This window comes from Deinococcus frigens DSM 12807 (assembly GCF_000701425.1).
Lineage (GTDB): Bacteria > Deinococcota > Deinococci > Deinococcales > Deinococcaceae > Deinococcus > Deinococcus frigens.
The window spans coordinates 1-55,756 of sequence record NZ_JNIW01000008.1 but is presented as its reverse complement, the minus strand read 5'-3'; the positions used below and the strand labels follow the sequence as shown (position 1 = coordinate 55,756).

Genomic DNA, 55,756 nt, shown 5'->3' with positions numbered 1-55,756 from the left:
GCTCCTGCGCCGCGTAGGCCACCCCCTGCGCGTGGTTGCCCGCCGACGCTGTGATCACGCCCCTCATCCGCTGTTCTGGTGAAAGTTGCGCCATCTTGTTGTACGCGCCGCGCAGCTTGAAGGAGAAGATCGGTTGCAGGTCCTCGCGCTTGAGCAGCACGCGGTTGCCGGTGCGTTTGCTCAGGCCGGGGGCCTGGCTGACCGGCGTTTCAATCGCCGCGCCGTACACCTTGCCGGTCAGGGCCAGGCGCAGCACGTCCATCGCGGTCATCTGGCCGGGTTCAAAGGTCTGGGTCTGGATCATGGGTCGGTCCTCCATCGGGCAAAAAAAGCCCCCGCGTCTGTGGCGGGGGAACCTCCGGGCAGCGCGGCGGCTGTCAGGTGTTGTCCCCTGAGCCGCCGGTAATTCGCGCCGCGTTCATAAGGGTGAGGATAGGGGAGAGGGCGGGGGTTGGGCGGCCAGGAAGTAGACAAGGGAGACCCAGCCCCCAGCCCCCTATCCCCTTGGGGGCAGGAGGATCGGGCGCGCGGGGCGGGGGTTGGAGATAGGCGGTCCTGCCTGGTGCCCCGCTCCGTGACGTGACGTGCGGCCCGTCCGCTGCGCGCCCGACGGCCTGCGATGGCCGATTTGTTTACGGTGCTGGTCGTTCCTCGGACGCTTTGAAGACGCTAGAGCTGCTTCTCAAAACAGCGCCCCCGAATGCTCTGCGATCAGCCGCGCCGCGTCCGCCGGGGCCAGCGCCGAGGTGTCGATCCCGATGGCGTCTGGCGGCGCGGCAAGCAGGCCGGAGGTTTCGAGGGCGGCACGCAGGATGGCGGGATCACGCAGTTTCGCCCGTTTCAGACGTTCGGGCAGGGGCAGACGCCGCTCCAACTCGTCTAAAGGGCATGCCAGCCACACGGGCAGATACTGTGCTCCCCTGGCCGCCGCAAGATCGCGCACCAGTTGCAGGGCGGCTGGCCCAGACGGGCGGTTCGTCAGATAGCTCGTGAAAATCTGGCTCACGTCACGCGGGGCCAGGCGGGCGGCTTCCAGCCCCAGCTTGCGGACCTGCGCGGCCAGCGCGTGAATCTCCTCAGGGATGGGACGCAGGCCGTCCGCGCCGTAGGGCCTGAACACGGCGTCATTGAACAGATGGTTATCCAGCAGCACGGCTCCGGTCAGCGCCGACAGTTTCAGCCCGACGGTCCGTTTGCCGCTGCCCGGCGGCCCCACCAAATGGAAGACGCGCGGAGTCATCCGGTCCGCTGTATGAATCCGACGATGCGGCGCGCGGTTAGCTCTGGCGTCAGCGCGGACGTGTCCAGCACCAGCGCGTCGGGCGGGGGCGGCAGATTTCCGGCCTTCGCCATCAACTCGCGCAGGCGCAGCGGGTCACGCAGTTTCAGCCGTTCGGCCCGCTCTGGCAAGAGCATCCGGCGTTCCAGTTCGGGCAGTGGGCAGGTCAGCCACACGGGCACGAAGGGCACGCCACGTTTGGCGGCCAGTTCGCGCAGGCGTTCCACATTGCGCCATTCGCATTCCTCTGCCGTCAGGTAATTGGTGAGGATATGCGCCAGCGTGGGCGGCGCGTGGAGCATGGCCGCCCGGACCGCTCCTCGCACGTCGAAACACAGTTCCCAGACCTCTGCCGAAACCTCACCGTCGCTGCTGACCCCGGCGGCCAGGAACACCGGATCATTGGTCAGATGGTTGTCCAGCAGCGCCGCGCCGGTCAGCGCCGAGAGTGCCTTGCCCACGGTGCGTTTGCCGCTGCCCGGCGGCCCGACGAGGTAAAAGAGGTGACTCATGTGTTCAGCCTAGCTGCGAGACAGGGGCGGACGCATCGGCCACCTGGCAGATGGGCAAACAAAAACGCCCCAGCCGAAGCGGAGCGCTCGTTCTCGTCCTCTGATTGCTATTCCAGCACAGCCTCGTGCGTGATTTTCACGTTGCCCTGCATGACCTTGCTCAGCGGACACGTCTCGGCGGCCTGCTGAACATGCTTTTCAAATTCGGCCTGGTCAATGCTGCCCACCTTGCCGCGCACGCTGAGTTTCATGGCGCTGACCTTGAAGCCGTTCCCCTCCTTGACCATCTCGCAGGTGGCTGCCGTGCGCACGTCCTGGGGATCGTGACCGTCGCCCGCCAGCAGGGCACACAGTTGCATGGTGAAGCAGCCCGCGTGCGCGGCGGCCAGCAGCTCCTCCGGGTTGGTGCCGGTGCCGTTTTCAAAGCGCGTGCTGAACGAATACTGCGCCTTGTCCACCGTACCGCTCTCGGTGCTGATGTTGCCCTTGCCGTTCTTGAGGTCTCCCATCCACTGGGCGTTCGCCTTTCTCGCAATGTCTGCCATCTGCCTAGTCTGCCGCGCCAACCGCCTGGACCGTGACGACGGTGGTTTACGCAGGCTTTATCAGGGGAGCGCTACACTCCGGCCCATGAACCATCAACAGTGGCCGCATCAACAATGGCCGTATCAACAATGGAAAGTGCCGGGTGCGCCGGTCAGCGGCTATATCTGGACGGCGCAGAGTCCGCGCGGCGCGGTGCTGATCTCGCACGGCGTCGGCGAATACGCTGGCCGTTACGTCGAGCGCTACCACGCCCTGATTCCCACGCTGGCAGCGGCGGGTTTTACCGTCTACAGCTATGATCAGCGCGGCCACGGCCACTCGGAAGGCAGGCGGGCGGTGGTGGACCTGAACGTGCTGGTAGGCGATCACCTCAAGGCCCGCGAGGCGCTGCGGGGCCGCCCCGGCGACGATTCGCCGCTGCCGCTGTTCGCGCTGGGCCACAGCATGGGCGGCCTGGTCACGGCGGCCAGCGCGTCCCGCGATCCGCGTGGGCTCTCGGGCGTCATACTTTCCAGCCCTTCCCTGCTGGTGGGAGAGGACGAACCCGCCTGGCTCAAGGCGCTGGCCCCACTGCTGGCAAAGGTGGCCCCCGTCGCGCCGGTCAGCGATCTGGGCACCGGCCACCTGTCCCGCCTGGCCGATGAGGTGGCTGCCTACGAGGCCGATGAACTGATGTACCACGGCAAGGTCCGCGCCCTGACTGCCGCCACCCTGCTGGGCCTGAGCCACAAGCTCTGGGCCGAGTATCCCAACTGGACCTTGCCCACTCTGGTCTTCCACGGCACGGCAGATAAAATCACTGATCCGGCGGGCAGCGTGCGCTTTACCGACACCATTGCTAGCCCGGACAAGACATTGATCTTGCAAGACGGCGGCTACCACGAACTGCTGAACGACGAACCCCGTGAGGAAATCCGGGCGGCGCTGGTGCAGTGGCTGATGGACCGCACCTAGCGCATTGGTCAAAAGAGTTGCTCACTCTTGACCGAACGGAGTGAGTGAATTTTGCCGACCTGCCTCAGTGTGCCGCAGCCTTCTTTGGCCGCAGGTGCAGCGCCGCCACAATCATCCCGCCCAGCAGCACGCCCACGAGGGCGGACCCCAGCGTTTCTACCAGCCACTCCACCAGGCCCTGGGCAAACGGAATGGCGTGGCCTGCCGCCAGCGAAATCTCGTGCAGGGTGTGGGCGGGCCAGGTCAAGCCAAACTTATCCAGCCCGTCGATGATGATGTGGCCACCCACCCACAGCATGGCCGCCGTGCCGATCACCGAGAGGGCCGCCATGACGATGGGCATGCCTTTGACCAGCCCGCGCCCCAGCGCCTGGGCCGCCTTGGAACCGCTGGCGGCCAGCCGCACGCCAAAGTCGTCGGTCTTGACGATCAGGCCCACCACGCCGTACACCAGCGTCGTGATCATCAAGGCCACCACCACCAGGATCAGCGCGCGCGCGAAGAATGCCTGGTCCGCCACCTCGGCCAGCGAGATCGCCATGATTTCTGCCGACAGAATGAAATCGGTGCGGATCGCGCCGGAGACCATCTTTTCCTCGTGGTCGGCGCTGCTCAGCTTGATGACCTCTTCCTGCGCCGTGTCGTGGTGGCCCAGTGTGGCCTCGTAGAGCTTTTCCGCGCCCTCGAAACACAGATACGCCCCGCCCACCATCAGCAGGGGATTGAGTGCCCACGGCAAGAACTGGCTCAGGAGCAGCGCAGCGGGCAGAATAAAGACGATCTTGTTCTTCAGCGATCCCTTGGCGATGCGCCAGATGATCGGCAGCTCGCGCTCTGGCGTGAAGCCGGTGACGTAGCGGGGCGTGACCGCCGTGTCGTCCACCACCACGCCAATGGCCTTGACGCCCGCCTTGCTGGCCGCCGCGCCGATGTCGTCGATGGAGGCGGCGGCCAGTTTGGCCAGGGCGGCCACATCGTCGAGCAGGGCGACCAGGCCGCCGCTCAACGGCCCACGTCCATAGACGGGTGGTAAAGATAAAAGAACGCGTGCGGGAGCGGCCAGGAGGTCATCAGGAGTGCCATCCTAGCAAGACCGGGGCATCCACCCCTGACTGCGTCTTCTACAATGAACTTTGAATGCGAACGCGCGCCCGCCTCCATACGCCGCCCCCCTTTCCACTGCTGCCCGCGCGCCGACTGCTGACCGTCTCGCGGCCCGCGCTGTGGGTTAACACGGTGGGCACGCTGGTGACGGGCGTGTGGCTGACCGGGCGGCTGTACACCCTGGACCCCGGCATGCTGGCGCTGCTGCTGTACCTGACGCTGCCCTTCAACCTGCTGATCTACGGCCTGAATGATCTCTCGGACCGTGAGGAAGACGCCCGCAGTTCGCGCAAGGGCGGCTGGCAGGGCGCGCGCCTGACCGTGGCGGAGGGCGCTCCGCTGCTGACGGCGACGCTGGCAATCAACCTGCCTGCGCTGGCACTGCTGGCGCTGTTGCTGCCACCCGCCGCGTCCGCGCTGCTGGCCGTGTCCGCTGCGCTGTTCGCGGCCTACAGCCTGCCGCCGCTGCGCCTGAAGGGCCGCCCGTTTCTCGATGGCCTGAGCAACGTGGCCTACGCGCTGCCGCTGGCCCTGCCCGCGCTGGCGCTGGGCACCCCGGTCCCGTGGTGGCCCCTGCTGGCGTTGATGGCCTACTCGGTGGGCAAGCACGCCTTCGACGCCGCGCAGGACATTCCCGCAGACCGCGAGGCCGGAACGCATACGGTGGCCACGCTGCTGGGCGTGCGCGGAACTGTCGCCTACGCCCTGGCCTGGTTTACCGTGGCCGGGGCGTTGCTGCTGCCCGTCTCGGCGCTGACGGCTGTGGCGTTGTGGCTGACCTGCGGCGGCATGGCGCTGGTGCTGCTGCGCGATCCCACGCCGCAGCGGGCCGCCCGCCTGTATCCGCTGAGCATCGTGACGCCGTGGATCGTGGGCGCGGTGGCGGGCGTGGGGCTGGTCTATCTGCTGGCGCGCGGACTGTGGACCGGCCTCTGAAGTCGGATTTGAGCGGCGGCATCCTGGGCGTCGGTATTCTGGGCGGCGGGCTGGCCGGGCTGGCGCTGGCGTGTCTGCTGGCAGGGCGGGGCCACCGCGTCAGCGTGTACGAGCGGGACCGCGCGGGCGGCAAACTGCGCCGGGAAGAGGCAGGCGGCCTGAGTTTCGATACTGGCCCCAGCCTCTTCACGTTTCCGGGTGTGTGGATGGCATTTCTCGAACGGCTGGGGGAGGCAGATCCGCTCGGTCTTCAGCCGCTGCCCGGTGGCCTGGGCCTTCACTACACCCCACTCGGCCCGGTGCCGCTGCCTGTGCCGCCGGGTCACCCGCTTGACGCGGCCTGGCGCGCGTACTGCGCCAAAGTGCGGCCCCTCGCGCCCCAGATCGTCCCGCTGCTGATCACGCCGCCGCGCCTGACCGATCCAGTTTTTCTGCGGGCCAGCCGGGCGCTGTTTGCGGTGGTTGGCCCGCACCTGACCGCCGAGGGCTGGATTCGCGCCCAGCAGTTTCCGCCCGCGCTGGCCCACGCCATTCGCACGCACGCCCTGAATGCGGGTCTGTCGCCTGCCGATGCCCCCGCCCTGTACGCCCTGATTCCGGCGCTGGTCGGCGCAGAAGTGTACCGGCCTGCCGGCGGGATGGGGACTTTGCTGGACGTGCTGTTGGGCTTCGCTGCGGCGCGTGGCGTGGCAGTCTGGGAAGGTGTGGAGGTTACGCGAGTCCGATCTGCCACTTCCACCCTTGCCCTGAGCGGCGGCGAGATGGCCCGCCATGACCTGCTGGTGAGTGCGCTAGACCCACACCGACTGGCGAGATTGCGCGGATTGCGCGCCCACTCGCCCACCTCGAAACGCACGGTCAGCGGCGTGGCGATCTACGCAGCATTGCCCGAACCAGCGCCGTTGCCCGCCACTTCTGTTCTTCCGCCGTCCGACTTCCAGACCTTCCGCACTGCCATCCGTTCCGGAGCGTTGCCGCCCGACACGCTGGCCCTCGTTCACGCCGAGGGGCGCAGGCTGGCCGTCCTGCTGACCGCGCCCGCCACCGCGCGCCCGCTGGGGCTGGGGCATCCCTGGGTCCGGGGTCAGGTGGAGCGGGTAGAGCGGCGGCTGGGCGTGCCGGGTCTGCTGGCGTCTGCCGACGAAGTTCTGGCCCTGACCCCCGAACACTACGCGGCGGGCGGCCACCCCGGCGGCGCAATTTACGGTGCGGCCCTGCCCGTCTGGCGCGGCGGCCCCCTGCACCCGCAGCCCTACCGCCTAGCGCCCCGGCTGTGGCAAGTTGGCGCGGGCATACACCCCGGCGGTGGCATCCCGGCGATTCTGGGCGGAGCATTGATGGTGGACGGGTTGCTGAGCCAGCACCGACGGTGAAAGAGAGGAGGCCGCCCATTCCTCCGGGCGGCCACTGTTGTAGATGAATTTTATTGTCCGGTGATGGCCTTGACCGGGTTGACCAGACCATATCCGAAGTTGTTGTCCCGGCCCGCTGGCCCCAGGTCCCTGGCGGTGGACTTGAGCAGGCTCAGGAGCTGGGTGTTGCTCAGGGTGGGTTTGGCGGCCCAGACCACGGCGGCGGCAGCGCTGACGTGCGGGGTGGCCATGCTGGTGCCGTTGAAGTATTCGTAGTCGGCCCCGGTCACGCTGACCGTGCCCGTGGTGGGCAGTTTGCCCAGCAGGCCGGTGCCGTCGGCCTGGGTCAGTCCGGCCACCGGCACGGTGTAGGCGTTGGTCAGGCTCATGCCCAGGCTGCCCGCCACGTTGTTGTAGATCAGGACGGCGGTTGCGCCGCTGCCCACGGCATTGGCGGTCTTTTCCTCAAACGAGCAGCTTCCGCGCGAGATCAGGGCGATCTTGCCGCCCAGGGCCGCGTTGCGGGTGCCAGCGCCGCAGAACTCGTTGTTGGTGCCGCCCGCAGCCACCACCGTACCGCTGACGGTTCCCTTGCCGCTCAGGTCCGCCGCCTGCACGTCGCTGAAAGCCACGCCGCCGCCGCTCGCCGTCGCCGCCACGCCCTGTCCCAGCGGAATGCTGCTCAGCACGTCCACGCCCGGCCCGACCAAATCCACCTCAGGGCCAAAGTTGGAGAAGTCGGCCTTGGCGTCGTTGATATCGGTAGCCCCGATGGCCACCACGCTGGAGTACGCGGCAGGGTAAGACACTGCGGCCCCGTCATTGCCCGTTGCCGCGACGATCAATGCGCCCTTGCTGTAGGCCGAGCTGTAGGCGCGGTCCTCGGTCCGGCTCTTGCGCCCGCCGCCCAGGCTCATGCTGACCACGACCTTGGCCTCGGTGCCGCCCTGGGACTTGAGCTGAGACACGCACCAGTTCACGCCGTTGATGATGCCGCTGCTGCTGCCGCTGCCGCTGTCGCCCAGTACGCGGGCCATGTACAGGTTGATGCCGCTGGCGACGCCGCCCACGCCGTTCGGGTCCTGACCCGCTTGCAGGCCGCTGGCCCCGGTCCCCGCCCCGTACTGCGCGAAGACGGTTCCGGAAACGTGCGTGCCGTGGTGGGACACGTCGTTCAGGGCATAAGGATCATTGCGGTTGGTCTCGGTGGTGATGAAGTTCTTGAAGCCCTTGAGCTTGCGCTGAAATTCGGGGTGGTTGCCGTCGATGCCGGTATCGGTGATACACACCGCCGCACCCGCACCGGTGTAGCCCGACGTCCGCAGGGTGGGGACCCGCAGCGCCGCGTCGCCCCAGGTGGTCTCGCCGCTGGCCGTATAGAGGTCCTGTGCCTGCAAGTTCTGTGCACTCAGTCCGGCCTTGCCCTGACTGGCCTGCGCGTCTGTGCCGCCGCTGCGGCTGCCCAGGGCGTAGCGCAGCAGGTCCGGCTCCACGTATTCCACCAGTGGATTGGCCTGCAACTTCGCCAGCGCCGCCGGGGAAAGCCGGGCGGCGGCGGCGCTGATGTCGGTCCACTGGCCGGTCAGGGTGCCGCCCGCCGCCGTGATCGCCTGCACCTGGAGAACAGCCTGCTGACCCAGGTCCTGCACCCTCAGCGCGTCCTGCTTGAACCCGATCAGGTACGCGCCGCCGATGACCTCGTCGTTCGCGGAGGGGCTGGCTGCCGGAGTGGACGCGGTGGGAGCGGACACCTGCGGCTGCTGCCCGCACGCGGCGAGGGTCAGGGCGAGGGTGGCGGCCAGCAGGGAGCGTGAATAGGTCATGGCGTTCTCCTGAAAAAATGCGCGGTGCCCTGGGCCAGGCACGGCTGAGAAGGTTCACAAGAGGCAACGGATGCGAAACTCTGACAGAGAGAGCGGTCAAGGAGTTGACTCACCCGGCATGCTGTCATCCGGAAACATTGAACTGCGTTGAAGATGGACAATGTTAGTGTGACCCTTCCTACAGGTAAGGGTCTTGTCTAGACATATTAGAGCGAGTCTATTTCACACCTGTTTCTCAGCCGTAGGACGCCGGAACTCATGATATGATGGCAGTCAGTTTGGCAGAGGACCGACCTCGCGTGCGCTTCAGATGTAAAATTACGGATCATCTGAAGCCTCATTTACGCCTCAGACATTCTCACAAATTGGAACTGGGTGGCGCAGAGAAGGACAGATGGGCCGTGCAGATTAAAAAAGCCCTCCCCGTCATGGAGAGGGTGGAACGACCTGTCAGGTTGAGAAGTCGACGGAGCGTTCGTTACCAACGTTCTGTCACCGTCTTGAGCTGCATGAAGTTCGCCAGGTAATCTGGCCCGCCCGCCTTGGAGTCCGTGCCGCTCATGTTGTAGCCGCCGAAGGGCTGCACGCCCACGATGGCCCCGGTGATCTTGCGGTTGAAGTACAGGTTGCCCACCTCGAACTCCCGGCGCGCCTGCTCCAGCCGGTCGCGGTCGCGGCTGCACACGCCGCCGGTCAGGCCGTACTCGGTGGAGTTGGCAATAGCAAGCGCGTCGGCCCAGTCCTTTGCACGAATGACCGAGATCACTGGTCCGAAGATTTCCTCCTGCGCCAGACGGGCGTCGCGCTTCACGTCTCCGACAATGGTGGCCTGCACGTAGTAGCCCTGTTTGCCGTTGCACTCGCCGGGAGCCTCGCCGCCCAGCAGCACCTTGCCCTCCTGCGGCGCAATCTCCAGGTAGCCCTTGATCTTGTCGAAGCTCATCCCGTTGACCACGGCGGTCACGTTGGCGTTTTCCTCGCCCGTGCCCATCTTCAGCTTGCCCGCGCGTTCCACGAAGCCGTTGACCACGTCGTCGTACACGGCGTCCACCACGATCAGGCGGCTCATGGCGCTGCATTTCTGGCCGTTGAAGCCGAATGCGCCCTGCACGGCTGCCGTGATCGCCACGTCCAGATCGGCGGTCTCGTCCACGATCATGCCGTCCTTGCCGCCCAGCTCCAGCACCACTTTCTTGATCCACTTCTGGCCGGGCTGCACCCTGGCGGCCACCTCGTTGATGTGCAGGCCCACGGCGCGGCTGCCGGTGAAGGTGATAAAGCGCGTCCTGGCGTGCGTGGTCAGGTACTCGCCCACGTCCTTGCCCACCCCTGGCAGGAATTGCAGCACCCCGGCGGGCAGGCCAGCCTCATACATGATGTCGGCGATGAATCCGGCGATGAGTCCCGCGTCCTCGGCGGGTTTGGCGATCACGCAGTTGCCCACCACGATAGGGGCGGCCAGCATGCCCAGGAAGATGGCGCAGGGGAAATTCCAGGGGCTGATGGACACCCCCACGCCGAGGGGCAGCGACATCAGGCCGTTTTCCTCGCCCTCGAACCAAGTGGTCTCGCTGCTGCCGAAGCCTGAATACTTCATGGCGCTGCGGGCGTAATACTCCAGGAAGTCGATGGCCTCGGCCACCTCCACATCGGCCTCGGCGTAGTTCTTGCCCACCTCGATGCTCATCAGGGCGCAGGCTTCCAGGTGGCGGCGCTTGAGGATGGCCGCCGCCTTCAGCAGAATGCGGGCGCGGGCGTCCATCTCCCAGGTTTTCCACGTCTCGAACGCCTTCCACGCCCCCTGCAAGGCGCGTTCGGCGTCCTGAATGGTGGCTCTGGCCGTCGTTCCCACCACTTCGGAGGTGTCGCAGGGATTCAGGGAGGTCAGCTTCTCCTCGGTGTCCACGCGCTCGCCGTCGATGACCATCGGGTAGTGCTTGCCCAGCAGCTCGGCGCGGACCTTTTTGAGGGCGGCCTCGTAAGCCTGAACGTTTTCAGGCTGGGTGAAGTCGATGAAGGGCTGGGGGCGGTAATCCTGAATTTTAAGCATGGTGGTCTCCTTGAAGTAGTCCTGTGAGGGTGTGGGCGAAGTCTTCAATGCTGTGGGCCGGGCGGCCCAGCAATGCGGGCAAATCGTCCGAGACGTGTTTGGCAAGGCCCAGACGGGCGGTGGCGTAAATGGCTGTCATCACCAGCACTTCGGCCCGGCCCGCGCCGTGGCCGCGCATCTGGCGGTAAAAGGTGAGGGGGTTGGGGTCGGTGTAGCGGTACAGATGGCCGGTGACGCGGGTAAATATCTGGGCCACCTCGGCGTAAGTCAGGGCGTCCGGGCCGGTCAATTCATACGCCCTATTCTCGTGTCCGCCTTCAGTCAGGATGATGGCAGCAGCCTCGCCCACGTCATTCGCGTCTACAAAACTGGTGCGCCCGTTTCCGGCTGGCACGGCGATGATGCCCTTCTTCAAGTCCGGCAGATGCGTGGTGGTCAGGTTCTGCATGAAAAAGCTGGCCCGTAGAAAGGTATAGGTTGCGCCGTTGCCTCCCAGATGCTTTTCGAGCTGGGCGTGCGGCGTGAACGGCAGTCTGTCCGCTCCCTGAATCGACAGCAGCGCGAAGTGCCGCACCCCGGCCCCCAGCGCCACGTCCAGCGCCGGGAATACGGCTTTGCTGACCTGGCTGACGGCGGGTGGGCGCAGCACGAACAGCTTATCCAGCCCGTCAAAGGCGTTCAAATACGTCCTGCGCTGGCCAAATTCCATCATCACGAATTCAATCTGGGAGGGCGGGGCGTCCGCAAACGCCTGCCACGCCTTTTCAGGGTGACGGGCCAGCACCCGCACCCGCGCGCCGCGTTTCAGCAACTCCCGCACCAGCGGCGTGCCGACGTTGCCGGGCGCTCCAGTGACGCCGATCAGGGGGGCTACGGATGTGTTGAGGTCAGGCATAAGTAGCTCCTTGCGCTTCAGTCTTCATCCAGCACCCAGAACACGGTCCGCTGATCGGCGTGGAGGCTGTAGACGCCGATGTCGAAGGTGGCCGCTTCGATGATCGGCGTCCAACCCCTGAGCGGGCGGCCTGAAGCCAGTTCGGCAGGATCGTTGTTGCTATAGAGGTGGGCACCGGAGTGAATGGCGTCCAGATAGGTCTGTGCGAGTTCGGCAGCCTTGGCTGCTGGCAAGAGCGGCACGTCGTAAGCCAAGTCCTGCGTGAGCAGGTGGGTCAGGATGCGCCCGGCCTCCTCGCGGCTGAGTGGAAACGTGTCCTCTCTCGGCTGCCCAGAGCTGAGCCAATTCCACTCACCCTCCGGCGCACCCAGCACGATGACTTCGCCGCAGTCCCGCTGCGCGTTGACCTCTTCCTCGAACGCCGCCCAATCCATCGTCATCCCTTCAAAAAGCCCTTCAGGATGAACATCACGTTGGCTGGGCGCTCGGCAATTCGGCGCGAGAAGTACGGGTACCAGTCACGCCCGTAGGGGATATAGGCCCGCACGCGGCAGCCCGCCGCCGCCAGCTCCCGCTGCAAGTCGCGGCGCACCCCGTACAGCATCTGGAATTCGTAAGCGTCCTTGGGGATGCCGTGGGCCAGCGCGAAATGCTTGACATCCTCGATGATGCTCTCGTCGTGCGTGCCGACGTTGACGTAATTTCCGGCCTGCATGTGCGCGTACACCAGCTTGCGGTAACTGGCGTCCACGTCGGCCTTGTCGGGCATGGCCACCGATTCGGGTTCCAGGTACGCGCCCTTGACGATCCGCAGATTCGGGTGCAGGTCTTCCAGGCTGTCGCGGTCCTGTTCCGTGCGGTACAGGTAGCTCTGCAACACCGTGCCGACGTGCTGCGTGCCAAATTCCTCGGCCAGCATGCGGAATTGCTCCAGGGTCTGGTCCACGCGCGGGTGGTCTTCCATGTCCAGGCAGACGAAGCCGCCATACTCTCTTGCCTTGCCCACGATGCTCCGGGCGTTGGTCAGGCCCAAATCCTGCCCGTCCACGGTCTGGCCCTGGCCCACGGCGGACAGCTTGATGCTGGCGTAGGGCGTGATTCCGGCGGCGTGCGCGGCGTCCAGCAGGTGCAGGACCTTCTCGGCAAACTCGCCCGCTTTTTCCGGCGAGGCCACGAACTCGCCCAGCAGGTCCAGGTTGCCCTGAATGCCCTCGGCCTGCAATTCCTGCACGGCGGCAATCGCGCCGTCCACCTCTTCACCGGCCACGAAGCGCTGCGCCAGGCCCCAGCCCTGCTTGCGGACGATATTTTCCACGAATTTCTGTCCCGAAACGGTCAGGACGGCCTTGCGGTAGATCTGGTCAATCATGAAAAGCTCCTTGCTTGGGAGGTCTGAGGGTCAAAGGGGCAAAGGGTCTAGGGAGAGAGAAGACTCAGGCACCGGCCACCAGATCCTGCAAGACCAGTGCGCCGAAAGTGCGGACGTGCAGGCGGGCGGCCTTGCGGGCGGCGGCGGCGTCGCGGTCCAGCACGGCCCTGAGGATGGTGGCGTGCTGGACCGCAGTGTCCGGGTGGGCGTTGTAGGTGCGGGTCTGGTGCTTGATCAGGGCCACGCGCTGTTCCAGATCGCGCGCCAGATCGCCCAGCGCGGCATTGTGGGCGGCGTGGGTGATGGCGCGGTGAAAATTCAGGTCCAGGCGGGTCTGCTGGCGGTAATCGTCGCCCCTGGCCGCGCCCACCTCGTCTAGCGCGGCGCGCAGAGCTGCGGCGTCGGCGGCGGTGTGGGCGGCGGCGGCCAGCGCAGCGCCCAGTCCGTCCAGTTCCTCGCGCACGGCGTAGGTGTCGCGCGCCTCCTGAGCCGTCACGGTGCGGACGCGCACACCCCGGTTGGCCGAGCCGACGAGCAAGCCGTCCTGCATCAGCCGCATGATCGCCTCACGGATGGGGGTGCGGGACACGCCCAGCCGCTCGCCCAGCTCCACCTCGCCGATGCGTTCGCCGGGGGCAATCTCACCGTCCAGCACGGCGCGGCGCAGATGTTCGTACACGCCGTCACGCACCAGCACGGGCCGCGCGAAGGCGGCTGGCGCTGAATGCTTGGAAAGGGTCATGTGGATATTGTATACAATACTCCGGCGGACGGATGAGAGTATTGGAGGCCTGCTCACTACTCCCTGTCCTCAGCAGCATTCCCCTCTCCCTGCGCCAGACGCCGGACCACCGCCAGCGTGAAGAGGAACAGGACCGTGGCCCCGGTTGCCAGCACATACAGGTGCAGCCCGCAGGCCACGCCCACGCCCGCCGTCGCCAGCAGACCCGCCGCCGTGGTCAGGCCCTTGGCCTTCTGCCCCCGGTCCGAGAAGATAGCGCCCGCACCCAGAAAGCTGATGCCGCTGACCACCGCGCCCAGCAGACCGATCATGTCGAAGCGCACCCCATCGTCCCGGCTGCCGAACGAGTTGATCAGCGTCTCGGCCAGGACGACGAACAGCGCCGCGCTCATGCCCACCAGCATGTGCGTCCGCAGCCCCGCGCTGCGGTGCAGACGCTCCCTCTCCCAGCCAATCGCCCCGCTGAGGACAAAGGCTACCAGCAGGCCCTGCATCAGCTTCAGCTCGGTCCAGACAGATTCCATGCGGACAGTCTAAGCAGCTCCCGAAAAGAAGGCTGAGGCGCGTCCATCCCCGCCCCAGCCCTCTTCAATTCTTCCCCACACTCAGGCGTTAAGCTTCTCGGCGTAGTGCTTGCGGAGCTTGGCCACCTTGGGCGCGATCACGGCCACGCAGTACGGCTGGCGCGAGTTGTCGGCGTAGTAGTTCTGGTGGTAGTCCTCGGCCACATGAAACTGGGTGGCGGGTTCAACGCTGGTCACGATAGGCCTGCCGAACACGCCCTGCGCGTCCAGATCGGCCATGACCTCGCGGGTCTCGCGCTCCTGCTCGGGGGTCAGGGGAAACACGGCGCTGCGGTACTGGGTTCCGGCGTCCGCGCCCTGGCGGTTCAGCGAGGTGGGATCGTGGGTGGCGAAGAACAGGCCCAGCAGGTCCTTGTAGCTCACCTGCTGCGGATCAAAGGTCACGCGCACGGCCTCGGCGTGGCCGGTCTCTCCACTGCACACGCTGCGGTAATCGGGGTGCGGGGTGTCGCCGCCGATGTAGCCACTCTCGATCTTCTGCACGCCGCGCACCTGCTGCATCACGGCCTCGGTGCACCAGAAACAGCCGCCCGCCAGGATCGCCTGCTGCGGGTCGAAGGTTTCGGGTGACGGGATTTCGCTGGTGGGAGTTGTCGTGGCATCTGTCATGTCCCCATTCTGGCGCGGTAGCCAACTCTTAAGGACGCTGAAAGGCACGGTTGAGGGTTTAGGGAACGTTGATGCTGGGCGGATCACGGGCAGATTGGAGACGCGTCAGGCACTGCCCTCAACGTCCCAGCAACAGCCGCGCCGCCACCACCAGCACGATGCCGCCGTAAATCCACTTCACAAAGGCGCTGCCGCGCAACATCGCCATGCGTGCGCCCACGGTTGCGCCCAGCGCGTTGGCGACGCCCATCGGCAGGCCGATCCAGAAGACCATTTTTCCGCCGATCAGGAAGAAGATGAGCGCGCCCAGGTTGGTGGCGAAGTTGACGGTCCGCGCGTTGCCGCTCGCGCCCACCAGATTGAAGCCCGCCAGCGCGAACAGGAACATTAAAAACGTGCCGGTGCCGGGGCCGAGGAAGCCGTCGTAGATGCCGATGACGAATGCGCCGGGCAGCGTCAGGGCCAGGGTGCGGGCAGTCAGGCCGGGGTAATGGTCTTCCAGGCCAAAGCGTTTGTTGACCAGTACCAGCGCGCCCACGCCCAGGATCACCACGCCGATCAAGGTGCGAAACGAGTCCGGGTTGACGAAATGCACCAGATACGCGCCGAAGGCGCTGCCGATCAGGGCCAGCGGCAGCAGACGCACGATCAGCGCCAGTTCCACATGTCCCTTGCGCCAGTACTGAAGCGTCGCGCTGCCCGAACCGAAGATGGCGAGCAGCTTGTTGGTCGCCACCACCTGCGCCGGGGACAGGCCCATGAAAAACAGCGTGGGCAGCGTGATGGTACCGCCGCCGCCGGCCACCGCGTCAATAAATCCGGCCAGAAATGCCAGCGGGATGCCGTACAACAGGACTTCGGGACCAGGCACGGGGAGGACTGTAGCAGTTGGAGGAGCGTTGCTGACACTTCTCTGTACCCTGCGCTAGCCTCACGCCTATGAACGCGGGGAATCAGCCGGTGGTGGGCCGCTTTGCCCCCAGTCCCACCGGGGCCATGCATCTGGGCAACGCCCGCACGGCGCTGCTGGCGTGGCTGCACACCCGCGCGCACGGGGGCCGCCACCTACTGCGCTTCGAGGATCTGGACACGGGCCGCGTGCGCGACTGGGCTTGCGACGCCACGCGCCGTGATCTGGAATGGCTGGGCCTGGACTGGGACGCGGAATACCTGCAATCGGAAAGGCTGGAACTCTACGCCGAAGTTCTGGCCCGCCTGGCCACCTATCCCTGCACCTGCACCCGCAAGGAAATCATTACCGCCATTCAGGACAGCGCCGGAGCGCCGCACGGGGATGAGGCTGTTTATCCGGGGCTTTGCCGCTCTGGAAGAGGCCCGGATCGTCCCGCTGCCCAGCGTTGGCGTGTGCCAGATGAAACGGTCTGCATTTCCGACGAATTGACCGGAGAAACCCTTTGCCAGCATCTCCGCTCAGAGGTGGGTGACTTCGTGTTGCAGCGCAACGACGGTGTGTTTGCCTATCACCTAGCCGTGGTGGTGGACGACGCCGAGATGGCCGTGACCGACATTCTGCGCGGCACAGACCTGTGGACCGCCACGCCGCGTCAGGTGGCCTTGCAGCAGGCGCTGGGGTTTTCCACGCCGCGCTACCTGCATGTCCCCCTGATGACCGACTTCCGGGGCGAGCGTCTGGCCAAGCGGGACGGTGCGCCGCCGGTGATGGCCCTGCGGGAAGCGGGCGAATCGGCGGGTCAAGTCCTCTCCGAACTGGCACGGAGTCTTGATTTTCCGCCCTTTAACGCCGTTCCAGACGAGATCAGTGCGGCGGACCTCATTCCCGCCTGGCGTGAGTTTGGGCATTTTCATCCAGTGAAATCTTTGTCACAAACTTAGACAGGTTGTCTAAGTTTCCCGCCCGCGTCCTGTATCCAGAATCCTACGCTGGGGCCATGACCCTCACCCTCCCCAGCTATCCGCAACCGGATGAGCGCGGGCGCTTCGGGCGCTTCGGCGGGCGCTATGTCCCCGAAACCCTGATCCCCGCCCTGGACAATCTGGAAGCCGCCTACCGCGAGGCCAAGACCGATCCGGCTTTTTTAAACGAACTGGAACGCCTGCTGCGCGATTTCGTGGGCCGTCCCAGCGGGCTGTATCTGGCCGCACGCCTGACTGAACACGCGGGCGGCGCGAAGATCTACCTGAAGCGCGAGGACCAGAACTACACCGGGGCGCACAAGATCAACAACTGTCTGGCGCAGGCGCTGCTGGCCGTGCGCATGGGCAAACGCCGCGTGATCGCCGAGACCGGGGCCGGACAGCACGGCGTCGCGTCGGCCACCGCCGCCGCCCTGCTGGGTCTGGACTGTGTGGTGTACATGGGCGAGGAAGACATGCGCCGTCAGGAGCTGAACGTCTTCCGCATGCGGTTGCTGGGCGCAGAGGTCATTCCCGTGACCAGCGGCACCGGCACCCTGAAGGACGCCACCAACGAGGCCATCCGTGACTGGGTGACCCACGTGCGCGACACCTTTTACATCCTGGGCAGCGTGGTGGGGCCGCACCCGTACCCGGCGATGGTGCGTGATTTCCAGTCGGTGATCGGCGAGGAAACCAAGTGGCAGCTCAAGGAGCTGGAAGGCCGTGTGGTTCCCGACGCCATCGTCGCCTGCGTGGGCGGCGGCAGCAACGCCATCGGCATCTTCGCGCCCTACGCCTACCTGCCCGAAGGCCAGCGCCCCCGCCTGATCGGCACGGAAGCGGCGGGGGAGGGTGTGGAGACGGGCAGGCACGCCGCCTCGGTGGCCGGGGGCCGGATCGGCGTGCTGCACGGCGCGATGATGTACCTGCTGCATGACTTTGAAGGCCAGATCACCCCGCCGCACAGCATCAGCGCGGGCCTGGATTACCCCGGCATTGGCCCCGAACACTGCCTGTACAGCGAGACGGGCGTGGCCGAGTATGTCCCCGTGACCGACGCGCAGGCGATGGAAGGGCTGCAACTGCTGACCCGCCTGGAAGGCATCATTCCCGCCCTGGAAAGCGCGCACGCCATCTACCATGCCGTTCAACTGGCCCCCACGATGTCCCCCGATCAGATCATCGTGGTCAACCTGTCCGGGCGCGGCGACAAGGACGTGGCTGAAGTCATGCGCCTCCTGGCTAAGGCAGAAGACGCACCGATCAATGTTGAGCGTCAGGAGGTGCTGGCATGACCGCTGTTGAATCTAAGGGTGTGCAGTCCAGGGGTGTGGCCCGTATCCGCGCCGCGTTTGAGAATGCAAAGGCCGGGGGCCGCGCCGCCTTCATTCCCTTCATGACCGCCGGGTATCCGTCTGCCGCCGCCTTCCCCGCGCTGGCCGACGAGCTGCTGGCCCGCGCCGATGTGCTGGAAGTGGGGCTGCCCTACAGCGATCCGCTGGGCGACGGTCCCACCGTCCAGCGCGCCTCTGAGCAGGCGCTGGCGGACGGCACCAGCACGCGCCGCACCATTGAACTCGTGAAGGAGCTGCGGACCCGTCACGACACGCCCATCGTGATCATGACCTACGTGAATCCCATCTACGCTGTCGGCCCCCGCGAGTTCATGGAGCTGGCGCAGGCGGCGGGGGTGGACGGGTTGATCCTGCCCGATCTGCCCCCGGACCAGGACCTCGAAATCGCCGATCTGGCCGCCGAATACGGGCTGGCGGTCACCTTCCTGATCGCGCCCACCAGCACGCCCGAGCGCATCAAGCTGGTGGCCGAAGCGTGTACCGGCTTTCTGTATGCCGTCAGCGTGACCGGCGTGACCGGGGCGCGCGAGGGCGCGGCGCTGAGCGAGGTCCCCGCCATGCTGGCCCTGGCCCGCCAGCACACCGATGTGCCGATTGCCGTGGGCTTCGGCGTGGGGGACGCTCAGACGGCGCATGGGGTGGCGGGACTGGCCGACGGCGTGGTGGTGGGCAGCGCCTTTATCAACGCCGTGCGCGAGGGACGGGACGTGGCTGCGCTGGCCGAGAGCCTTGCGGACGGTTGCGTGCGCTAAACCTGAATCTGCTGACCTGTAAGAACTCCGCACGCTTTACTCTCCTAAAGTGAGCGGCAGAATGACCCTGCGCCGACTGTTGTTGCTGGCCCAGCTTCCTTTCTGGGTGCTGCTGGTGGTGGCCTTCGCTCTGCTGGCGGCGGCGCTGGACGCCCGCGTGCAGGCAACGGATCAGGCGGCGCAGACCCGTGCCAGCCTGACGGGCATCGGGCAGGTGATGCAGCATGTGGTGGATCTGGAGACCGGTGTGCGCGGCTACGTGATTGCCGGGGACGCTGCGTTTCTGAAACCCTACGATGCCGCCCGCACCGCTCTGCCCGCCGAACTGGCCGCACTGGACGGGGCTGACCGCCGCGGGGGCCAGCACCTGGACCGCATCCGCGCCATGATTGACCGCTGGCAGATCGAGGTGGCCGTGCCCGAGATCGCCGCCCGCCAGCGCAGCGAGCAGGCCGCCGCCGCGCTGGTCAAGCTGGGCCAGGGCAAGCGGATTCTGGACAGCACCCGCGCCGAGGTGGCAGGCTACCGCGCCGAACAGACCGCGCAGCTTGCGGAGCTGGAGGCAGAGGCCTCCGCGCAGTTGCGGCGGCTGCGCTGGAGCCTGTTCGGGGTGGGCTGCGGCGCGTTGCTGGCCAGCCTGCTCGCGACGCTGTACAGCGCGCGGAAACTTTCCAGCAGCTTTCGCCGCTTCACCGCCGCCGCCCGTCAGCTCACCGACGGCGCGGACGGGGTGCGGGTGGAACTGCGCGGCCCCACCGAGATCCAGGCGCTGGCAGGGGCCTTTAACCACATGAGCGCGGGGCTGGCGTTGGCGCAGGGGCAGGCCCGGACCCACGCCGGGACCCTGGCCGCCCGCAACGACTGGATGCGCCGTCTGGGCGAGTTTGGCGACTGGATGCAGGCCGCCCGCAGCCTGGAGGAAGGCGCGCGGATTCTGGAGCGCGCTCTGCCGGAACTGCTGCCCGGCACGCGCGGCATCCTGCTCCAGCACAACGCCTCGCGCAATCTGCTGCTGCCGCTGGCAAGCTGGGGCGGCGAGACGGGCGCAGTCACCCCCCCCGGACGGCTGCTGGGCGCTGCGCCGGGGCGAGTCCGTGTCGCCGGGTGGAGAGCGTCTGGCCCCGGCCTGCCTGGGCGGCTCCTACACCTGCGTGCCGCTGTTCTCTCACGGCGAGACGCTGGGCATCATGCGCCTGCGACCCGCCGAGGAGAGAGCCGAGTTTCCCGCAGAGCTGCGTCCCCTGATTCCCGGTATCGTGCGTCAGGTCTCGCTGTCGCCGGCTGGACTGCGCTTGCAAGACCGGTTGCTCCACCAGTCCATTCGCGATCCGCTGACCGGGCTGTTCAACCGCCGCCGCCTGGAAGACGAGCTGACCGCCCAGACGGCCCACGCCGCCGCCAGCAACCGGCCCCTGTCGCTGATCGCGCTGGATGTGGACCACTTCAAGCGCCTGAACGACACCTTCGGCCACGATGCCGGGGACGCCGCCCTGGTGCGCCTGAGCGCCGCGCTGCGTGAGCTGGCCCCGCCCAGCAGCACCCCCGCCCGCACTGGCGGCGAGGAGTTATCGCTGCTGCTGCCCGGCCACGATCTGGCGGCGGCCACCGCCGTGGCCGAACGCCTGCGCGCCGAGATTGCGGGCTGGACCCTGACCCACGCGGGCATTGCGCTGGGGCAGCTCACGGTCTCGCTGGGCGTGGCCGAATTCGCCGCGCCGCTGTCCACGCCCGCCGCCCTGATGCGCGCCGCCGACGAGGCCCTGTACAGCGCCAAACGCCAGGGCCGCAACCGTGTGGTGGCTTCGCAGCCGCTGAATCCGGAAGCCTGGCTAACGCTGACGCCGGGTTGAGTGCAGGGCTGGTCCGCCCCTGCCTCGCTCTGGAGGCGCTGGAGCGTGACCGGACGGTGCACTGCGGATAGTGCACTGCGGACGGTGTACTGCGCGCCGGGATAATGACCGCCCCTGTCGCCTACCATGTCCGCATGACTGCTCGAATGAAACCTCCAACCCCGCTGCTGGCCACGCTGCTGCTGGCAGGCGTCCTGAACAGCGCTGGGGCGTAGGTGGGCCGGCCCCTCGCCCCGTTCCTGAAAAGTCCTGCCCTGGCCGAGGCCAGCCAGGGCGTGGCGGGCGTCCTGACCTTCGCTGACGGTTCCAGCGCGGTCCTCCGGAGCCGGGGCGGCTCCCTGACCGCCGCAGAAATGACCGTGGCGAACTCGGACGGGGCGGCGGCGCGGGCGGCAGAATTAACGGGCCTGCTGAGCGGCTTCGGGGCCGGGCTGGCGGGGCCGATGCTGGAGTTTTTAAAACGGGATGAGGTGGTCAGGCAGTTGCCGACCGGCCTGACCATCGGTGCCGATCCGTTTTCCATCGAGGTCAAATCCGGTGCCGAACTGCTGACGGTGAATCTCACCCTGACGCGTGTGGCCGACGGGACCTTTGCGCCGTCGGCCCATGCCCTGCCCGCCAGAAAAGCCGGGAAGAACAACGTGATCCTACGCGTCTACAGCGATTTTCAGTGTCCCTACTGCCGTCAATTTGAGACCCAGACTCTGCCCACCCTGCTGCGCGCACTGTCCGACGACGTGCGTGTGGAGTTCCATCAGTTTCCCCTCGAATCCATCCATCCCCTGGCCCGCCCCGCCGCCGAGGCCAGCGAATGCGCCGCCCAGCAGGGCAAATTCTGGGCCTACAAGGACGCGCTGTTCCGCGATCAATCGTGGCTGGCGGGCAACCCGGCCCCGGTGTTTCTTTCTCTGGCTGCCGACACCGGCCTGAAGGCCGACGCCTTCAAAGCCTGCCTCTCTATGCGCGGCGGCAAGGCGGCGGTGGACGCCGGACTGGCCGAGGCGCGGCGGCTGGGCCTGAACGGCACGCCCAGCGTCTTCGTCGGCCCGTACAGGGCGGCGGACCCCTACGACGCGGCGGCCCTGCTGGAACTGATCCAGTTCACCCGCGCGGCAGAGGGCGGCGGGCCGTGACCCGGCCCCTGTACCATCAGGCTTCGGCTGAACTGTCGTTTGCCGCCACCGTTCAGGCTGTGAGTGGTGCAGAAATCGCCCTGGACGCTACCGCCTTCTATCCGGCGGGCGGCGGGCAGAGCGCCGATCACGGCGTGGTGCGCTGGAATAGGGGAGCGGCGGGCGTGACCGACACCCGCAAGGACAAGGCGACGGGCGTGATCTGGCACAAGTTGGACGGCACCCCTCCGGCAGTCGGCACGCAGATAACGGGCGAGGTGGACGCAGCGCGGCGCTGGCGGCACATGGCGCGGCACAGCGGCGAACACCTGCTGGCGCAATCTTCCGTGCGGATCAACCCGGCCTTCGCCGTGGACGCGGTCAACATGACCCATCCCGAATGCACGTTGGACCTGCGCGGCGATCCCACGGAGGCCGACGTGCGCGCCGCTGAGACATTGCTGCGGGAAACGCTGGCCCGCCAACGCCTGACGCTGGACACGCCCACCGTGCCCGAGGAGGAGCTGGGCCAGTACCCGCTGCGCCGCGAGACAAAAGTGCGTGGGCAGGTGAGGCTGGTGATCTTCCGGGACGAGGACGGCCAGCCCTTCGACGTCAGCGCTTGCGGCGGCACCCACGTTCCGCAGGCCAGTCTGGCGGCCCCGGTGGTGGTGCTGCGCACCGAGCGCATCCGGGGCGGCGTGACCCGCGTGGTCTTCATGGCAGGTGAGGATGCCAGCGAATACCTGGGCGGCATTTATCAGGAGGCTCGCGCGCTGGCCCAGACCTTCAGCGTGCCAGTGGAGCGGTTGACGGACCGGGTGGAGGCGTTGCGGACAGACCTCGCAGACTCGAAAGCGGAGGCGGCTCAACTGAGGGAAAAGTTGGCCCGCGCGCTGGTGGCGGCCACGCCGCCCGACGCCCAGGGTCTGCGCTGGCTGGAGCTGGATGCCCCGTCTCTGCTCGTCCCCGTTCTGAGCGACGTTCCCGCCGGAGAGTTGCGCGCAGTCCTGGCGGAGGGCGGACGCTGCGGCATCGCCAGCGCACGGCCCGAGGTTCACGCGGGCGAACTGCTGCGCGCGGCGCTGGCCGTGACCGGGGGCAAGGGCGGCGGACGGCCCGAGCTGGCGCAGGGCGGCACGCTGGACCCGGCGGGTTTCTTCGCCGCTGTGCAGGCAGCGCTGACCTCCGCTCAATCCTCCTGAGCCTGCTAACCTGTCTCCCCATGAGCATTCACCTGAACGCAGAACCAGGCCAGATCGCCGAAACCGTGTTGTTGCCCGGCGACCCGCTGCGCGCCCAGCACATCGCTCAGACTTTCTTTGAAAACCCCGTCCAGCACAACAACGTGCGCGGCATGTTGGGCTTCACTGGCACCTACAAGGGCGGGCGCGTCAGCGTGCAGGGCACCGGCATGGGCATCGCCAGCTCCATGATCTATGTCAGCGAGCTGATCACGGAGTACGGTTGCAAGAACCTCGTTCGCGTTGGCACGGCGGGCAGCTACCAGGAAAACGTGCATGTGCGCGACATCGTGCTGGCGCAGGCGGCCAGTACCGACAGCAGCATCAACCGCATCCGCTTTGGCGAGAAGACTTTTGCGCCCATCGCGGATTTCGGGCTGCTGCTGCGCGCCTACAACATCGCCCAGGAACGGGGCTTTACCACCCACGTCGGCAACATCATGAGCAGCGACACCTTCTACCACGACGATTTTGACCAGTACAAGATCTGGGCCGATTACGGCATCCTGGCCGTAGAGATGGAGGCCGCCGGGCTGTATACCCTGGCCGCCAAGTACGGCGTCAGGGCGCTGACCATCCTGACCATCAGCGATCATCTGGTGACGCACGAGGTCACCACCTCCGAGGAACGCCAGCAGACCTTCGATCAGATGATTGAGGTGGCGCTGGACGCCGCGCTGGGCCTGGAATAGCGCGTTTATCGCCAGAGTCGTGCTGTCGAGGCTGTGATATTGAGGGCACGGCGATGTTGAGGGTACGGCCTCAGCTCTCCTAACCTCAGCCGTCTGAACGTCGGCGCAACCGGGCGATGAAGAAACCGTCGATGCCGCCCTCCGGCACGGTCAGCAGGCCGTCTCCGGCGGGGATATGCGGCACTTCTATCTCCGGTATGTCCTCGGCCACAAATTCGGGATGTGCGGCGAGAAACCCCGCCACCACCTCCGGCCCCTCCTGCGGCGTCACCGAGCAGACCGAGTAGACCAGCGTGCCGCCCGGCTCCACCAGGGCGGCGGCATTGGGCAGCATCCGCGCCTGCAACTCCGCCATCTGGCCCACCACTTCGGGCGTCAGCCTCAGCTTGATCTCCGGGTGGCTGCGCAGGGTGCCGCTGCCGGTACACGGCGCGTCCAGCAGGACGTGGGCGGCACGCGGCAGGTCCAGCGGCTGCGTTAGATCGTGGGATAAGAAGTCGGCCTGCAACCCCAGGCGGTCCAGGTTGGCGCGGGCCAGTTCGTGCCTGCGGGGCAGCAGGTCCACGCTGGTGACCCGCGCCCCCCGCGCGGCCAGCATGGCAGCCTTGATGCCCACGCCGCCCGCCAGGTCCAGCACGCGCTCGCCATCCACAGCCCCCAGCGCGTCCACGCAGGCCAGACTCGCCGGGTTGATCGGCTGCGCCCAGCCGCGCCCGAACGCCTCGGTTTCGCGCAGTGGGCGCGACAGTTCCACCCGGTCCATCCCCTGCGGGCCGGGCTGGGTCCGGCTGCCCTCGGCCTCCAGCGCCCTCAAGCCTGCGCCGGACAGGCTCAGCCACAGCGGTTGCGGGGTCAGGAGATCGGCAAATACAGCCCCGGCGGCCTCGCCGTATGCGGCGCGGTAGATGTCGCTTAGCCAGCCTGGCATCTCAGTGCGCGTCACCTCCGACGGTGCGGGGGCCTCGATGCGGCGCAGCACGGCGTTGACCAGACCCGGCGGGGCCAGCCGTGCGCCGCGCGCCAGATTGACATATTCGCTGACCACCGCGTGCGGCGGCGTGTCCAGGTGCAACTTCTCGAACGTTCCCGCCAGCAGCAGCGCGCGGATCTTGGGATGGGTGCCCTCGGTCAACATCGGCGTCAGGGCGGTGTTCAAGCCCAGGAAATGCCGCAGCGTGCCGTAGACGATATGCGTCGCCAGCCCTGAGTCGCGGCCCGGTAGCCGGGCACTCTGGAGGGCGGCGTCCAGCGCGGGCGCGGCGAAGGTCTCGCCCGCCAGCACGCGCAGCAGCACCCGCACGGCCAGTTCGCGGGCCGGGTTGTAAGCGTCAGGTCTGGGCCGGGGGGTAAAGGTCATCCGGGGCCAGCATACGGGCTGGCGCGCGGGCCAGTGGTTTGCGGGCCGATGGTGTGCGGCGCAGGGGTCCGGGCCACCGGCACGCGCAACGGCCCTGCCGTCTTCACTCGGACGGCAGGGCCAGAACTTTGTGGGCGGGTTGTCGATGCTCCCGCTGTGTGGAAGGCCCCACCCGAAAGTGCCCCCAGTCTGCGCCGCCGCCGGGGCCGGTGCATCCGCCGAAAGTCGCACGGCGCGCTAGGCCAGATGGCGCAGGGCGGAGCCGCAGCGCCCGCCCGGGCGGCTCGCAGGCAGCCGTGGCCATTCTTCAAAACAGCAGTCCCAAAAGCAGTCCCGCTGGGTAAAACCGGGGCGTCTCAGGACAAATTGTGCCCCCTGTGGTGCCGTTAAATGCTTCAGATGTCCCCCTTCCCCCACCGAATCGGCCTGAAAGAAAATCCGTGTCGCGCGGCACCCCCACTGAACTCCAGGTCTGACGCCGGGTAACCTGGCCCGTTCGGTAGATGCTGGCCCCTCCCCACATCCTCGGACCCGGCTATACTGCCCTCACCGTGTTCCGACGCCCCCGCACCCCCAAGCCGCCCGCGTCCGCCGAGGCGCGCGTCCCCACTTCCAGCGCCTCTGCCGGCGATCTGGAGGCGGTCCGTGTCCTGAATGATCTGCTGGCGCGGCCCACCCATAGAGGCGTGCTGAAAGGCGCGCTGAGCCACGCCAGCTCTCTGCTGGGCGGCAACCTGCGCGGCTACGCCGTGACGCACCGTGCGCAGGGCCACGACGGGGGGCTACAGGACGGAGGAGCGCAGAACGGGGCGGCACAGGGCGAAGTGGCACGGGGCGGAGTGGCACAGCACCGGGTGGCGGCGGTCTTCGGGTATCCCAAGGTGCTGCTGGGCACGCCGCTGTCCGGACCCTGGGCCACCCTGCGGACACGGGTGCTGAACGACGGCGCACGCGAGCTGTACGAGGCCAACCCGTCGGAACTGCACGGCATTCTGGACACCTGCGGGATGCGGGACGTGGCGCTGTCGCTGGTGGTGCCGGTCAATGACCGGGGACGCAATCTAGGCGCGCTGGTGCTGGACCGCAATTCCTCGGAAGACATCGGGACCGCTGCGCAGGAACTGGTCACGCGCTGGGCCACGGCCATTGCGCCGCTGCTGGGGCTGCTGGAAAGCCGCGAGGAATGGAAGCTGACCGCGCGGCAGGTCAGCGGCGCGGTGGTGGAAGCCTTTGAGAGTCAGGAATTCGACGCGCTGGGTCACTCCCAGGCGGTCGCCGAGGCCAGCGTGAAACTGGGGCGCGCGGTGGGCCTTGTGGACCGCGAACTGGACGAACTGTGGTTCGCAGCCACGCTGCATGATCTGGGCAAGATCCACGGCGAGAAGGGCCACGCCCAAGGCGGCGCGAATTTCCTGCACAGCGTGTTCCATCTGGCCCAGGCGCAAAAGGCCATCCGCCACCACCACGAGCGCTGGGACGGGCAGGGCGAACCCGACCGACTGGCCGGGGAAGACATTCCGCTGTACGCCCGGATTCTGGCCGTCGCCAATGCCCACGTGCGCCTGGGCGATCCAGAGCGCCTACGCAGTCAGGCCGGCAAGGGCCTCGACGCCCGGCTGGTGGGCCTGATGGAAAAGGTCAGCGCCGAGCCGCCTGCACGGGCGACCAGGGAAAAGTGAGCGGTCCACCCGGCACCAGAGTGCCAGGGTCATGCGTGCCCCAGTCAGATGTGTACGGGTCATGTGCGCGCAGGTCAAATGTACCCGGGTCAAATGTGCGCGGTCCATGTGCCCCCGGGACCGGGCCGCTGCGGTGAGGCGGGCGTGACCCTGCGCCCCACCACGTCCGGCACGGCGCGGCTCCAGCGCTTCCCGGAACTGGAGGCCCGGTACGGCCCCCTGACCCCGATGGACTCGGGCATGCAGAGCCGCGTCTACACCACGCCGGACGGCGCGGCGGTGGTCAAGGTCTACCGCAACCACATGGGACAGCACCGCACTGAGGCCCGGAACATGATCCAGGCCAGCATGGGCGACTGGTTGCTGGGAGTCACCGAGGCCGACGGGGTGGAAGTGCTGGTGATGCGCCGCTTTGCGGGCCACCCCCTGCGCGCCGCCGACGTGCCGCGCGCCCTGCCCGGCCTGCGCCGGATTGTGGCCGAACTGCACACCCAGCAGGGGGGGCGCGTCAACGTGGGCAGGGTCCGCGAGCGCCTGCTGCGTTTTCGCCGCGCCCTGGCCCCGTATCCTCTCGAAGACGTCTTTGAGGCGGTGGAGGGGCCGCTGGAGCGTGGCCTGCTGGACCAGCCCGCCGCCTTTTGCCACCTGGACATGTGGCACGACAACATCCTGATCGCAGACGAATTGAACGCTGCCGCGAAGGTGGCAGATGGGAACGGCATGGGTGTGGAGGGTGAGGGGGACGTGCTGCTGATCGACTGGACGCGCGCCGACTGGGATGATCCGCTGCGCGATCTGGCGCTGCTCAAGACCGGCACGCTGGACCTGCTGAGCGCCGCGCGCAGTCTGGAGGCGGCCCTGAGCTTTCTGCCAGACCGCGCCCCGGCCACGCTGGTCCGCTACCGCGCCTACCTGGCGCTGACCACCCTGCACGACCTGTACTGGTTTTTAATGAACGAACCCTATGAGTTCGACAGCCAGAAGGAGTTCAAGCTGGCCCGCGTCCGCCACGCGCTGGTGCGGCTGCCAGAGCACAGGAGCTAATACGGATTCCGTTTGTTTCGTGGATGAGTCGGGAAAGCGCCGTCTCATCCACTTCACGTCCAGAACCCGTTGTTCTCCTGCTCGCTGTCTTGTCCAGAGCAGCGCCCATGAGGACGCTTGGACGCCCCCTCGGATTTTTAGGTGTTTCCAACACCTCTCAATCGGAGTCCGTATAAGGCCACGCAGACCGGACCTCGCTCCCGCCTGCTTTCGCCAATCCGCTCACCGACGTCTGCCCGCGCCTCTGCTAGCCTGCGGCCCGGCAGATTGACCGGCGGAGCAAGGAGGTGAGAGGGCGTGGCAACAGTGGCAGAACTGCGTGAACGGCTGAGGCGTCCGTTGGCCGCCGAGCTGGCCGCCGGGTGTCAGAACCGGGTGGTGGCAGGCGGCGTGGATAAACTGCTGGCCTCGCCGCTGGGCAACCCCTTTCCCAGGGTGCGCGAGGTGCTGGGCGGATACGGCGCACTCAGCGTCTCCGAGCGCGAGGACATCTTGAAGACCGCACTCGCCATGCTCTCGGACGCAGATACGAGCAAGCCTGCACGCGCCCCACGTGCCGCCGCCCGGCAGGCCGTTCCCACCGCCGCCCCCGGCGAACGCCTGCCCATTGACGCGCCGCTGGCGAGACTGGACACTGGCCCCGGCGGAGCGCGCAAATTGCAGACGCTGGGCCTGCACACCCTGCGCGACGTGCTGCACGCCTACCCGCACCGCCACGAGGATCGCCGCGCGCTGCCGGACCTCTCGGACGTGGAGGAGGGCCAGAAGGTGACGGTGGAGGGCCGGGTGGTGGCCAAGTCGCGCCGCAGCCCGCGCCCCGGCATGCTGGTCATCGACGTGACGCTGGAAACGCCGTCTGGCGGGCGGGTTAAGGCGACATGGTTTAACCAGCCCTGGGTAGAAAAACAACTACGCGAGGGCGCATCGCTGGTCCTGACCGGACGGGTCAAGAAGTTCGGGCGCAGCGTGCAACTGGGCGTGGAGCACCTGGAGACGCTGGACAATGCCCAGGACAGCCTCAGCACCGGGCGCATCGTGGGCGTCTACGACGCCAAGGACGGCATCTCGCAGGAGTTCCTGCGCCGCGCGGCCTTTCGGGCGCTGGGGGCCGCGCCGCTGGACGACTACCTGCCCGCCCACTGGCGCAAGAAGTACGGGATCACCAATCTGGCCGACGCGCTGTGGGGTCAGCACTTCCCGCGCGACGAGACGCACCTGACGCGGGCCACATCCCGGTTGCGCTTCGACGAGTACCTGTTTTTAGAGTTGCGGATGCTGCTTCAGGGCGAGGACTCGGTATTGCAGGGCAAACGCTTTCAGGCGCGCGGCGACGACATCAACCGCTTCGAGGCCGCCCTGCCCTTCCGCTTCACGGGTGCCCAGCGCCGGGTGCTGCTGGAAATCACCGACGACATGCGCAGCGATCAGCAGATGGCGCGGCTGGTGCAGGGCGACGTGGGCAGCGGCAAGACAGCGGTGGCGGCCTGCGCGCTGTATCTGGCGGTGCGCGACGGTTACCAGGGCGCGTTGATGGCCCCCACCGAGATTCTGGCGCGGCAGCACTACACCAACCTGCGCGGCTACCTGGGCCAACTGGACGTGCGCGTGGGCCTGCTGATCGGCGCGATGACCCCAAAGGACAAGCTGGAAATGCAGACCCGCATTGCCGAGGGCGAGGTGGACGTGGTGGTGGGCACCCAGGCGCTGATTCAGGAGAACGTGCGCTTTGACAACCTGGGACTGGCGGTGGTGGACGAGGAACACCGCTTTGGCGTGCAGCAGCGCCGCAAACTGCTCGCCAGCCGCCCCGATGTGCTGGTCATGTCCGCCACCCCGATTCCGCGCAGCCTGGCCCTGACCGCTTACGGCGATCTGGAACTGAGCGTCATCGACGAGCTGCCGCCGGGCCGGACGCCCATCGAAACCAAGCTCTTGCAGGACACCCACCGCGTTCAGGCCTACGGCTTCGTGATGAAGCAGATCCGGGAGGGCCAGCAGGCATTCGTGGTCACGGCTCTGATCGAGGAGAGCGAGACGCTGGAATTGCTGGCCGCCACCCAACTGGCCGAGGATCTGAAGACCATCCTCCCCGAGGCGCGCATTGACCTGCTGCACGGGCGCATGAACGCCGCCGAGAAGGACCATGTGATGGAACGCTTCCGTGCCCACGAGTTCGACATTCTGGTGTCCACCACGGTGATCGAGGTAGGGGTGGACGTGCCGAACGCCACCGTGATGGTGATCGAGAACGCCGAGCGCTTCGGGCTGGCGCAACTGCATCAGCTCCGGGGGCGGGTGGGGCGCGGGACGACGCAGAGTTACTGCGTGCTGATCGCCGGGGAACACAGCCAGAAGACCCGCAAACGGCTGAAGATCATCGAGGGCAGCACCGACGGCTTTGTGATCGCCGAGGCGGACCTGAAACTGCGCGGCCCCGGCGAACTGCGCGGCACCCGCCAGAGCGGCATTCCCGACCTGCGGCTGGCCGATCTGGCCAACGATACCGAGGTCATCGAGCGCGCCCGAGAACTGGCCAAGCACATCCTGGCGCATGACCCCCGGCTGGAGCATCCCCGGTTGCAATACCTGCGGAGTGAACTCCAGAACCGCAGCGAGAGTGTGGCCTACCGCGAGGTGATCTGAACAGACGACATTCGCTACCGGCGGCAAATGAACAGGAGGCCAGTCCATCTTTGCGGACCTTTTCGTGTGACCTTCCCTTAAAATCAAGAAGAAGCCAATGGTTTCTCATCAAGTGGTGACATTGCTGTGACACTCCATGACCTACTATGTTGTCACAGCGCACAACTTAAAGGTGGGCCGGGTGAAGTTCACCGCGCCGAGGGGCCGGATCGAAAAAGGATCGGGTCCTTTCTTTTTGCAGCGGGCAGCTTCGGCGTTCATCTGGCGTGCAGACACCCTGTTCGCCGCGCATCCGGCCCGTATGCTGGACCGATGACACAGCGCAACACGCCACAGGACAACGAACAGAGTATGAGGGGGCGGTCCGTGCTGGTCACGGGCGCGACGGGCGGCATTGGTCTGGAGACCGCGCGGGAACTGGCGCGGCGGGGGGCTGCCGTGACCGTGCTGGGCCGCAATCCCGAGAAGACGGTGCGGGTGGCCGCAGAGATCGGGGCCGCCGGAACGCTGATCGCGGACCTCGCGGAGACGGCGCAGGTGCGGCAGGTGGCCGCCGAATTCCGGGACCGGGTGGGCAGTCTGGACGTGCTGGTCAACAACGCTGGGGCTTTCTACACCCAGCGCCAGGAAAGCCGTGAAGGGACTGAGCTGACCTGGGCGCTCAATCACCTCGCCCCGTTCCTGCTCACGCGCGAGCTGCTGCCGTTGCTGCGTGCGGGCAATGCGCCCAGGGTGGTCACGGTGTCGTCGGGGGCGCATGTGATGGGCCGAATCCGCTTTGATGATCCCGAGTTCCGGCGCGGCTACAGCGGCTGGGCCGCCTACGGCCAGAGCAAGCTGGCCAACATCCTGTTTACCCGCGAACTGGCGCGGCGCGAGCAGTGGCTTCAGGCCAACACCCTGCATCCCGGCTTCGTGTCCACCGGTTTCGGGCAGGACAATCCGCTGTTCTCGTGGGGCAGCCGCCTGGGCATCTCCCCGGAGCAGGGGGCGCAGACCAGCGTCCATCTGGCGGCGGACCGGATTCTGGTCTCCGGGCGCTACTTCGTGGAGTCGCGCGAGGCCCTGCCTGCCCCACAGGCGCTGGACGACGGCGCGGCGCAGCGGCTGTGGACGCTGAGCGAGGACTGCGTGGGTAGCCCCGCCCAACTCCTCCCAGAGGCGCAGGCGCATGGTCGGCAAGCCACCCGCTGATCAGGACAGCAGGCAGGGCGAGGAAGACTATCCTCGCCCTGCTGTTTTGAGCTGTCCCGCCTACACCTCGCGGATGTACCCGGTCTTCAGAAAGCTGTGGACCATCGGCTCCAGATCGTGCAGCGCGGCGTCCGAGCGCATGGCGTATTCGGCGGGGGTCAGCTTTTCACCCAACGCCTGCAAGAAAGCCAGGCCCGGCGCGCCGTACTCGTCCTTGAACACCTGATACACGTCCGTGATGGCGTTCATGCCGTCGCGGCCCCGCAGGGTCAGGTTGTAATGGTGGTGCGCCCACCCTGCCAGACTGCGCGGCAGGATCAGCGTCTGTGGGCGCAGCGGGGCCGGGAACGCGCCCTCGTAAGGCAGGGTGGCGGGCAGCGTCGCCACGATCTCGCCGCGCGCGTAGAAGATCGCTCCGGTGGGCCGCGCGTGCAGGCCGGTAAAGTCCTCGGTGAGGTTGAATTTCCAGGCCCGCGAGCCGATGCCGCTCAGGACGTGGGCGTAGGCCGGACTGAGCGGGTGGGCGCTCAGGGACGCGCCCTGCTCGTACAGGTTGAGCAGTTCGCCCAGCGCCTGCTCGCCCGTGGCGCTGGCGGCGGCAGCGGTCACCGTGCGGCCCTCGAACAGCAGCACGTAGGCCGTCTGATCGCCCAGGACGGCGTACAGGTAGCCGTACCAGGAATGCTCGTGCAGATACTTGAGGAAGGCGTGCAGGTCACAGAAACTCTCGTTCAATCCTGCGTAGGCGGCGGGCGAGTGCGGCAGAAAGCGCGCCAGAAAGGGGGACGCACCCGGAAACATGGGCGACAGATCCGGGATCAGCTCGGCCAGTTCCTCGCCCGGCGCAGCCGATGACTGCGGGGGCGGGGCAACCGCGTCCTGCGCCTGAGTTGCCGGGGGTGCGGCGGATCTGGGCAACATGGCCTGTGGCGAGGGCGTGACCCGAATCGTCGAGTCGGAGGCAGGCGCTGGGACAGAGTGCGGGGAAGTCGACACGCTCTGAGGCCCAGTCGGGGCAGCTCCGCCCGGTGACTGCGGCGGCTGTCCCTGAACGGGCTGGCTAGACCCCTGCGCTGGCCGCGACGGCAGCCCTTTCCCCCTGGGCGGCATGGGCCGGAGTTCAGTCCGGGCAGCTTCCGAGGACTGCGGTTCAGTACTCTGCCGTTGAGTGTTCTGTGGCTCTACACGCGGTATCTCTGACCTTTGCGGGTTCTGCGGCAGCTTCTGGTTTGAATTGGGATCGTCGGTCACGGATGTTCCACCAGTTCCTTCGGGGCTTCGGGGCGGGTTTGGATGGGCCTCACACTCGGTGGATCATTTATTTGGCGGGAGAGCTTCGGTCCGGTATTCTTCCACTGTTGCGGCGTGGGGCTGGACCATCTGGAAGTGTCCATTGTAGTGGGCTGCGTTCTGAACATAGCGGGCAGCGTGGCCCCCCTGGACTGCGGGGCGCACCACACGGGCGGGAACGCCCAGCGCCAGCATACCGTCCGGCACATGTGCGCCCTCTAGCAGCAACGCACCTGCGCCCAGCATGGCCCCCGCACCCAGGCTGGAGCCGCTGAGCATCACCGCGCCCATGCCCACCAGACTGCCCGGCCCGCACACCGCGCCGTGGACGATGGCCCGGTGGCCCACCGTGACGCCCCCCATGAGCACGCAGGGATGTCCGGCGTCGGTGTGCAAGACCGCGCCGTCCTGCACGTTGCTCTGCGGTCCTACCGTGATGGCCTCGATGTCGCCGCGCAGCACCGCACCAAACCACACGCTGGCCCGCTCGGCGATCAACACTCGCCCGATCAGATCAGCGCTGGGGGCGACAAAGGCGGTGGCGTCGACTTGGGGCGTAAGCCCGTTCAGAGCGTAGAGCGGCATGACTTCCTCCGGGGCCGGGGATGGGCCAGCAAACCGCGTCGGCTCCGCGCCAGGCGTATTGAACTGGTCCTGCGCCAAAACTAGCACGCCGCAGTGTCTCCACCAGAGGCGGCGGCACCTGAGGTAGCCGCATCAAGGGCGTGGTGCCCTGGTATCCCTTTCATTAAACCAGGTTCAAGAATGTGTCCGCGACCCGACTGGAAGGCAGGTCAGCTTGGATGGTCGACCTCCGCTCCTTCACAGTTCTACATCTTGAGGTCAGAACGTGCGATACTACACCCGTCTCAAGCCCCGCGCCATTGTGCGGTTGCAGCCCAGAGGGCGGCTTACCGGGCGGCGGACTTGGAGATGCAAGGAGATTTATGGCTCAAGGACGAGTAAAGTGGTTTAACGTTGAGAAAGGCTACGGTTTCATCGAGCATCCGGGGAACCCCGACGTGTTCGTGCACTATAGCGCCATCCAGAGCGGCGGTTTCCGCAAGCTCAACGAAGGCGACGAAGTGGAATTCGAAGTCGAAGCTGGTCAGGGCAACAAAGGCCCGCAGGCCAAGAACGTCGTCGTGACCAACGCCGCACCTGCCCCCATGGGCGGTAACGGCGGTATGGGTGGCGGAAACCGGGGTGGCGGCAGCCGCTGGTAGATCCCTGATCGGTTGATCAGGACCTCAACTTCTCTTTCTCCTGGCGGACGCTTTTGGGCGTTCGCCCTTTTTGATGTGCCATTGGCTCGCTATTCAGGAACGGGCAGGCGCGAGGATCAACGCCTGCCCGTCCAACTCATACGGATACCGGTCATTCAGTTATCTTTTGGGACAGCACCAAAAGCCAACACCATTCTGGAATCCGTACTTTCCCTTCTCCCGTTGGTCGGGTTTCGCAGTTATTGCATAACTGTTCAACCGGAATCCGTATCAGGATTCAGTACCGCTGCGCCACCGTCTTGGTTTGCAGGAACCAGAACAGGTAATCGGGGCCGCCCACCTTGGCGTTCGTGCCGCTCATACCGTAGCCGCCGAAGGCGTGGGTGCCGCTCAGTGCCCCGGTGCATTTGCGGTTCAGGTACAGGTTGCCCACCTGTAGCAGCCGCCTGGCCTCGGCCAGTTTGTGCGGATCGCGGCTATAGAAGGCGGCGGTCAGGCCGTACTCCGAGTCGTTCGCCAACTCGATGGCATGTCGCCAGTCGCGCGCCCTGGAAAAGGCCAGGACCGGCCCGAAGATCTCTTCCTGAAAGAGCGGGTCCGTGCTATCGACATCTGCGAAGATCGTCGGCGTCACATAACCGCCCTGGCGTTCGCCTGCGTCCGCCGGTTTGCCGCCCAGCACCAGACGTGCCGTTTTCTTGCCGTTCTCCACGTACCTCATGATGCGTTCGGCGCTGCCCGTGCTGACGACCGGGCCGAGGGCAGCGTTGTCTTCCGGCAGTCCCACCCTGATCTGCGCCGCCAGCGTCCTGACCCGGTCCAGCAGTTCGTCGTACACGCTTTCCTCGGCGATCACGCGGCTGCACGCGCTGCATTTCTGGCCCGCGTAGCCGAAGGTGGACTGCACGATACCCAGCGCGGCGGCCTCCAGATCGGCGTCGGCGCAGACCACCGTGGGGTCCTTGCCGCCCATCTCGGCCATCACGCGCTTGAGCCACTTCTGACCGGGCTGCACCTTCGCCGCGCGCTCGAAGATGCGGCAGCCGATCTCGCGGCTGCCGGTAAAGGCCACCATGCGGATGTCCCGGTGATCCACCAGCGGATCGCCCAGCACGTCGTCGGTGCCGGTCAGGAACTGGATGACGCCCCGGGGCAACCCGGCCTCGTAGAGCAGTTCTACCATCAGCAGGCTGCTTAATGGCGTCTCGCTGGCGGGTTTCCAGATCACGGTGTTGCCCGCCGCAACCGCGCCCAGCGCCATGCCCAGCGGAATGGCGCTGGGGAAGTTCCAGGGGCTGATGCAGGCCACCACGCCAATCGGCTCGTAGGCAGTGGTGACGTGTTCGTCGGGCATCGGGTAGACCGGCTTGCCCGCCGCCCAGCGCAGGGTTTCGCGGGCAAAGACCTCGAAGTGGTCCACCGATTCGGCCACCTCGCCATCGGCCTCGGCCCAGTTCTTGCCGTTCTCCAGGGTCATCACGGCATTGAACTCCATGCGCCGCGCCCGCAGCAGCTCTGCCGCCCGTTTGAAGATGGTGGCGCGTTGCAATGGATCGCTGAAGCGCCAGGTCTCGAAGGCGGCCCTTGCGGCAGAGACGGCATCTTCCAACTGTTGCGGCGTGGCTTTCGGAAAGTGCCACACGGTCTCGCGCGTGTCGGCGGGGTTGCGGACCTCGAATGTCTCGCCGCCCTCCACCCGCTCGCCGCCGATATACAGGGGGAAGCGCTGCCCGGCGTACTGCCCCCGCACCTGCCGGAAGGCCGCGCGCTGAAGCTCGGCCACCTCCGGCTGCGCGAAGTTGAAATAGGGTTCATGCTCGAAGGGCAGAAAACCGCCCGCAAGAGTCTCCATCATACGTACCTCCCCTGGTTTGAATGCGAGGCTAACACGCCCGCCAGAAGCGGCACAGAGGCGTTGTCAGGCGCTCGGAACAGACCGGAGCGGGCTGCTGAGCAAATGAATTTCAGAACGTTGGCTTTTCAAACGATAGGTGGCTCAGCGGGGCGCGACCCTGCCGTCCTCGGCAACCGCCACGCGCAGGGGGAAGGTGGGCGCGGTGATGGTGGTCTCGACCCCGGGCCGATCCGGCAGTTTGACCTGGAATCGCAGTGGCCCCGCTTTGAACTCCTGCTCCACGGCCCAGGTCCGGTCCACGCCCAGCTTCTGCGCGGCCCGCACTTGGGCACTCCGCACCGTGACCGTCACGTCTTGACCGCTGGCGTTCATGACGCGCACGTCCGGGCGGGGAATGGTCAGCCAAGCGCCCAGCGCGCACAGCCCGAACAGCGCCGCCCCCACCGCCAGGCGCGCCGGGGTGGCCGGGGGCCGCTTGCGGCTGGCCGAAGCGAGGGAAAGCAGAGGAGTGCGGGGGCGGCTATGAGTCACTTGCCCAGTGTGCCGCACCGGCTGGGGTGGGCGCTCACTGCAACTTGATGCGTCCGTCCCGGCCTACCACAAACGCCGCGTGCGGATCGGCAGCGGCGGGGGTGTGCGTGACCGATTGCCGGGTGCCGCCCGGCTCCTGCACCGTCACCCTGACCTGCTCTCCAGCGTGGGCCTGGGGGACCCGCCAGGTCTGATGCGGCCACAGGCGGTCCCGGTGCAGGCACTCGCCGCTGCCCTGACAGACCGTCAGGCTGCTGATCACCGCGCCGCTGCGGTTCGCCACCTGTACGCCCGTCGCCCCAACCAGCAGTAGATACAGCCACAACGCCAGCGTCAGCACGGCCAGGGCGGCGGCAGCGGGAAAGGCCAGACGGTCACTCATGGCCCCAAGGTTACATGGGGCGATCTGTCAGGCGTCATACAAAGGGTTCAGTAGCCAGACCGGCTGCCTGTTGTCCCCGATCATTGGACGGCTGGGCCGGAGATTGGCAGCGTGCGCGTACCGGCAGCCCCAGCCCCGTCGTTCTAAAACCGACCCCTCAATCCTTTTGCGCCCGAACCCTGAGCGGGAAGACGCCCGTGAACAGTCGAGGCCAGGCCAGGTGCGCCTCGCCTATGTCCAGTTCCAGTCCACGCCCCGAGAAATGCCGCTCCCACAGCGCCCGGATGCGCGGCGTGATGATCTCTCGGAGGTGGGCCTCTGCCGCTCCACGCCCCTCGCCCAGATCGAAGGGGCTGGGGCTATTCAGGCGCTCGCGGACCTCCGAACGCGCGAACGCCTGATACAGCGCGTCGTCCACCATGCGCGCGAGGAGCGCCTCCGCATGGGCGGCCCGGTCCCCCGCCAGCGGCGCGAGTTTGCCGAGGGCGATGGCCGTTCCCAGCGTGTTGCCCGCCGTGTTCCAGGCGCTGAGGCCCGCCAACTCTGCGAGCGGCAACTCCTGGAGCAGCGTCCACAGCCGCCGCTCGGCCCCGTTGGGATAGGCGATGTCGGCCAGTGAGACCGTGCGCCCGGCCTCCAGTTCGGCCCGCAAGGCGTCCACAAAGGCCGGGAGGTGGCGGTGCGGCGTGTCTACCGTGGCGAAGTCCGGCTGCCGATGGGCCTGCCGGGTGCCGGGGGTGTTGACGGCCAGCACGAAGTCGGCCTCGGCGGGCGTGTCGGCCAGCACGCAGCCCGCCGCGCGCAGATGGGCGCGCACCAGTTCCCCGGCAGGGCGGTCCTCGTAGATCATCTCGGACGATGCGCCGCCCAGGCCGCTGTAGCGCACCCACACGCGCGCCGTCCGGGGGGCCAGCGCCCGCGCCAGCAGCGCGCAGGGCACCTCGTCCGCGCCGGGATAGATGTCGAGCCGCGGCCACACGGCCAGTTCATCGGCCCGCGCCTCAAGCATTCGGCGGTCAAAGGCGGCCAGGCCATACGGCGTGGTGTCGTCCAGCGTCAGACACAGGTGGGCCAGCACCCCTGCCGCGAGCAGGTCCAGCGCGGCCAGATGCAGCGCGCGGTTGCGTGCGCGGGTCTCCAGCCAGTCGGCCAGAATGTCGGCGGGGAGGGTGGCGCGGGCCGCTTCCAGCGCCTCGGCTTCTGCCGCGCCGTGCCGGGCGTGGCGGTCAAAGGCCGCGCTATAGGCGCGCAGCTCGCGGCCCCACTGGCCGTAATACGGTTTTTCCTCGTGTAGATCGTTGTCGTGGGCCACCCGCACGATCACCCCAAAGGCGAGGATCTGGAGGGCTGGATGCTGGCGTTTCAGCGTCTTAAGCGCCGCCAGCCGCGCCAGCGCCGTCTCCAGCGGGTCCGACACACGCCGCGCCGGAATCATGCCGCCCAGGCATAGCGTTTCCAGGCAGACGATCAGGATGTCGGCCCGCCCCGCCTCTGCCAGCAGCCAGTCCCGCAACATGTCCGTATTCCCAGGCGTGAAAAAATCTGGCAACGCCCCGGCGGGCGGCACGCGCACCGCTGCCCCGGTCATGACGGCGAGCTGAACGGGCAATTCCAGCGTCTGCGGGCGGGTATCGGGCGGAATCAGCAGCAGCGTGGGGGGGGTGTCGGATAAAGGAGGCATCGGGCCTCAGCGTAATTCAAGGGGCAGCCGTCGATGCAGGACTCGCCGCCGTGTCAGGGGAGAAGCAGACCAGGGCAACCAATGTCCACAAGGTTCAGTTCTAAAGTGAACTCAACTCGCAGACCCTGACTGGACCTCGTGTTCACGTCTGCTGTCAGCGGCGGCCCGACAGCACCCGCCCGTACACCTCTTCCAAAGCCTGTGCCCGTTCAGGCAGATCGTACTGGGCGGCGCTGGCCCGCGCGCCCGCCTGAAGCGCGGCCAGGCGGTCCGGGTGCAGGGTGAACAGCAGGCCGTCGGCCAGGGCCTGCGGGGTGGGGTCGCGCACTGTGCCGCTGACCCCCTCGTCGATCAGGTCCAGGGCGGCGGGGCTGCGGGCGGCCACCAGGGGTGCGCCTGCGGCCAGCGCCTCGATCATGCTCATGGGCAGCACCTCGCTGGTGCTGGCGGTCAGAAAGGCGTCGGCGGCGGCCAGCGCTTCCGGGACGCGGGCGTAGGGGACCGGGCCGGTAAATCTCACGCCCTCGGGGGCCGTCCGCGCCGCCTCTGTGCGGCTGGGACCGTCGCCCACCACCAGCAGGCGCAGCTCCGGGCGGCTGGCCCGCGCCTGATCAAAGGCTCGCAGCATCACCTCCAGATTCTTCTCCGGGGCGAGGCGGCCCAGGTACATCACCAGCGGCGCGTCCGGCGGAACGTGGTGTTCGGCCCGGAAGGCGCTGCCATCGGCGGCCTGAAATGCCGCCAGATCCACCGGATTCGGGAACAGTTCCACATGGCCCGCGTAGCCGTAGTCGTGCAGCATTTGAACCATCGCGCGGCCCGGAGCCAGCACGGCGTCCACCCGGCGGGCAAAGGCGCTGACGTGCGGGCGCAGCATGGCGCGGCCCAGGCGCGGGGGCACCGGGGTGTAGTGCAGGTACTCGTCGTACTGCGTGTGTGCGGTGTAGACCACGGGCGCGCCCGACAGCCGCGACCACTTGAGGGCCAGGCCCCCGGCCAGAAACGGGTGCATGGTGTGCAGCACGTCCAGATCGCGCAGCGGCAGCCGCGAGGTCAGCACCGGCCCCGGAGCCAGCATCACCGGATAATCCGCCGGAGCACCCAGCGCCCGCGCCCCCAGGAACGAGCTGTTCAGGCGGTACACGCCGTCCTCACGCGCGGGCATCAGCGGATGGCGCGGGGCGAAGACCCGGACCTCGTGCCCGCGCTCCCGCAGGCCACGCATGAACAGCGCCGTGCTGGTGGCCACGCCGTTGCGGGACGGCAGATAGGTCGCGGTAATGATCCCGATTCTCACACTGGGCGGCAGTCTAGAGCATGGGGGTGGGGGAGAGCAGTTCGACGGGCCAGACCGTCAAGCAGTCCAACCGCCTCACCGACTCAGGCAGTCGGCGCGGATTCCAAAGACCCGTCTTTCTCGGGTTGACCGCTGACCCGCCGCTCCTCGCTATGCTGCCCGGCATGACTTCCTCCAGCCCTTCCCCCGCCCCGCCCCTGATCATTCCCTGCGTGGACATCCAGTCGGGCCGCGCGGTGCGCCTGTACGAGGGTGATCCTGACCGCGAGACGGTGTATTTCGAGTCGCCGCTGGAGGCCGCGCGGCACTGGGCTGGTCTGGGCGCGGGGCTGGTGCATCTGGTGGATCTGGACGCCGCCACCGGACGCGGCGAGAACCGCGCCGTGATCGCGCAGATCGTGGCCGAACTGGGCGTGCCGGTGGAGGTCGGCGGCGGCATCCGGGACCGCGCCGGGGCCGAGGCGCTGCTGAGGAGCGGCGTGGACCGGGTGGTAATCGGCACCGCCGCCGTGAAGAATCCCGAACTGGTCGCCGAACTGATCGCCGCGCACGGCCCCGAACGGGTGGTGGTCAGCCTGGACGCGCGGGGGCTGGAAGTCGCCACCCACGGCTGGGCGCAGGGCAGCGGCGTGGGAGTGGCCGAGCTGACGCCCCGGCTGGCCGATGCGGGCCTGGAAACCCTGATCTTCACCGACGTGACCCGCGACGGCACGTTAAAGGGCCTGGACCGCAAACTGATGCGCCAGGTGCGCGGGCTGTGGCTGAACACCCTGATCGTGGGCGGCGGCGTCGCCAGCATCGACGACGTGCGCCTGCTGGCACAGGAAAGCATTCAGGGGGCCATCGTGGGCCGGGCCATCTACGAGGGCACCCTGGCATATCCGGTGACACTGTAAACGGACTACGCCGCCCCGGTCCCGGCAGCGGCAGTCGCACGGCGGGCCAGGGCGGGAATAGTCAGCCCCTGCACCAGCAGGCTGAAGACCACCACGCCGTAGCTCAGGACCAGCAACGTGTCGCGCAGCTCGCCCTGCGGGACGGTTAAGGCCAAGGCCAGGGTCACGCCGCCGCGCAGGCCGGACCAGATCATTAACCTCCGGGTGTACGGCGGAAAAGTCCCTCGCCGCCCCAGCAGCGTGATGGGCAGCCACACGCCCAGCGCGCGGGCCGCCAGCCCCAGCACGATCACCCCCGGCACCAGCGCCAGCAGCGGCCAGCCGATCTGCACGCTCAGGATCTCGAAGGCCATCAGCGTGAACAGGGCGGCGTTGAGCAGGTAATCCACGAAGCCCCAGAAGGTATACAGGTGGGCACGAATGTCATCCAGGGTGCCCTGATTCTCGGCCTTCCACTGTGCCACACGGGGGCTACTCTGGGCCTTCAGGTCGCCCCTCTCGCGGATCAATTGCAGCAGGGCCACCAGGGTCAGGCCGCTCATCACCGCCGTGATCGGCGCGCTGACCTCCAAGCGCTGCGCCAGGGCGCTCCCGCCCGCCACCAGCGCCAGTGTGATGGTCAGCCGGGTGTTCTCGTCCAGCGCCGCGCGGCGGATGAAGGCGAAGGCCACCCCGCCCAGTATCGCGCCCAGCGCCAGGCCACCCAGCATCTCGCGCGCGAACAGCAGCAGCGTACTCGACAGGGTCACGGCCTGCGGGGTGGGCGGGAGCAACCCCACCAGCACGGCAAAGGCCACCACGCCCACCCCGTCGTTGAACAGCGATTCCCCGGCGATCAGCGACTCCACTTTCTCCGGCACTCCGGCAGCTTTCAGCAGTGGCAGGGCCGCCACCGGATCGGTGGGCGCGACGATGGCCCCGAACAGCAGCGCTGCCGCCCACGGGACCGGTATGCCCGCCCACTGAAGCAAGAAATAAAAGCCGCTCCCCAGCGTCAGAAGCGTGATCAGGGTGGTCAGCAGAGTTACGGCCACCACCGTCAGGCGGTGCTCGAACAACAGGCGCACGTTGATCTGGATGGCGCTGGCGAATAGTAAGAAACCCAGCAGCCAGTCGAAGACCAGTGTGCCGAAGGGCAGCGATGTCACGGTGGCCTGAAAGCTGTCGGCCAGCGGCAAGCCCAGCAGGTCCAGCGCCGCCACGCCCCCGGCCAGGATCAGGCCGCCGATCAAGGTGCCGATGGTGGGCGGCAACTTGAAGAAGCGGCTGTTGACGAACGACAGGGCCGCCAGCAACACCATGAAGATTCCGACGATCTCGCTGGGTGACATGGGGCCAAGTATGCCGCCCGCGTCCAAGTGCTTTTTTCTTCATGTTCAGGTCCTGGCTGACTGGGTCTGATTGTCGTGTGGCTGTTCGCTGGGGTATAACCGCGAAGGCGCTTGCCTGGACAGCGAAAAGGTGAAATAAGTACAGGATGAGAACGCTGCCCTTGCTGCCTCGGCTGACCGCCCTGCTCTGCGCCGCCGTGCTGCCTGCCGGCGCTGGGGCAGTGGATAGGGTTCCCGGCACCCACACGTACTATTCCGTCTCCAAAGACCCGATCACCGATGTCAACACCAGTTCCGTGACTTTGCAGGAAATCAACGACAGCAGCGTCCAGACCTTGTTTCGCCTCAACTGCGCGGACGGCGGCGTGCCCGATCTGTGGGCGTCCCTGACTTCCAAAAACACCTTGATCCCCGCCGCAGACGCCGATCTGGGCCTGATGCCCGCCGTGACGATCCGGCTGGGAGATGACGCGCCCATTGTCTTGCCAGGCGGCGATCTGACCTCGGTGGTCACGCCCAACGACGCCGTGAAAGCAGAATCGCTGGCGCTGAGCGGGGCAACGGTGCGGCGGATCGTGAATGGCCTGAATGCGGGCAAACGGCTGGTGGTCCGCGTCAACCGCGCCGCTGGCGGGCAAGCGCTGACCTACACCTTCGCGGCGAACGGATTTGCCACGGCCTGGGCGCAGGTGCGGGGCTGCGGTGCGCTGACGGCCCGCGCCGCTGCGCCCCAGGTCACGTTGACGTCTCCGGCGGCGGGCGGCGCGGCCCCCAAATTCACCCGCTGGTACTTCACCACCTGCCGGGACGCAGGCAGCGGCGCGGTCCGCACGGGTCTGCTGGCCGGAAGCGCCCACCTGTGCGATCTGGTGATCGAGACCGTGCCCAACGGCGCGCAGCCCGTCAGCGCCAGCTTCAGCTATGAGCTGGAGTACCGCGAGCGCAACGCGGCGGGCAAACTGAAACTGGACACGCTGGACCGCTGGCCTTCCGGTGCCGGCCCGGTCACGCGCTACCGCCCCAACGGCAACCAGTTGATCTTCACGCTGCCCCTGAATGTCCGTGCCCGGCCAGACCGTGTGTACACCAGTATCAACGTCACCGCCGACATCCTGTTCAGCAACGGCAGCCGCAAGAAGGTTTACGAACCGTTGCCCGTCAAACCCGCGTTCTGAAAGCCGACCGGGCTTACTTCCCCTTGCCCCCGGTCCAGCCCAGCAGCCGCAGCACCATCACGACAGGGACGGCCAGCACGGCACGCACGGCGTTCCAGAGGGTGCCGCGTACGCTGGGCAGCAGCCGTCCCTCGGCGCGGCTGGGAACCCGGGGCAGCACCCGGGGCAGTCTGGCGGTGTCCAGCATCTGACCCAGACGGCCCGGCAGCGGTGATCCTTTCTTGTCGCTGTTCAGGGCCTCTAGCTCCTGTGCGGTCGGCGCGGTGTCGATGTGCGCGCCCTTTTCTGCCAGCGCGGCCTTCTTTTCCACGCTTCCCGCACCGCCCGCCCCCGAGCCGAACTTCTGCGAGTAGACCCAGGTGACTTCCGCGCCGAAGAAGAAGACCATGCTGGAAAAGTAGATCCACAGCAGCAACACCACCAGCGATCCGGCGGCCCCAAAGGCGCTGCCCGGCGCGGCGCGGCCCAGATAGAAGCCGATGATGAGTTGCCCAATGGTGAACAGCACCGAGGTAATGGCCGAACCGATCCAGACCTCGCGCCACTGTAATTTGACGTTGGGTAGCGTCTTGAACAGCGCGGCGAACACCACCGTCAGGATGCCCGCGCTGACGGCAAAGGTGGCGAGGCGCACGAACAGCGTCCCCAGCCCAATGGTCTCGCCCAGTCGCTCGGCGATGGCCGACAGGTACGTATTGCCGATCAGAAAGGCGATGATGATCACGCCGATGCCCAGCACCAGCGCAAACGACACCAGCCGGGACTTGATCACGTTCAGGATGCCGTTGCCGGTGGCCGGTTTTGCCCCCCACAGCGTGTTCAGGGCGTCCTGAAGCTGCACGAACAACCCGGTTGCGCCCATGAACAGGATCACGAAGCCTGCGGTGCTCGCCAGCAGCGTGGACTGCTGGAGCCGGTTGTCCTTGGGCACAATGCCCTTGACGAATTCCACCGCGCTCTGGTTGAGGTTCTGGGCCAGAAATTCGAACAGGCGCTCCTGCACGTTGGCGTTGGCCAGCAGCCCGCTGGCGACGGCCAGCACGAAAAACAGCAGCGGCGCGATGGCGAAGATGGCGTAGTACGCAATGGCGGCGGCCAGGCGCGGGGCCTTGTCCTGGCTGAAGGCCAGCGCGGATTCGCGCAGCAGGGTGAACAGATCGGCGGGCGTGAACCTCATGGGGGGCAGTCTAGCGGGCAGGCTTGCCCTACCCTGCGTACCATGCGCCCCATTCCCGACGGCTTCACCCAGACCCTGACCCTGACCGTAACTGACGAGATGACAGTGGATTTCGGCGAACTGGGGGCCGTTCACCCGGTCTACGCCACGTACTGGATGGCCAGACACTTCGAGGAGGCGGGCCGCAAGATCATCCTCCCCTTTCTGGACGACGGCGAGGGCGGCATCGGCTCGCAGGTGGAGGTCATCCACAGCGGCCCCGCGCTGCCCGGCATGGCCGTGACCGTGACCGCCACCTTTGCCGGGCAGGAGGGGCGGCGCGTCCACGCCCGCATGCGCGCCATGACCGAACTGGGCGACGAGATCGGGCACGGGAGCACCACGCAGTTCGTTCTACCGCAGGCGCGCATCGACGCCAACTTTGAGGCGTTGCGGCGGCGCTGGGAGGCTGGCCGCCCCTCCCAGTTGTGACCCCCATCATCCACTTCGGCTGGGCCGACAGACCACTTTGACTTCTAAGTAAACGGGCATGGAGATGTTCTGGCCCGCTATGCTGACGGGCAGTATGGCCAAATCCCCTCCTGTGTCCCGGTATTACGACGTCAAGCGCGATGAACAGGGCAACCGGTTTATCGACGTGCAGGTCAGCGGTCTGGCGCTGCTGCAAAACCCGCTGCTGAACAAGACCACCGCCTTCACGCCCGAGGAGCGCCGTGATCTGGGCCTGGAAGGGCTGATCCCGCCGCACACCAGCAGCTTCGAGGAACAGAAGGAGCGCACCTACGGGCGGTATGGGCGCTGCATCAACGACCTGGAGAAGCACGAATACCTGCGCGCCTTGCAGGACCGCAACGAGGTGCTGTTCTTCGGCGTCTTGGAAGACCACCTGGAAGAGATGCTGCCGATCATCTACACCCCCACGGTGGGCGAGGCGGTCAAGTTCTTCTCCAGCAACTACCGCTACCCGCGCGGCTTCACGGTCAGCACCCAGGACATCGACCGGGTGGAGGACATGCTGGACAACATCACCGTCAACGACGTGCGGATGATCGTGGCCACCGACAGCAGCGCCATTCTGGGCATCGGGGATCAGGGCTTCGGCGGCATGGCGATCAGCATCGGCAAGCTCTCGCTGTACACGGCAGCGGGGGGTGTCGGCCCCGACAAGACCCTGCCCGTGGAGCTGGACGTGGGCACCAACCGCCAGGACCTGATCGACGATCCGCTGTACCTGGGTGTGCACCACAAGCGCCTGGCCGGGGCCGAGTACGACGAATTTCTGGATTGCTTCGTGGAGGCGGTCTCGGCCCGCTACCCCAAGGCGATCATCCAGTGGGAGGACTTCTCGCGCGGTACGGCCTTCCGGGTGCTGGAGCGTTACCGCAAGGTGGTCCCCAGCTTCAACGACGACATTCAGGGCACCGGGGCGATGGCCCTGGCCGGGGTGATGAGCGCAGCCCGTATCAAGGGCGAGCGCCTGTCAGATCAGGTTTTTGTGATCGTGGGCGCGGGCGCGGCGGGCATCGGCGTGGCCACCGCCCTCCGCCAGGGCCTGGAAGCCGACGGCCTGGGGTACGCCGAGGCCAACGCACGCGTGTTCGTGGTGGACCGCCACGGCCTATTGATGGAAGGGCAGGATGACCTCGAAGCCCAGCAGATGAGCTTCGTGCGCCGCAAGGATGACGTCGCGGGCTGGACCTCCGTGGGCGACTACCCCACGCTGCACGAGGTGATCGTCAACGCCCGCGCCACCGCGCTGCTGGGCTTTACGGGGGTGCCGGGCCTGTTCCGCCAGGAAAGCGTGGAGGCCATGCTGGAGCACACGCCCCGCCCGATCATCTTTCCGCTCAGCAACCCCAGCAGCCACGTCGAGGCGCAGCCTGCGGACCTGATCCGCTGGACCAACGGCGGCGCGATCATCGCCTCCGGCAGCCCCTTTCCCGACGTGGAATACAGCGGCAAGAGCTACCCGGTGGGCCAGGGCAACAACGCCTTTATCTTCCCCGGCCTGGGCTTCGGCGCGGTGGCCGCCCGCGCCCGCGAGATCACCGACAACATGGTGATGGCCTCGGCAAAAACGCTGGCCGCCTTCACCGAGCAATACAGTACCCAGAGCTATGGCGAGCGCGTCTACCCGCCCATCAATGATCTGCGCGAACTGAGCATCCGCGTGGCGGTGAACGTGGCGCGGCAGGCCATCACCGACGGCGTGTGCGCCGAGCGCCGGATTCGCACCATGACCGACGAGCAACTGGAAACGGTGATCCGGGATAGGGCGTGGCTGCCCAAGTACCTGCCGCTGCGGAAGGCCGGGGGCGCAGAGTAGCCGGTTCGGGACCTGCTCTTTATCTCCTGCGTCACGGCCAGACCGTCTGGAATGTCGGGGGCCGGGGCCAGGGCCGTCTGGATCCCCCGCTGACCGAGCTTGGGGTTCAACAGGCTCAGGCGCACCGCCACACACTGGCCGCCCTGCCCCTGACCTGCGCCTACGTCAGTCCGATGGGCCGCGCTCAAAAGACGGCAAGCCTGGCGCTGGAGGGTCGCGACGTGCCGCTGACCGTGCTGGACGAGCTGGCCGAAGTGGACCTAGAGCATTTGTCAAAAGAGTTGTCCACTTTTGACCGAACGGGCGGGCAAGCGTCCTCATGGGCGTCTGTCCTGCCCAAGACAGTGAGTGAATTTGGCCGAGTATTTGGGAGCATGGAAGCATCGGGAGTCTCTTTTCCCGATGCTGTAATTCGGACACATGCGCTGGGCGAACTGGCAGGCCTGCTCCCGGCTGAGCGGCTGGCCCGCTTTCCTATACTTGCAGGGGCCAGGAAGCGCGACAAGTACCGCACCGTCGTCCCCGGCGGCGAAAGTGACGAGACTGCCGCGCCCCGCGCCGCCCGCGCCCTGGAGCGCATCCGCGCTGATGGTCCGGGCGACGTGCTGATCGTGTCCCACGAGATGATCGGCAGGCTGCTGCGGATGCTTCTGCTGGGGCTGACGCCTGGGCAGGCGCTATCCCTCAGTCATCCGCAGGACACGATTGACCGGATTGAGGACGGGACACTGGCGGTGAGTATGGGCGGCCAGCCCTTCCAATCCGCCTTCCCTCACCCCGGACCGGACCCCCCCGCCCTACACTGAGGGGGTGAAGAGGTTTGCGGGGTGTGGTGGGTGTGTGGCGGTCCATAGATCGGTCTTTTTCTCTGTCTCGCTCGCCACGGATCACGGCCCACTGACCACGCCGAGGACGCGACGATGAGCGCCATCTACCAGCGCGCCCGCCCCATCCACTGGGATCAGGTGGTGGGCCAGGAACACGTCAAGGACGTGCTGAAGGCCGCGCTGGAGGCCGGGCGGGTGGGCCACGCCTACCTGTTCAGCGGGCCGCGCGGCGTGGGCAAGACCACCACCGCGCGCCTGATCGCCATGACTGCCAACTGCACCGGCCCGGCTCCGAAGCCCTGCGGAGAGTGCGAATCGTGCCTGAGCGTGCGCGCCGGTTCGCACCCCGACGTGATGGAAATCGACGCCGCCAGCAACAACAGCGTGGACGACGTGCGCGATCTGCGCGAACTGGTGGGCCTGGCGGCCATGCGCGGCGGCAAGAAGATCTACATTTTGGACGAGGCGCACATGATGTCGCGGGCGGCCTTCAACGCCCTGCTGAAAACGCTGGAGGAGCCGCCCGGCCACGTCATCTTTATCCTGGCCACCACCGAGCCGGAAAAGATCATTCCCACCATCCTCTCGCGCTGCCAGCACTACCGGTTTCGCCGCCTGACGCCGGAGGAAATCGCCGGGAAACTGGCTGGCCTGGCGACGCAGGAGGGCATGACCGCCGACGGTGATGCCTTGCAACTGATCGGGCGGCTGGCCGACGGCGCGATGCGCGACGGCGAGAGCCTGCTGGAGCGCATGCTGGCGGCAGGCAGCGCGGTCACGCGGGCCGGGGTGGAGGAGGCGCTGGGGTTGCCCCCCGGCGAACGTGTCAAAGGGATCGCGGCGGCGCTGGTGGTGGGCGACGCGGGCGCGGCCTTGCAGGGGGCCGGGAGGTTGTACCGCGACGGCTTCGCGGCCCGCACGGTGGTGGAGGGGCTGGTTTCGGCGCTGGGCGCGGCCCTGCACGCCGAGCTGGGGCTGGGCGAGGAGGGGCGGCTGGACGGCGCAGATGTTCCCCGTCTTCTCAAATTGCAGGCCGCGCTGGACGAGCAGGAGGCCCGCTTCGCCCGCTCCGCCGATGGGCAGAGTCTGGAGTTGGCGCTGACCCACGCCCTGCTGGCCGTCGACGGTGGCGGTGGGGGAGGGGCGGCATCAGGAGGAGGTGTGGCAGCCGTCCCGGCGGACCTGATGCAGCGCCTGAACCGCCTGGAAAAAGAGCTGGCGGGCCTGCGCGCAGCCGGAGGAACAGCTTCCCAGGAGCGCCGTGGCCCCGTCTCGGCCTGTGAAGTGGTGCGGGAGGCGGTGGCTGCGGTTCAGACCGACGCTCAGGCGCAGGATGAGGCTCCACCGCCCCAGCAGGGCAACTGGGCCGATGTGGTGCGGGCGGCCAGCATGCAGCTCCGGGCCTTTTTAAAGCCCGCGCGGATGCACGGTGAGGCCGGGTACGTCAGCCTGACCTACGACGATAAGAATGCCTTCCATGCCAAACAGGCGCTGAGCAAGTTCGACGACATCGCCACGCTGGCCCTCAAGGTGTTCGGCCCGGTGACCTTCGAGCTGATCACGGTGGACGCCCACAAGAAGCAGAGACTGGGCGGCAGCGCTGCGGCAGGGGCTGTGGCCCCGGCTTCCCGGCCCGAGCCTGCGCTGGCTCCACGCCCCGCACCCGTACAGGCTGCCCCAGCCGCCGAAATCGAGATCGCCCCCTTCGATCCGGCCCCGCGCCGCGCCAGCCGTGAACCGGAAGGGCCGGGACCGCAGGCGACCGCCTCTGCTGCGCCGATCACATCTGCACAGGCCACGCCCCTCCAGACCGCGTTGCCGCCCCGGCCCGCCTCGGTGGCGACGCTGGAGCCGCCCGCAAATGGTCCGCCGCCCCGTCCCCAGACGCGCCCCCCCGAAACCCGCCTGCCCCGCCCCGCCAGCCCGGACGACGTGGCCCCCGCGCCGCTGCCCAGCCCCCACCCGGACCCCTGGCAGGCCGCCCACGCTGCTGACGCGCCCCCACCCCCGCCGGAAGCGGCCCCGGCGGAGGCCCGCGCCGCCTCGCGCGAGCTATACGTCGTCGAGGCCATCGACGTGGAACCCGACTGGGACGACATCGGCAGCCCACTGGACGCGGCAGGACCGGCTGGCCCCCCCGATCTGACGGACGCGCCGTATGCCAGTCTGGCCGTGGAGCGTCCCGCACCCGTTGCACCGCCCCTGCGAGACCCGGCGCAGGCCAGCGCCGCACCGTCTGGTGCACCATCTCATGCACCGTCTCGCCCCGGCGACATCCGCGCCCACCCCATGTACGACGAGATCAAGGGCCGCTTCAGCGGACGCGTGCGCGAGATCGGCAAGAACCGCAATCCGGTGGCCCCGGCAGCGGAGACCGACGACAGCGATGAGGACACCGAGAGCTAACCCGGCTGTTCAGTTCATCTCCAGCGTGATCGTGACCGGGCCGTCGTTGCTCAGATCGATCACCATGTGTTCACCGAAACGGCCCTCGCCCACCGTCAGTCCCAGGGCGCGCAGGGCGGCGTTAAAGGCCCCGTACAGCTCGCGCGCCTGTTCGGGAGGGGCCGCGCCGATGAAGCTGGGGCGGTTGCCCGCGCGGGTATCGGCGTACAGCGTGAACTGGCTGATGCTCAGCACGCCGCCGCCAGTGTCCACGACGCTGCGGTTCATCTTGCCCGCCTGATCATTAAAAATCCGCAGCTTGGCGATCTTGGCAGCCAGCGCCTGCGCGGTCTCAGCGCTGTCGCCCGGCGCGACGCCCAGCAGGACCAGCAGTCCCGGCCCGGTCTGCCCGCTGACCTCGCCCGCGACGGTACAGGTGGCGCCGGCGACGCGCTGAATCACGGCCCGCATGAGTCGCCCTGCGCGCCACCGCTCAGCCGTTCGCGCAGGCTGGAAATCGCCCCGGTCAGCAGATCGGCCTCGGCAAAATCGAGGTTGCCGCGCGTTTTGTCGGCCAGCATGGTCAGCAGCTTTAAACTGCGTTCGGCGGTCTGGCGGGCGCGGCCCTCCTGAAGCAGACCGTCTCGCGCGGCGCTGGCGGTGGCGGCGTTCAGGTCGCCCAGCGCGGCCTCGGCGGTGGCCTGCAAAGAATTGACGAGTCCGACGAATTCAGGATGGGGCATGGGACATAGTGTATGCGGCGCGGTGTATGGGCGGCCCAGTGCATGGGCGGCGCTGAGACATGAGCGGCGCTGTGATTGGGCAAACCTCGAATGGGCAAACCTCAGAACAGTCCCGGCTGACCGTCCATGTCTGGCGGCGTGAGCTGGGCCAGTTCCCCCGGCTCCTTGTGGCCGCGCAGCACGGCGGCGGCCTCGCGGATGTCGCGCCAGGTCAGCGCCTTGGGACTGCCGGGGGTGCGGGCGGCGTTCCGCAGCAGGTAGGCCGGATGAAACATCGGCATCAGCAGCGCGCCGACTGTGCCCCCCGCCCCGTCGCCGTGCGTGAATCCGAACCACTGACCGCGCAGGCTGGCGACGCCGCGTTCGGTCTTCAGCAGGTGCTGGGTGGCCGCGTTGCCCAGGCTCAGAATCACGCGTGGGCGCAGCAGCGCCAGTTGCGCGCCCAGCCACAGCCCCGTGCAGGTCTCCACCTCATCGGGCCGGGGGGTGCGGTTGCCCGGCGCGCGGCATTTGACGGTGTTGGTCAGGTACGCTTCTTCCCGCTCAATGCCCGCCGAGGCCAGGATGCGGTCCAAGAGTTCTCCACCCGGCCCGACAAAAGGACGGCCCAGCCGGTCTTCCTCACGCCCCGGCCCCTCGCCGATGATCACCAGTGGGGCGTCCGGGTCTCCCTCGGCCACCACCACGCCCGCGCAGCCGGGGCGCAGGCGACAGGCGGCGCAGCCCGTGTTCCGCAGCTCCAGCGCCTGCAACGCGGCCCGGCGGGTGGCGTCAGCTTCCAGCAGCGGCTTCCAGCTTGGGGCGGCGGCTGCGGGCCTCGCGGCGGGTCCTGGGGTCCAGGCCCACCAGCAGGAAGAAGTTTTCCAGCGCGTTCTCGCGGCCCTTGAGATCGGGGTACTCGTGTTCGGGCGTGCCGGTGGAAAACGGGATGGTCTCGTAGACCGACAGGGCGTGGGTGATCACGTCGTCGGGAGCGTGCGTCTCGGCATAGGTGCCCAGCGCCACGTAGACCTCGCGGCGGCATTCAGCATGCGTCAAGAAGGCGTCCGGCCACGGGGTTTCGGGGGCACGCAGCATGTCCTGGCGGGCAATGCGGCGGTAATGTTTGAGACCTTGCAGGAGTTGATCGGTGGTCATGGGTTCCTTCATCGGTCCTCCAGATCGGGCGGCGGCTTGCGGGCGCTCGGGTGGGCGGCGCTGTCCTGGGCCAAGTATAGGAGGCGTGCCCGGCAGAAACCCTGCGCCCGGGTGCGGATGGCCCCAGTCTAATTCCCAGAAGTCATTCAAGACCCACTCCCGAAGTACATGAGCAACATGAAGACGCGATAAATCTTACAATCCGCTTACCGGCTGTGACTGTCAGCACTTTTCCTGATCCGGGGAACATGAGCTGAAGTCTGAGAAGCTTGAGCCAGACGCTGGATTTTCATTCCGTTCGGCAGTTGTCAGAACGCATAAGCGACGTATAGGCGCATAACGGGACAGTTTCTGACCAAGAATTAAGGACAAATAAATAAAGCTGGGATAAACTTTTGAAGTCGATGACTTATTCCCGCTTCCTTCTGCCCCTTGCTCTCGCCGCCCTGATCAGCCCTGCTGCTGTGGCCTCTGCCTACACTGTCAAGAGCGGTGACACGCTGTCGGCGATCTCGCGCGCCACGGGGGTGGACGCCGCCGCGTTGATGCGCCTGAACGGTCTGAGCAGCAGCACCATCCAGGTCGGGCAGAAACTGAATCTCGGGGGGGCCACCGTCTCCGCGCCTGTCCGCGCCGCCGCGCCCGCCGCCACCAACACTGGCGGCGCGTTCGTGCGGACCGCCGCCGCTCGCTTCCTGGGCGTGCGCTACGCGCTGGGCGGCAGCGGCAGGAACGGTCTAGACTGTTCCAGCTTTACCCAGAGCGTGTTCAGGAGCATGGGCGTCAGCCTTCCGCGCACCGCCGCCGGGCAGTGGAACTCGGGCCGCGCGGTCAGCCGCCGTGATCTGCGTTCGGGCGATCTGGTGTTCTTCAACACTATGGGCCGCACCGCCAGCCACGTCGGTCTGTACGTGGGCGACGGCATGATGGCCAACGCCAATAGCTACCGGGGCCGGACCGTCATCGAGCCGCTGTTCGCCAACGCCTACTGGGCCAACCGCTACAACGGCGCGCGCCGCGTCATGAACTGACAGAATCGGTGAAAAGGCGGGCGGATGACATCGACTCATCCGCCCGTTTTCTGTTGGTGCCGGGGTCTGGCCTGCTACCCTGAGTCCCGATGAAACTTCTGGTGATCGGCGGCGCGGGGTATATCGGTTCACACACGGTCAGGCAGTTGCGGGCTGCGGGGCACGGCGTGGTGGTGCTGGACAACCTCTCCAGCGGTCACGCCGCAGCGCTGCCGGACGACGTGGAGCTGGTGCGGGCCGATCTGCTGGATTTCCCCGGCGTCAAGGCCGCGCTGGAGGCTTACAAGCCCGACGCCATCATCCATTTCGCCGCGCTGATCGAGGTGGGCGAGAGCATGCGCGCCCCGGCCCGCTACTACCGCAACAATGTAGTGGGCAGCCTGAACCTGTTGCAAGCCATCGTGGACACCCGCAAGGTGCCGCTGGTCTTTTCCAGCACTGCCGCCGTCTACGGCACCACCGACGCCGTGCCGATTCCCGAGAACGCCGTCATGCAGCCTGAGAGCGTGTACGGAGAGACCAAGTTGATGACCGAACGCATGATCCACGCCTTTGGTGCGGCGCACGGCCTGCCCTACACGATCCTGCGCTATTTCAACGTCTGCGGCGCGGCTCCCACCGGGGACATTGGCGAGGCGCATCCCAGCCAGTCGCACCTGATCGAACTGGCCTGCATGACCGCCCTGGGCCAGCGCGACAAAATGATGATCTTCGGCGAGGACTACGACACGCCCGACGGCACCTGTATCCGCGATTACGTGCATGTGCAGGATCTGGCCGACGCGCATGTGCTGGCGGTGGAGGCGCTGCACGCCGGAAAGGCCGATGCCGCCACCTACAACGTGGGATTAGGCCACGGCTTCAGCGTCAAACAGGTGCTGGACGCCGTGGACGCTGTGGTGGGCACCCCGCTGGAACGCGAGATCGCTCCCCGCCGCGCAGGCGATCCGCCCCGGCTGGTGGCCGACGCCACGCGGATCGTGCAGGAGCTGGGCTTTGCGCCGCAGTTCACCGACTTGCAGCAGATCGTGCAGACGGCCTGGAACTGGCACAGGGGGCATCCGCACGGCTTTGAGAAGTAGATTGGCCCCATGACAACACCTGGTTCCCCTGACCTCTCCGCCCATATCCAACGCGGTCTGTCTGACCTGCGCGGTCTGGTGGCGATGCAGAGCGTCTCCGCGCAGGGCCGCATGTTGCCCGAGACGGCGGACGCCGTGAGCGCCCTGCTGGAGGCCGAGGGCTTCAGCGTGGCCCGCTATCCCGGTCAGGTGGCCCCCGTGCTGGTGGCCGAGACTGGAGACGGTCCCTTCATCCTGCTGATCTACAACCACTACGACGTGCAGCCCGAAGACCCACTGAGCCTGTGGGACACCCCGCCCTTCGAGCTGACCGAACGCGATGGACGGCTGTACGGGCGCGGCGCATCCGACGACAAGGGCGAGTTTGTCTCGCGGCTGGCCGGATTGCGGGCGCTGCGTGAACGGCACGGCGGCACCATCCCCCTCAAGGTCAAGTGGCTGCTGGAAGGCGAGGAGGAGGTGGGCAGCCCCAGCCTCGAAGCCTTTGTGCGAGACCACGCCGCCGAACTGAAGGCCGACGGCGTGTGGTGGGAATTCGGCAGCGTGACGCCGGAGGGGCGGCCCATCCTGTACGCGGGTCTCAAGGGCGTCGTGTGTCTGGAATTGCGCTGCCGGGTGGCGGCCAGTGACCTGCACAGCAGCACCGGGGCGGTGGTGGACAACCCGCTGTGGCGGCTGGCCAAAGCGGTGGCCAGCCTGCGCGACGGGACCGGGCGCGTGACCATTCCCGGTTTTCACGACGATGTGCGCGAAACCTCCGGGGCGGACCGCGAGGCCATCGCCAGCATTCCCGGCCAGGGAGAGTCGCTGTACGACGCCTACGAGGTCACGCGCCGCCTGGGAACGCCGGAGGACTTCAACACCCGCACCAACCTGATGCCCGTCCTGAACGTCAACGGCTTTCATGGTGGCTACGCGGACGGCGGCAGTAAGACCGTGTTGCCCGCCGAGGGCTTCGTCAAGATCGATTTTCGCCTGGTGCCGGACCAGCACCCCGACAGGATCGTGGAACTGCTGCGCGCCCATCTGGACGCCCAGAACTTGCAGGATGTAGCAATTGTCGAACTGGAGAGCCACCAGCACCCGGCCCGCAGTGACCTGAGTGACCCCTTCGTGCAGACTGCCGTGCGCGTGGCGAGAGAGGTCTACGGCCAGGACGCCATCCTGCACCCCAGCAGCGGCGGCAGCGGTCCCATGTCCCCCTTCATGCAGCACGTCGGTGCGCCCGTGATCGCCCTGGGGATCGGCAACGTGGCGGGCCGCGTCCACGCCCCCAATGAAAATGTCTTGCGCCGCGACTTTGAAACTGGGGTGCAGTACGCGCTGGAGTTGATGGAGGCTCTGAGTGGGGACGGGAATGGTTCAGATGTTGAGAAGAGCATTTAAACTGGCCGCAGTTTGATCATCCAAGACCTGAGCTTCTATCAACGAGTAAAGTTCGCTCACCACCCAGCCCTTCCTTTGAGACACCACAGGAGTATTGATGCCTGGCGGCCTGACAAATTTTATGAGAGCGGACGAAAAACGAGTTGCCAGCCGACTTCAAGGGTGGTTTGAGGAGGGGCATGAAGGCGTTTCCGCTGACCTGGTGGCTCAGGGTCAGGCCCGCCCTGGAGCGTCAGGTGAGAGAAGATTGCCTGACCACGGCTCAGCGCGTAATGAACCGCCCGGAGACCGATCTTGAGGTAGCTCAGCGCCCGCCGCCAGTGGGGATCGACGTGTCGTCGATCCCCACGCTGCACCACCTCGATACCTTCGGAGACGAGCAGCAAGGTCGCCACCGACAGCACCAGGATCAGGCGCTCCAGACTGGCGGCGTCGCGCAGCCT

At 67.1% G+C, this 55,756-nt stretch carries 53 protein-coding genes and 2 pseudogenes (1 of these 55 cut by a window edge); 26 read left to right on the top strand and 29 right to left on the bottom strand.

Annotation, left to right across the window (positions count from 1 at the left end; translation table 11 throughout):
* From ilvA to Q322_RS0104560, 4 genes are all read right to left on the bottom strand, one after another.
* A protein-coding gene (ilvA, locus tag Q322_RS0104575; RefSeq protein WP_029476383.1) for a threonine ammonia-lyase, biosynthetic crosses the window boundary here: on the bottom strand, positions 1 to 304 show its 5' portion. 1,247 nt of this gene lie to the left of the window's left edge; only the first 304 of its 1,551 coding nucleotides appear in the window; the start codon lies at positions 302 to 304; its stop codon lies off the left edge, out of view.
* A gap of 378 nt (positions 305 to 682) precedes the next feature.
* Complete coding sequence (locus tag Q322_RS0104570; protein ID WP_029476381.1) at positions 683 to 1,240, bottom strand: P-loop nucleotide/nucleoside kinase family protein; 558 nt, start codon at positions 1,238 to 1,240, stop codon at positions 683 to 685.
* Positions 1,237 to 1,791, bottom strand: a complete 555-nt coding sequence (locus tag Q322_RS0104565; protein WP_029476379.1) for a P-loop nucleotide/nucleoside kinase family protein — start codon at positions 1,789 to 1,791, stop codon at positions 1,237 to 1,239. The genes Q322_RS0104570 and Q322_RS0104565 overlap by 4 nt, the downstream gene beginning before the upstream one ends.
* 107 nt (positions 1,792 to 1,898) lie before the next feature.
* Complete coding sequence (locus Q322_RS0104560) at positions 1,899 to 2,336, bottom strand: OsmC family protein (protein WP_029476377.1); 438 nt, start codon at positions 2,334 to 2,336, stop codon at positions 1,899 to 1,901.
* A gap of 85 nt (positions 2,337 to 2,421) precedes the next feature.
* On the opposite strand from Q322_RS0104560, the gene Q322_RS0104555 reads away from it, so the two are divergent.
* Positions 2,422 to 3,291 (top strand): alpha/beta hydrolase, encoded by an 870-nt coding sequence (locus tag Q322_RS0104555; RefSeq protein ID WP_051668194.1) that lies wholly within the window; start codon positions 2,422 to 2,424, stop codon positions 3,289 to 3,291.
* A gap of 64 nt (positions 3,292 to 3,355) precedes the next feature.
* Here Q322_RS0104555 and Q322_RS0104550 read toward each other — a convergent pair whose 3' ends face one another.
* Positions 3,356 to 4,297, bottom strand: a complete 942-nt coding sequence (locus Q322_RS0104550) for a DUF808 domain-containing protein (protein ID WP_029476375.1) — start codon at positions 4,295 to 4,297, stop codon at positions 3,356 to 3,358.
* 131 nt (positions 4,298 to 4,428) lie between these two features.
* On the opposite strand from Q322_RS0104550, the gene Q322_RS0104545 reads away from it, so the two are divergent.
* Positions 4,429 to 5,331 carry a UbiA family prenyltransferase gene (locus tag Q322_RS0104545; protein ID WP_051668193.1) on the top strand — a complete coding sequence of 301 codons (903 nt, stop codon included), beginning with the start codon at positions 4,429 to 4,431 and terminating at the stop codon, positions 5,329 to 5,331.
* Positions 5,316 to 6,704, top strand: coding sequence for a phytoene desaturase family protein (locus Q322_RS0104540; RefSeq protein ID WP_051668191.1), 1,389 nt, complete (start codon positions 5,316 to 5,318; stop codon positions 6,702 to 6,704). The genes Q322_RS0104545 and Q322_RS0104540 overlap by 16 nt, the downstream gene beginning before the upstream one ends.
* Before the next feature lie 50 nt (positions 6,705 to 6,754).
* On the opposite strand, the gene Q322_RS0104535 is transcribed toward Q322_RS0104540, so the two are convergent.
* The 9 genes from Q322_RS0104535 to Q322_RS0104495 form a co-directional block, all read right to left on the bottom strand.
* Positions 6,755 to 8,506 carry a S8 family serine peptidase gene (locus Q322_RS0104535; protein WP_029476369.1) on the bottom strand — a complete coding sequence of 584 codons (1,752 nt, stop codon included), beginning with the start codon at positions 8,504 to 8,506 and terminating at the stop codon, positions 6,755 to 6,757.
* Between the two features lie 478 nt (positions 8,507 to 8,984).
* Positions 8,985 to 10,556: an L-glutamate gamma-semialdehyde dehydrogenase gene (gene pruA, locus Q322_RS0104530; protein WP_029476366.1), complete on the bottom strand. Its 1,572-nt coding sequence runs from the start codon at positions 10,554 to 10,556 to the stop codon at positions 8,985 to 8,987.
* Complete coding sequence (locus Q322_RS0104525; protein WP_051668188.1) at positions 10,549 to 11,451, bottom strand: SDR family oxidoreductase; 903 nt, start codon at positions 11,449 to 11,451, stop codon at positions 10,549 to 10,551. Before Q322_RS0104525 ends, pruA begins: the two co-directional genes overlap by 8 nt.
* Before the next feature lie 17 nt (positions 11,452 to 11,468).
* Positions 11,469 to 11,891 carry a hypothetical protein gene (locus tag Q322_RS0104520; RefSeq protein WP_029476362.1) on the bottom strand — a complete coding sequence of 141 codons (423 nt, stop codon included), beginning with the start codon at positions 11,889 to 11,891 and terminating at the stop codon, positions 11,469 to 11,471.
* Positions 11,888 to 12,820 carry a proline dehydrogenase family protein gene (locus Q322_RS0104515; protein WP_029476359.1) on the bottom strand — a complete coding sequence of 311 codons (933 nt, stop codon included), beginning with the start codon at positions 12,818 to 12,820 and terminating at the stop codon, positions 11,888 to 11,890. Before Q322_RS0104515 ends, Q322_RS0104520 begins: the two co-directional genes overlap by 4 nt.
* A gap of 64 nt (positions 12,821 to 12,884) precedes the next feature.
* On the bottom strand, positions 12,885 to 13,562 hold the full coding sequence (locus tag Q322_RS0104510; RefSeq protein ID WP_029476357.1) for a GntR family transcriptional regulator: 678 nt from the start codon (positions 13,560 to 13,562) through the stop codon (positions 12,885 to 12,887).
* Between the two features lie 56 nt (positions 13,563 to 13,618).
* On the bottom strand, positions 13,619 to 14,086 hold the full coding sequence (locus Q322_RS0104505; protein ID WP_034417584.1) for an MgtC/SapB family protein: 468 nt from the start codon (positions 14,084 to 14,086) through the stop codon (positions 13,619 to 13,621).
* An 81-nt stretch (positions 14,087 to 14,167) separates the two neighbouring features.
* The gene (gene msrA, locus Q322_RS0104500) at positions 14,168 to 14,755 is read right to left on the bottom strand and encodes a peptide-methionine (S)-S-oxide reductase MsrA (RefSeq protein WP_051668187.1); all 588 of its coding nucleotides are present in this window, start codon (positions 14,753 to 14,755) and stop codon (positions 14,168 to 14,170) included.
* A 118-nt stretch (positions 14,756 to 14,873) separates the two neighbouring features.
* Positions 14,874 to 15,626 carry a TSUP family transporter gene (locus Q322_RS0104495; protein ID WP_029476351.1) on the bottom strand — a complete coding sequence of 251 codons (753 nt, stop codon included), beginning with the start codon at positions 15,624 to 15,626 and terminating at the stop codon, positions 14,874 to 14,876.
* Between the two features lie 68 nt (positions 15,627 to 15,694).
* Between Q322_RS0104495 and gluQRS the strand changes: the two genes are divergently transcribed.
* The 8 genes and pseudogenes from gluQRS to deoD all read left to right on the top strand — a co-directional run bounded on the left by gluQRS (position 15,695) and on the right by deoD (position 23,638).
* Positions 15,695 to 16,609, top strand: a complete 915-nt coding sequence (gluQRS, locus tag Q322_RS0104490) for a tRNA glutamyl-Q(34) synthetase GluQRS (RefSeq protein WP_051668185.1) — start codon at positions 15,695 to 15,697, stop codon at positions 16,607 to 16,609.
* Between the two features lie 56 nt (positions 16,610 to 16,665).
* Entirely contained in the window at positions 16,666 to 17,928 is a 1,263-nt protein-coding gene (trpB, locus tag Q322_RS0104485) for a tryptophan synthase subunit beta (protein ID WP_034417581.1), read from the top strand.
* Positions 17,925 to 18,740, top strand: coding sequence for a tryptophan synthase subunit alpha (gene trpA, locus Q322_RS0104480; RefSeq protein ID WP_029476347.1), 816 nt, complete (start codon positions 17,925 to 17,927; stop codon positions 18,738 to 18,740). The genes trpB and trpA overlap by 4 nt, the downstream gene beginning before the upstream one ends.
* Before the next feature lie 61 nt (positions 18,741 to 18,801).
* A pseudogene (locus Q322_RS24420) lies at positions 18,802 to 19,533 on the top strand (CHASE3 domain-containing protein); the annotation flags it as partial.
* A gap of 394 nt (positions 19,534 to 19,927) precedes the next feature.
* Complete coding sequence (locus tag Q322_RS24415; protein ID WP_084147792.1) at positions 19,928 to 20,590, top strand: GGDEF domain-containing protein; 663 nt, start codon at positions 19,928 to 19,930, stop codon at positions 20,588 to 20,590.
* Between the two features lie 215 nt (positions 20,591 to 20,805).
* Positions 20,806 to 21,723, top strand: a complete 918-nt coding sequence (locus Q322_RS0104465; protein ID WP_051668179.1) for a DsbA family protein — start codon at positions 20,806 to 20,808, stop codon at positions 21,721 to 21,723.
* Positions 21,720 to 22,907, top strand: a complete 1,188-nt coding sequence (locus Q322_RS0104460) for a serine-tRNA(Ala) deacylase AlaX (protein WP_029476340.1) — start codon at positions 21,720 to 21,722, stop codon at positions 22,905 to 22,907. Before Q322_RS0104465 ends, Q322_RS0104460 begins: the two co-directional genes overlap by 4 nt.
* A gap of 20 nt (positions 22,908 to 22,927) precedes the next feature.
* Complete coding sequence (gene deoD / locus Q322_RS0104455) at positions 22,928 to 23,638, top strand: purine-nucleoside phosphorylase (RefSeq protein WP_029476339.1); 711 nt, start codon at positions 22,928 to 22,930, stop codon at positions 23,636 to 23,638.
* Positions 23,639 to 23,723: 85 nt separating this feature from the next.
* Here the strand turns inward: deoD and Q322_RS0104450 are convergent, their stop codons facing one another.
* Positions 23,724 to 24,995 carry an RsmB/NOP family class I SAM-dependent RNA methyltransferase gene (locus Q322_RS0104450; protein WP_029476337.1) on the bottom strand — a complete coding sequence of 424 codons (1,272 nt, stop codon included), beginning with the start codon at positions 24,993 to 24,995 and terminating at the stop codon, positions 23,724 to 23,726.
* Positions 24,996 to 25,546: 551 nt separating this feature from the next.
* Here Q322_RS0104450 and Q322_RS0104445 point away from each other — a divergent pair.
* The 5 genes from Q322_RS0104445 (at position 25,547) to Q322_RS0104430 (ending at position 31,555) form a co-directional block, all read left to right on the top strand.
* Positions 25,547 to 26,674, top strand: coding sequence for an HD-GYP domain-containing protein (locus Q322_RS0104445; RefSeq protein ID WP_029476335.1), 1,128 nt, complete (start codon positions 25,547 to 25,549; stop codon positions 26,672 to 26,674).
* A gap of 144 nt (positions 26,675 to 26,818) precedes the next feature.
* The gene (locus Q322_RS0104440) at positions 26,819 to 27,718 is read left to right on the top strand and encodes a phosphotransferase (RefSeq protein WP_029476334.1); all 900 of its coding nucleotides are present in this window, start codon (positions 26,819 to 26,821) and stop codon (positions 27,716 to 27,718) included.
* 297 nt (positions 27,719 to 28,015) lie between these two features.
* Entirely contained in the window at positions 28,016 to 30,361 is a 2,346-nt protein-coding gene (gene recG, locus Q322_RS0104435; RefSeq protein ID WP_029476332.1) for an ATP-dependent DNA helicase RecG, read from the top strand.
* 136 nt (positions 30,362 to 30,497) lie between these two features.
* Entirely contained in the window at positions 30,498 to 30,677 is a 180-nt protein-coding gene (locus Q322_RS23075) for a hypothetical protein (protein ID WP_156952880.1), read from the top strand.
* Complete coding sequence (locus Q322_RS0104430) at positions 30,674 to 31,555, top strand: SDR family oxidoreductase (protein WP_211248866.1); 882 nt, start codon at positions 30,674 to 30,676, stop codon at positions 31,553 to 31,555. The genes Q322_RS23075 and Q322_RS0104430 overlap by 4 nt, the downstream gene beginning before the upstream one ends.
* A 60-nt stretch (positions 31,556 to 31,615) precedes the next feature.
* Here the strand turns inward: Q322_RS0104430 and Q322_RS0104425 are convergent, their stop codons facing one another.
* Positions 31,616 to 32,476, bottom strand: a complete 861-nt coding sequence (locus tag Q322_RS0104425) for a hypothetical protein (RefSeq protein WP_245593135.1) — start codon at positions 32,474 to 32,476, stop codon at positions 31,616 to 31,618.
* Between the two features lie 393 nt (positions 32,477 to 32,869).
* Positions 32,870 to 33,430 carry a gamma carbonic anhydrase family protein gene (locus Q322_RS0104420; protein WP_051668177.1) on the bottom strand — a complete coding sequence of 187 codons (561 nt, stop codon included), beginning with the start codon at positions 33,428 to 33,430 and terminating at the stop codon, positions 32,870 to 32,872.
* Positions 33,431 to 33,792: 362 nt separating this feature from the next.
* Between Q322_RS0104420 and Q322_RS0104415 the strand changes: the two genes are divergently transcribed.
* Positions 33,793 to 34,071 carry a cold-shock protein gene (locus tag Q322_RS0104415; protein ID WP_029476324.1) on the top strand — a complete coding sequence of 93 codons (279 nt, stop codon included), beginning with the start codon at positions 33,793 to 33,795 and terminating at the stop codon, positions 34,069 to 34,071.
* 277 nt (positions 34,072 to 34,348) lie between these two features.
* Here Q322_RS0104415 and Q322_RS0104410 read toward each other — a convergent pair whose 3' ends face one another.
* The 5 genes from Q322_RS0104410 to Q322_RS0104390 form a co-directional block, all read right to left on the bottom strand.
* Positions 34,349 to 35,926: an L-glutamate gamma-semialdehyde dehydrogenase gene (locus tag Q322_RS0104410; RefSeq protein ID WP_029476322.1), complete on the bottom strand. Its 1,578-nt coding sequence runs from the start codon at positions 35,924 to 35,926 to the stop codon at positions 34,349 to 34,351.
* Positions 35,927 to 36,067: 141 nt separating this feature from the next.
* Positions 36,068 to 36,457 carry a hypothetical protein gene (locus tag Q322_RS0104405; RefSeq protein ID WP_156952879.1) on the bottom strand — a complete coding sequence of 130 codons (390 nt, stop codon included), beginning with the start codon at positions 36,455 to 36,457 and terminating at the stop codon, positions 36,068 to 36,070.
* Positions 36,458 to 36,491: 34 nt separating this feature from the next.
* Entirely contained in the window at positions 36,492 to 36,839 is a 348-nt protein-coding gene (locus Q322_RS0104400; protein WP_029476317.1) for a hypothetical protein, read from the bottom strand.
* A gap of 157 nt (positions 36,840 to 36,996) precedes the next feature.
* A complete protein-coding gene (locus Q322_RS0104395) occupies positions 36,997 to 38,520 on the bottom strand; it encodes a DUF4127 family protein (protein WP_029476315.1) in 1,524 nt (507 codons plus the stop codon).
* Positions 38,521 to 38,674: 154 nt separating this feature from the next.
* Positions 38,675 to 39,817: a glycosyltransferase family 4 protein gene (locus Q322_RS0104390; protein ID WP_029476313.1), complete on the bottom strand. Its 1,143-nt coding sequence runs from the start codon at positions 39,815 to 39,817 to the stop codon at positions 38,675 to 38,677.
* A gap of 164 nt (positions 39,818 to 39,981) precedes the next feature.
* Here Q322_RS0104390 and hisA point away from each other — a divergent pair, with 164 nt between their 5' ends.
* Complete coding sequence (gene hisA, locus Q322_RS0104385; protein ID WP_029476311.1) at positions 39,982 to 40,713, top strand: 1-(5-phosphoribosyl)-5-[(5-phosphoribosylamino)methylideneamino]imidazole-4-carboxamide isomerase; 732 nt, start codon at positions 39,982 to 39,984, stop codon at positions 40,711 to 40,713.
* Between the two features lie 5 nt (positions 40,714 to 40,718).
* Here hisA and Q322_RS0104380 read toward each other — a convergent pair whose 3' ends face one another.
* On the bottom strand, positions 40,719 to 42,044 hold the full coding sequence (locus Q322_RS0104380; protein ID WP_029476310.1) for a cation:proton antiporter: 1,326 nt from the start codon (positions 42,042 to 42,044) through the stop codon (positions 40,719 to 40,721).
* A gap of 146 nt (positions 42,045 to 42,190) precedes the next feature.
* Between Q322_RS0104380 and Q322_RS0104375 the strand changes: the two genes are divergently transcribed.
* A complete protein-coding gene (locus Q322_RS0104375) occupies positions 42,191 to 43,219 on the top strand; it encodes a hypothetical protein (protein ID WP_029476309.1) in 1,029 nt (342 codons plus the stop codon).
* A 13-nt stretch (positions 43,220 to 43,232) separates the two neighbouring features.
* On the opposite strand, the gene Q322_RS0104370 is transcribed toward Q322_RS0104375, so the two are convergent.
* The gene (locus Q322_RS0104370) at positions 43,233 to 44,396 is read right to left on the bottom strand and encodes a YihY/virulence factor BrkB family protein (protein WP_029476307.1); all 1,164 of its coding nucleotides are present in this window, start codon (positions 44,394 to 44,396) and stop codon (positions 43,233 to 43,235) included.
* Positions 44,397 to 44,438: 42 nt separating this feature from the next.
* On the opposite strand from Q322_RS0104370, the gene Q322_RS0104365 reads away from it, so the two are divergent.
* From Q322_RS0104365 to dnaX, 4 genes are all read left to right on the top strand, one after another.
* Positions 44,439 to 44,867: a thioesterase family protein gene (locus tag Q322_RS0104365; RefSeq protein WP_029476305.1), complete on the top strand. Its 429-nt coding sequence runs from the start codon at positions 44,439 to 44,441 to the stop codon at positions 44,865 to 44,867.
* Positions 44,868 to 44,961: 94 nt separating this feature from the next.
* A complete protein-coding gene (locus tag Q322_RS0104360) occupies positions 44,962 to 46,722 on the top strand; it encodes an NAD-dependent malic enzyme (RefSeq protein ID WP_029476303.1) in 1,761 nt (586 codons plus the stop codon).
* Positions 46,674 to 47,528, top strand: a complete 855-nt coding sequence (locus Q322_RS21555; RefSeq protein WP_084147790.1) for a histidine phosphatase family protein — start codon at positions 46,674 to 46,676, stop codon at positions 47,526 to 47,528. Before Q322_RS0104360 ends, Q322_RS21555 begins: the two co-directional genes overlap by 49 nt.
* Positions 47,529 to 47,642: 114 nt before the next feature.
* The gene (dnaX, locus tag Q322_RS0104350) at positions 47,643 to 49,955 is read left to right on the top strand and encodes a DNA polymerase III subunit gamma/tau (RefSeq protein ID WP_029476299.1); all 2,313 of its coding nucleotides are present in this window, start codon (positions 47,643 to 47,645) and stop codon (positions 49,953 to 49,955) included.
* A 9-nt stretch (positions 49,956 to 49,964) separates the two neighbouring features.
* Here dnaX and dtd read toward each other — a convergent pair whose 3' ends face one another.
* The 4 genes from dtd to Q322_RS0104330 all read right to left on the bottom strand — a co-directional run bounded on the left by dtd (position 49,965) and on the right by Q322_RS0104330 (position 51,826).
* A complete protein-coding gene (dtd, locus tag Q322_RS0104345; protein ID WP_029476297.1) occupies positions 49,965 to 50,405 on the bottom strand; it encodes a D-aminoacyl-tRNA deacylase in 441 nt (146 codons plus the stop codon).
* On the bottom strand, positions 50,393 to 50,677 hold the full coding sequence (locus Q322_RS0104340; RefSeq protein ID WP_034417578.1) for a DUF1844 domain-containing protein: 285 nt from the start codon (positions 50,675 to 50,677) through the stop codon (positions 50,393 to 50,395). Before Q322_RS0104340 ends, dtd begins: the two co-directional genes overlap by 13 nt.
* Before the next feature lie 101 nt (positions 50,678 to 50,778).
* Positions 50,779 to 51,429, bottom strand: a complete 651-nt coding sequence (locus tag Q322_RS0104335; RefSeq protein ID WP_245593134.1) for a uracil-DNA glycosylase — start codon at positions 51,427 to 51,429, stop codon at positions 50,779 to 50,781.
* 19 nt (positions 51,430 to 51,448) lie between these two features.
* Entirely contained in the window at positions 51,449 to 51,826 is a 378-nt protein-coding gene (locus Q322_RS0104330) for a hypothetical protein (protein WP_029476291.1), read from the bottom strand.
* 392 nt (positions 51,827 to 52,218) lie between these two features.
* Between Q322_RS0104330 and Q322_RS0104325 the strand changes: the two genes are divergently transcribed.
* The 3 genes from Q322_RS0104325 (at position 52,219) to Q322_RS0104315 (ending at position 55,313) form a co-directional block, all read left to right on the top strand.
* Entirely contained in the window at positions 52,219 to 52,845 is a 627-nt protein-coding gene (locus tag Q322_RS0104325) for a C40 family peptidase (protein ID WP_029476290.1), read from the top strand.
* An 89-nt stretch (positions 52,846 to 52,934) separates the two neighbouring features.
* Positions 52,935 to 53,927, top strand: a complete 993-nt coding sequence (gene galE, locus Q322_RS0104320) for a UDP-glucose 4-epimerase GalE (RefSeq protein WP_029476289.1) — start codon at positions 52,935 to 52,937, stop codon at positions 53,925 to 53,927.
* A gap of 9 nt (positions 53,928 to 53,936) precedes the next feature.
* Positions 53,937 to 55,313, top strand: coding sequence for a M20/M25/M40 family metallo-hydrolase (locus Q322_RS0104315; RefSeq protein ID WP_051668172.1), 1,377 nt, complete (start codon positions 53,937 to 53,939; stop codon positions 55,311 to 55,313).
* A gap of 119 nt (positions 55,314 to 55,432) precedes the next feature.
* Here the strand turns inward: Q322_RS0104315 and Q322_RS23795 are convergent.
* Positions 55,433 to 55,756, bottom strand: a pseudogene (locus tag Q322_RS23795) (transposase); the annotation flags it as partial.

Bases quoted from the DNA above. Each gene is read 5' to 3' on its own strand.
- msrA (WP_051668187.1), bottom strand. From the start codon at position 14,755: ATGACAGATGCCACGACAACTCCCACCAGCGAAATCCCGTCACCCGAA.
- Q322_RS23075 (WP_156952880.1), top strand. From the start codon at position 30,498: ATGACCTACTATGTTGTCACAGCGCACAACTTAAAGGTGGGCCGGGTG.
- Q322_RS0104570 (WP_029476381.1), bottom strand. From the start codon at position 1,240: ATGACTCCGCGCGTCTTCCATTTGGTGGGGCCGCCGGGCAGCGGCAAA.
- gluQRS (WP_051668185.1), top strand. From the start codon at position 15,695: ATGAACGCGGGGAATCAGCCGGTGGTGGGCCGCTTTGCCCCCAGTCCC.
- Q322_RS0104315 (WP_051668172.1), top strand. From the start codon at position 53,937: ATGACAACACCTGGTTCCCCTGACCTCTCCGCCCATATCCAACGCGGT.
- Q322_RS0104555 (WP_051668194.1), top strand. From the start codon at position 2,422: ATGAACCATCAACAGTGGCCGCATCAACAATGGCCGTATCAACAATGG.
- Q322_RS0104520 (WP_029476362.1), bottom strand. From the start codon at position 11,891: ATGACGATGGATTGGGCGGCGTTCGAGGAAGAGGTCAACGCGCAGCGG.
- Q322_RS0104565 (WP_029476379.1), bottom strand. From the start codon at position 1,791: ATGAGTCACCTCTTTTACCTCGTCGGGCCGCCGGGCAGCGGCAAACGC.
- dtd (WP_029476297.1), bottom strand. From the start codon at position 50,405: ATGCGGGCCGTGATTCAGCGCGTCGCCGGCGCCACCTGTACCGTCGCG.
- Q322_RS0104330 (WP_029476291.1), bottom strand. From the start codon at position 51,826: ATGAAGGAACCCATGACCACCGATCAACTCCTGCAAGGTCTCAAACAT.
- Q322_RS24415 (WP_084147792.1), top strand. From the start codon at position 19,928: ATGCGCCTGCGACCCGCCGAGGAGAGAGCCGAGTTTCCCGCAGAGCTG.
- dnaX (WP_029476299.1), top strand. From the start codon at position 47,643: ATGAGCGCCATCTACCAGCGCGCCCGCCCCATCCACTGGGATCAGGTG.
- Q322_RS0104340 (WP_034417578.1), bottom strand. From the start codon at position 50,677: ATGCCCCATCCTGAATTCGTCGGACTCGTCAATTCTTTGCAGGCCACC.
- hisA (WP_029476311.1), top strand. From the start codon at position 39,982: ATGACTTCCTCCAGCCCTTCCCCCGCCCCGCCCCTGATCATTCCCTGC.
- deoD (WP_029476339.1), top strand. From the start codon at position 22,928: ATGAGCATTCACCTGAACGCAGAACCAGGCCAGATCGCCGAAACCGTG.
- Q322_RS0104430 (WP_211248866.1), top strand. From the start codon at position 30,674: ATGACACAGCGCAACACGCCACAGGACAACGAACAGAGTATGAGGGGG.
- Q322_RS0104545 (WP_051668193.1), top strand. From the start codon at position 4,429: ATGCGAACGCGCGCCCGCCTCCATACGCCGCCCCCCTTTCCACTGCTG.
- Q322_RS0104360 (WP_029476303.1), top strand. From the start codon at position 44,962: ATGGCCAAATCCCCTCCTGTGTCCCGGTATTACGACGTCAAGCGCGAT.
- Q322_RS0104450 (WP_029476337.1), bottom strand. From the start codon at position 24,995: ATGACCTTTACCCCCCGGCCCAGACCTGACGCTTACAACCCGGCCCGC.
- Q322_RS0104410 (WP_029476322.1), bottom strand. From the start codon at position 35,926: ATGATGGAGACTCTTGCGGGCGGTTTTCTGCCCTTCGAGCATGAACCC.
- galE (WP_029476289.1), top strand. From the start codon at position 52,935: ATGAAACTTCTGGTGATCGGCGGCGCGGGGTATATCGGTTCACACACG.
- Q322_RS0104510 (WP_029476357.1), bottom strand. From the start codon at position 13,562: ATGACCCTTTCCAAGCATTCAGCGCCAGCCGCCTTCGCGCGGCCCGTG.
- Q322_RS0104525 (WP_051668188.1), bottom strand. From the start codon at position 11,451: ATGCCTGACCTCAACACATCCGTAGCCCCCCTGATCGGCGTCACTGGA.
- Q322_RS0104380 (WP_029476310.1), bottom strand. From the start codon at position 42,044: ATGTCACCCAGCGAGATCGTCGGAATCTTCATGGTGTTGCTGGCGGCC.
- Q322_RS0104375 (WP_029476309.1), top strand. From the start codon at position 42,191: ATGAGAACGCTGCCCTTGCTGCCTCGGCTGACCGCCCTGCTCTGCGCC.
- Q322_RS0104415 (WP_029476324.1), top strand. From the start codon at position 33,793: ATGGCTCAAGGACGAGTAAAGTGGTTTAACGTTGAGAAAGGCTACGGT.
- trpB (WP_034417581.1), top strand. From the start codon at position 16,666: ATGACCCTCACCCTCCCCAGCTATCCGCAACCGGATGAGCGCGGGCGC.
- Q322_RS0104535 (WP_029476369.1), bottom strand. From the start codon at position 8,506: ATGACCTATTCACGCTCCCTGCTGGCCGCCACCCTCGCCCTGACCCTC.
- Q322_RS0104400 (WP_029476317.1), bottom strand. From the start codon at position 36,839: ATGAGTGACCGTCTGGCCTTTCCCGCTGCCGCCGCCCTGGCCGTGCTG.
- Q322_RS0104425 (WP_245593135.1), bottom strand. From the start codon at position 32,476: ATGTTGCCCAGATCCGCCGCACCCCCGGCAACTCAGGCGCAGGACGCG.
- Q322_RS0104515 (WP_029476359.1), bottom strand. From the start codon at position 12,820: ATGATTGACCAGATCTACCGCAAGGCCGTCCTGACCGTTTCGGGACAG.
- Q322_RS0104365 (WP_029476305.1), top strand. From the start codon at position 44,439: ATGCGCCCCATTCCCGACGGCTTCACCCAGACCCTGACCCTGACCGTA.
- Q322_RS0104370 (WP_029476307.1), bottom strand. From the start codon at position 44,396: ATGAGGTTCACGCCCGCCGATCTGTTCACCCTGCTGCGCGAATCCGCG.
- Q322_RS0104325 (WP_029476290.1), top strand. From the start codon at position 52,219: ATGACTTATTCCCGCTTCCTTCTGCCCCTTGCTCTCGCCGCCCTGATC.
- Q322_RS0104395 (WP_029476315.1), bottom strand. From the start codon at position 38,520: ATGCCTCCTTTATCCGACACCCCCCCCACGCTGCTGCTGATTCCGCCC.
- pruA (WP_029476366.1), bottom strand. From the start codon at position 10,556: ATGCTTAAAATTCAGGATTACCGCCCCCAGCCCTTCATCGACTTCACC.
- Q322_RS0104560 (WP_029476377.1), bottom strand. From the start codon at position 2,336: ATGGCAGACATTGCGAGAAAGGCGAACGCCCAGTGGATGGGAGACCTC.
- Q322_RS0104505 (WP_034417584.1), bottom strand. From the start codon at position 14,086: ATGGAATCTGTCTGGACCGAGCTGAAGCTGATGCAGGGCCTGCTGGTA.
- trpA (WP_029476347.1), top strand. From the start codon at position 17,925: ATGACCGCTGTTGAATCTAAGGGTGTGCAGTCCAGGGGTGTGGCCCGT.
- Q322_RS0104420 (WP_051668177.1), bottom strand. From the start codon at position 33,430: ATGCCGCTCTACGCTCTGAACGGGCTTACGCCCCAAGTCGACGCCACC.